This is a genomic window from Streptomyces sp. NPDC093111 (assembly GCF_040683955.1).
Taxonomy (GTDB): domain Bacteria; phylum Actinomycetota; class Actinomycetes; order Streptomycetales; family Streptomycetaceae; genus Streptomyces.
In genome coordinates this window covers 452,069-496,854 of record NZ_JBFBNW010000004.1, presented here as the reverse complement: position 1 = coordinate 496,854, position 44,786 = coordinate 452,069, and the positions used below count along the sequence as shown (strand labels likewise).

Sequence of the window (44,786 nt, the reverse complement as noted above, 5' to 3'; positions counted from 1 at the left end):
GTCCTCGTACTTCATGAAGTCCCCGCCGGTGCAGTACTTCGACGACGAGGCCTTCGCCAACGTCGAGAAGTTCATCAAGGGCGAGGTCGAGCGCTGACCTGACGGTCGAACGGCTCACTGACGAGGGTCCCCGTGGCACTGCCCGGGGGCCCTCTTCGTGTGTGAGTCTTGCTGCCATGTCCGTCGTGCGTGATCTGCGCGTTCTCCTGCGCCTGCGGAACTTCCGCCGCCTGCTCGCCGTACGCCTGCTCTCCCAGTGCGCCGACGGCGTCTACCAGGTGGCCCTGGCCACGTACGTCGTCTTCTCCCCCGAGAAGGAGACCAGCCCTGCGGCCATCGCCTCGGCCATGGCGGTGCTGCTGCTCCCGTACTCCCTCGTCGGCCCCTTCGCCGGCGTCCTGCTCGACCGATGGCAACGCCGCCAGGTCTTCCTCTACGGCAACCTGCTGCGTGCCGTCCTCGCCTGCGGCACCGCGCTGCTCGTCCTGGCCTCCCCGCCCGACTGGCTCTTCTACGCCTCCGCGCTCTCCGTCACGGCCGTCAACCGCTTCGTCCTGGCGGGCCTCTCCGCCGCCCTCCCCCGGGTCGTCGACGACGAGCGCCTGGTCCTCGCCAACTCGATCTCCCCGACCGCCGGCACCCTCGCCGCGACGCTCGGTGGCGGACTGGCCTTCGGGATGCGACTGGTCGCCGACAACTCCGACGCCGCCGTCGTCCTGCTCGGCGCCGCCCTCTACCTCTGCTCCGCGCTCGCCTCGCTGCGCATGCCGCGCGAGCTCCTCGGCCCGGACCCGGAGCGCGTCCATCCCCGCCTGTCCACCGCCCTGAGATCCACCGCCCAGGGGCTGGCGAGCGGGCTGCGCCACCTCGCCGAGCGGCGCCCCGCCGCCAGGGCGCTCACCGCGGTCGCCCTGATGCGCTTCTGCTACGGCGCCCTGTTCGTGACCGTGCTCATGCTCTGCCGGTACGCCTGGAGCTCGACGGACTCGGAGGGCCTGGCCGCGCTCGGACTCGCCGTCGCGGCCTCCGGAGCCGGCTTCTTCGCGGCGGCCGTCCTCTCGCCCTGGGCGGTCGGCAAGCTGGGACCCTTCGGCTGGATGATCCTCTGCTCGGGAGCCGCGGCCGTCCTCACGCCGGCTCTCGGGCTGACCTTCGCCCGGACCCCGTTCCTCGTGGCCGCCTTCCTGCTCGGCCTGATCACCCAGGGAGCGAAGATCGCGACGGACACGGTCGTCCAGACCTCGGTGGACGACGCCTATCGCGGGAGGATCTTCTCCCTCTACGACGTGCTCTTCAACGTCGCCTTCGTCGGGGCGGCCGGGCTCGCCGCGCTCATGCTGCCCCCCGACGGGCGGTCCGCACCGCTCGTGATCCTGGTGGCCCTTCTCTACGCCGGCACCGCGCTGGCGCTGGCGAGGAGCATCAGGCGCTCCTCGCGGGCCTGACGAGGAAGGGGCGATGTTTCACGTGAAACATCGCCCCTTCTCGGTACCGGCACCGCGATGTTTCACGTGAAACATCGCGTGTGAAACAGCGCCGCCTGTCTACTCGCCCTGTGCCGCCCACCACTCCTTGAGCGCTTCGACGGCCCCGTCGTGCCCCATCGGCCCGTTCTCCAGCCGCAGCTCCAGCAGGAACTTGTAGGCCTGGCCGACGGCCGGCCCCGGACGGATCCCCAGGACCTCCTGGATCTGGTTGCCGTCGAGGTCGGGGCGGATCGAGTCCAGCTCCTCCTGCTCCTGGAGCTGAGCGATGCGCTCCTCCAGGCCGTCGTACGCGCGGGAGAGCGCGGAGGCCTTGCGCTTGTTGCGCGTGGTGCAGTCGGAGCGGGTCAGCTTGTGGAGCCGCGAGAGCAGCGGACCCGCGTCGCGTACGTAGCGGCGGACGGCCGAGTCGGTCCACTCGCCCGTGCCGTAGCCGTGGAAGCGCAGGTGCAGCTCCACCAGACGCGAGACGTCCTTGATCATCTCGTTGGAGTACTTGAGCGCCGTCATGCGCTTCTTCGTCATCTTCGCCCCGACCACCTCGTGGTGGTGGAACGAGACCCGGCCGTCGTTCTCGAAGCGGCGGGTGCGCGGCTTGCCGATGTCGTGGAGCAGCGCCGAGAGCCGGAGCACCAGGTCCGGGCCGTCCTCCTCCAGGTCGATCGCCTGGTCGAGGACGGTCAGCGAGTGCTCGTAGACGTCCTTGTGCCGGTGGTGCTCGTCGCTCTCCAGCCGCAGCGACGGAAGCTCGGGCAGCACATGGGCGGCGAGACCGGTCTCCACGAGCAGTCCCAGCCCCTTGCGGGGGTGCGCGGAGAGCAGCAGCTTGTTGAGCTCGTCCCGGACCCGCTCGGCGGAGACGATCTCCAGCCGTCCGGCCATCTCCGTCATCGCGGTGACGACCTCGGGGGCCACCTCGAAGTCCAGCTGGGCGGCGAACCTGGCCGCGCGCATCATGCGCAGCGGGTCGTCGGAGAAGGACTCCTCGGGGGTTCCAGGGGTCCGCAGCACCCGGGCGGCCAGGTCCTCCAGGCCGCCGTACGGGTCGATGAACTCCTTCTCCGGGAGCGCCACGGCCATGGCGTTGACCGTGAAGTCACGCCGGACCAGGTCCACCTCGATGGAGTCGCCGTAGGAGACCTCGGGCTTGCGCGAGGTGCGGTCGTACGCCTCGGAGCGGTAGGTGGTGACCTCCACCTGGAAGCGCTGGACCACGTCCCCGACGCGGGCGTCCTTCTGGCAGCCGACCGTGCCGAAGGCGATGCCGACCTCCCAGACGGCGTCGGCCCAAGGGCGGACGATCTTCAGCACGTCCTCGGGACGGGCGTCCGTCGTGAAGTCCAGGTCGTTGCCGAGACGGCCGAGGAGGGCGTCGCGGACCGAGCCGCCGACCAGCGCGAGGCTGAACCCGGCTTCCTGGAAGCGGCGGGCGAGGTCGTCGGCGACGGGGGACACACGCAGTAGTTCACTGACCGCGCGGCGTTGCACCTGGCTCAGTGCAGTCGAGGTGTCTTCGTTGGCGTTCGGCACAACAGAAAAGGGTACGTGCCCCAGCTCGTACCGATGCCCCCGTTTTTCCCGCGCCCACAGCGGCCCGGCGGCCGTCTCCGGCGCCCTTCGCTTGATCGCCTGGAGCAGTCCCCGGCACTTGGCCGCCGCGTGCCTCGTTACCATGCCTGGACACAGCAACCGGGAACCACCGACACCACACACACCACAGACAACGACGAGGACGGGCGACGCGTGGCCGAGGCGGCAGCTATCCAGGGGATCGGTCCCTCACCTGCCCGCCGCCGGGTGCGGCGCCTGGTCTCTCTCGTCATCGCGGCTCCGCTGCTGGCCGGGTTCCTCCCGGCCCTGAACGCTCCCTCGGCGCAGGCCGCCGAGAGCGCGAGCAGCGCCGGGACCGTCGATGTGTCGGTCGACACGCTCACGCCGAGCGCCCCGGTCGAGAGCGACACCCTCACCCTCACCGGTTCGGTCACCAACCGCGGCAAGCAGGCCGTGACCAACGCCACCGTGGATCTGCGCGTGGGCCCCCGGATGACCAGCCGCAGCGAGATCGACGACGTCTCCGGCCGCCGCGGCTACCGGGACGGCGGCGACCCGCCGCCCCTCGGCGGCACCTACACGGTCGAGATCCCGAAGCTGGGGGCCGGACTCAGCAAGGACTTCACGCTCTCCGTCCCCGTCTCCAAGCTGGGCATCGACGACCCCGGCGTCTACCAGCTCGGGGTCTCCCTGACCGGGCAGACCGGGAACCAGTCCTACGGCCGGGTCCTCGGCATCGAGCGGACCTTCCTGCCGTACCAGCCCGAGGACACCGACAAGAAGACCCAGCTCACCTACCTCTGGCCGCTGATCTCCACCACCCATGTCTCCGCGGAGACGGGACCGGACCTCCAGCAGACCCCGGTCTTCGAGAACGACGACCTCGCCGCCGAGCTCGCGCCCGGCGGCCGGCTGCACGAGATGGTCAGCCTCGGCACGAACCTCCCGGTCACCTGGGTGATCGACCCGGACCTGCTGGCCAGCGTCGACGCCATGGCCAAGCCGTACCGGGTCAAGAACGGCAGCACCGAGATCGCGGGCAAGAACCAGAACGTCGCCGAACGGTGGCTCGACCTTCTGGAGAAGGCGGTCCAGGGCCAGAAGGTCGTCGCGCTGCCCTTCGCCGACCCCGACCTCGCCTCCCTGGCCCACCACGGCAAGGACGTCCCCGGCTCGCTCAGCCACCTCCAGCAGGCGACGGCACTGGCCACGACCACGGTCGAGACCATCCTCCACGTGAAGCCGTCCACCGACTTCTCGTGGCCCGTGGACGGCGCGGTCGACCCCTCGATCATGTCCGTCGCCACCTCCGCCGGCGCGCACAACGTGATCGCCCGCAGCGACAGCTTCCGCGACGACCTCCCGTACACGCCGAACGCGGCGCGCCCGGTCGGTGGCGGCACGACCGCCGTCGTCAGCGACGCCGAGCTGTCCACGGCCTTCGACGGCGATCTGATCCGGGCCGAGAACTCCACCCTCGCCGTCCAGTCCTTCCTGGCCCAGTCGCTCGCGGTGACCCTGGAGCGGCCCGAGGACCAGCGCAGCGTCGTGGTCGCCCCCCAGCGCATGCCGAGCACCGCCCAGGCCCAGGCCATGGCGTCGGTGCTCCAGGGCGCCGCGAAGCGCTGGACGCAGCCGCTGGACCTGACGGCGGCGGCCACGACGGTCAAGCCCGACTCGGACGCCTCCACCCGCGTGCCGCGCGGCTCCGCCTACCCGAAGCGGCTGCGCGCCCAGGAGCTCGACGTCGAGGCGTTCGAGCAGATGAAGAAGACCCGCGACCAGCTGGACGACTTCAAGGTGATCCTGACGGCCCCGGACCGGGTCGTGCCGCCCTTCACCAACGCGATCAGCCGCGAGATGTCGACCTCATGGCGCGGGCAGAAGGCCTCCGCCTCGCTGTACCGCCAGGAAGTGCACCAGTACCTGGAGAGCCTGACCCGGGAGGTGCAGCTGATCGAGAAGTCGGACCTGCTGCTCTCCGGGCGGAGCGCCACCATCCCCGTGACGGTGCAGAACAAGCTGCTCCAGGGCGTGGACCACCTGGTGCTGCGGCTGACCTCCGGCAACAAGACCCGTCTGCAGCTGAACGGCGGGGACGCCGTCGCCGAGCTGCCGGTGAAGATCGAGGGCGGGCACAGCCAGTCGGTGAAGTTCACCGCCTCGGCCAACGCCAACGGCCCGGTCCCGATGTCGGCCCAGCTCTACACCGAGGACGGCACGCCCTACGGCCCGCCGATGAACTTCACCGTCAAGGTCTCCGAGATCACCCCCACGGTGATGCTCGTCATCGCCGGCGGTGTGCTCCTGCTGGTCCTCGCCGGCGTGCGCATGTACTCCCAGCGGAAGCGGGCCGCCGCCCGCAACGCCGAAGCCGAAGCGGAAGCGGAAGCCCAGGCCGAAGCGGAAGTCGAGACGGAGCCGGAAGGCGAGGCCGAGGGCGAGGCCACGGCCGAAGCGGAGCCGGAGACGGGTGCCGAGGCCGCCGATCCCGGGCAGCCGAGTGACCCGACACCGGACACCGGTCCCGAAAGCGGCGACCCGTCGGGCCCGGGTGAGAAAGTGGACCGTTGAGCGATGTCGTGGCCGGTCGGCCGGGGACGATGAGGTGGGGTAACCATGAACGCGCCGTACGACGGTGACCGCGGTCAGGCCGCGGGCGGCACCGCGCCCGCCGGTGGGACGCCCGCGGCACCGGCACCCGGCCCCATGCCGGTGCCGCCGCCGCAGCAGCCCGTGCCTGACCCGTACGCACCGAACGAGCAGAACCCGTACGCCCAGGACCCGTACGTCCAGGACGCCTACGCCCAGGACCCGTACCAGGGCCGGGACCTCTCCGCTCAGGACCCGGTGACCGAGGCGCTCTACGACCGCGCCGCGCACCCGCCGCCCCCGCCCGGCACCTACGCGGAGCCCCAGCCGCTCTACCAGCAGCCCGCCGTGCCCGCGCACGCCCCGGACCCCCGGGTGTGGGCGCAGACCCCGGCACCCGAACCCGACGGGCCCTCGCGGCACCTTCCGTACGGCGACGACGCCCGCACGGTCCAGTTCACCGGGGTCGACGACCTGGTGACCCGGGCGGGAGAGGACGCGCCGGAGACGGACGCCTTCGCCCACCTCTACCGGGACCAGCAGACGCCCGGCCAGGTGCCTCCGCCCTCGACGGAGCCCGACCCCATGCCCGCGCCCGCCCCGAAGAAGTCCGGCCGCGCCTCCGGCCTGCTCAAGTCGAGCGCCGTGATGGCCGCGGGAACCCTCGTCTCCCGCCTCACCGGCTTCGTCCGCAGCCTCGTGATCACCGGCGCGCTCGGCGCCGCCCTGCTCGGTGACACCTTCACCATCGCCTACACCCTGCCGACGATGATCTACATCCTCACCGTGGGCGGCGGTCTCAACTCGGTCTTCGTGCCGCAGCTGGTCCGCTCGATGAAGAACGACGAGGACGGCGGCGAGGCCTACGCCAACCGCCTGCTGACCCTCGTGATGGTCGCGCTCGGCGCGATCGTCGCCATCGCCGTCTTCGCGGCCCCCCTGCTGATCCGGCTGATGTCGAACACCATCGCCGACGACGCGGCGGCCAACAGCGTCGCCGTCACCTTCGCCCGCTACTGCCTGCCCACGATCTTCTTCATGGGTGTGCACGTGGTGATGGGTCAGATCCTCAACGCCCGCGGCAAGTTCGGCGCGATGATGTGGACCCCGGTCCTCAACAACATCGTCATGATCGCCACGTTCGGCCTGTTCATCTGGGTCTACGGCACCTCCGCCGAGTCCCACATGGGCGTCCAGACCATCCCCGACGAGGGCATCCGCCTGCTCGGCATCGGCACCCTGCTCGGCCTGGTCGTCCAGGCCCTGGCGATGATCCCGTACCTGCGCGAGACCGGTTTCCGCTTCCGCCCGCGCTTCGACTGGAAGGGCCACGGCCTCGGCAAGACGGTCAAGCTGGCCAAGTGGACCGTGCTGTTCGTGCTCGCCAACCAGGCCGGCGTCCTGGTCGTCACCCAGCTCGCCACGGCGGCCGGTGAGGAGTCCGGCAAGAACGGCGCGGGCTTCCTGGCCTACTCGAACGCCCAGCTGATCTGGGGCATGCCGCAGGCCATCATCACCGTCTCCGTCATGGCCGCGCTGCTGCCCCGCATCTCCCGCGCCGCCTCGGACGACGACCCGGGCGCCGTGCGGGACGACATCTCCCAGGGCCTGCGCAACTCGGCCGTGGCGATCGTCCCGGTCTCCTTCGCCTTCCTGGCCCTCGGCGTCCCGATGTGCACCCTGCTCTACGCCTCCAGCGGCGTCCAGGCCGCCCAGGGCATGGGCTTCATCCTGATGGCCTTCGGCCTCGGCCTGATCCCCTACTCCGTCCAGTACGTCGTGCTCCGCGGCTTCTACGCCTACGAGGACACCCGGACGCCCTTCTACAACACGGTCATCGTGGCGGCGGTCAACGCGGCCGCCTCGGCCGTCTGTTACGTCGTGCTCCCGGCCCAGTGGGCCGTCGTCGGCATGGCCGCCTCGTACGGCCTGGCCTACATGGTCGGTGTCGGTGTCGCCTGGCGTCGCCTGCGCAACCGCCTCGGCGGCGACCTCGACGGCGCCCATGTGATGCGCACCTACGCCCGCCTGTGCCTCGCGTCGCTGCCGGCCGCGATCGTGGCCGGAGCGGTCGGCTTCGGCCTCCTGAAGGTGCTGGGCGAAGGGGCCCTCGGCTCGCTGGTGGCGCTGCTCGTGGGCGGAGCGGTCCTGCTCGGCGTCTTCTTCGTCGCCGCCAAGCGCATGCGGATCGCGGAGCTCAACTCCATGGTCGGTATGGTCCGTGGACGTCTGGGACGCTGACGAACGGCGTTCGCACAACCATCGTCCCTCGACGCGTGTCGTGCATAGCGTCGGACTGTGGGCACAATTGGCATGGCTGTTGGATGTGGCGCAACGGATGGGGAGGCAGGAACGACGGTGGCGGAACGTAGCACGGCTGCCGTCGACGTGGCCGACAACAGCGGTGACGACCCGCTGACCGCCAAGGCGGACAAGGCCGCGACCGACGGGGTGGCGGAAGCGCAGAAGAAGGCGGTCACGACCGCCGAGGCCACGGAGAACAAGGCGGGCGAACCAAAGAGCGACGAACAGCCCTCCATCACGGCACCGGAACTGCACAGCGGCCACAAGCTGGCCAGGCGCTACCGGTTGGAGGAGTGCGTCACCCGACTGGACGGATTCAGCAGCTGGCGTGCTGTGGACGAGAAGCTCCGCCGTGCCGTCGGCGTGCACATCCTGCCCGCCGATCACCCGAGAGCACGCTCGGTCCTGGCCGCGGCCCGCTCCGCGGCGCTGCTCGGCGATCCGCGGTTCGTCCAGGTCCTCGACGCCGTCGAGGAGAACGACCTGGTGTACGTCGTGCACGAGTGGCTGCCCGACTCCACCGAGCTGACCGCGCTCCTGGCCGCCGGGCCCATGGAGCCGCACGACGCCTACCAGTTGGTCAGCCAGGTCTCCCAGGCCATGGCCGCGGCGCACCGTGAGGGACTCTCGCACCTCCGGCTCACGCCGAGCGCGGTCCTGCGCAGTTCCACCGGCCAGTACCGCATCCGCGGCCTCGCCGTGAACGCCGCCCTGCGCGGCATCAGCGCCGACCGGCCGCAGCGCACCGACACCGAGGCGATCGGCGCCCTGCTGTACGCGGCGCTCACCCAGCGCTGGCCGTACGACAACGACGCCTACGGCCTCTCCGGGCTCCCCAAGGGCGTCGGGCTGCTCGCCCCCGACCAGGTGCGCGCGGGTGTCCACCGCGGCCTCTCCGAGATCGCGATGCGCGCCCTGGCGAACGACGGGGCGACCGCCTCGCGCCAGGAGCCGCCCTGCACCACCCCGGACGAGCTCGCGAAGGCGGTGGCGGCGATGCCGCGCATCCGTCCGCCGGAGCCGGTGTTCCCGCTCCCGGCGCCGCCCGAGTACCAGCGCACGACCTACCAGCAGGGCACGTACGGGCGCCCTCAGCCGCGCCCGCAGATCACCCAGCCGGTCGTGGTTCCGCCGCCGCCGTTGCAGAGCCGTGCCGGCAAGGCGCTGAAGTGGGCCGTCTCGGCCCTGCTGATCGCCGCCCTGGGCCTGGGCAGCTGGCAGATCGCGGACCGGCTCCTGAACCAGCCGAAGGACCCCGACACCCCGCAGGTCACCCAGCCGCAGACCGGTGAGGACGAGAAGGACAAGCCGAACGGCAAGCCGGTCGCGATCGTCGACGCCCACGACTTCGACCCGGAGGGCGACGGCGCGGAGAACCCGGAGCAGATAAAGAACGCGTACGACGGCGACCCGAACACCTCGTGGCCGACCATGCGCTACGACGGCTATTCGAAGTTCGGCCGGTTGAAGTCCGGCGTGGGGATCGTCCTGGACCTCGGCAAGGCCCAGCAGGTCGCCAAGGTCGACGTGACGTTCCAGGGCAGCACCTCGGTCGAACTGCGGACGGCGCCCGAGGGCGCCTCGTCCCAGCCCGACCAGCCCGGGGGCTTCGCCACGCAGGCTTCGGGGCACGGTACCCAGGTGTCCCTCACCCCGGCCAAGCCGGTCATGACGCGCTATGTGCTCGTCTGGCTGACCGACCTGCCGGCCGGTGGCGGCGGCTACAAGGGCCAGATCTCGGATATCAAGATCACCAGCTGACCGAGCAGGGGAGGGGCTCACCGTTGGACGACGCCATACGCGACGAGCGCAGCGACCAGGAACTCCTGGCCTGCCATGTGGCCGGCGATCAGGACGCCTTCGGTGAGCTCGTCCGCCGCCACCGGGACCGGCTGTGGGCGGTGGCCCTGCGAACGCTCGGCGACCGCGAGGAGGCCGCTGACGCCGTCCAGGACGCCCTCGTGTCGGCCTTCCGGGCAGCCCACACCTTCCGGGGTCAGTCGGCCGTCACGACCTGGCTCCACCGCATCACCGTGAACGCCTGCCTCGACCGGGTACGCAAGGCGGCCTCCCGCCGTACCTCCCCGGTGGACGACACCGAACGGTTCGAGCAGCTCCTCGAACCGCACGAGTCCGCCGAAGCCCCGGCCGAGCGCCAGGATCTGCACCGCCAGCTCCTGGCCGCCCTCGCCACGCTCCCCGCGGAGCAGCGTGCCGCCCTCGTCCTGGTCGACATGCAGGGATACCCGGTGGCCGAGGCCGCTCGGGTCCTCGACGTCCCCACCGGCACCGTGAAGAGCCGCTGTGCGCGCGGGCGGGCCAGACTCCTTCCGATGCTCACTCATCTGCGCGGCGACACGGTGGGTAACGAGAGCCCCGACCGGGGAAGGAACCGGACGCCGGGGACATCCGTCCCACCGGTGCCGGGTCCGACGGAGACCGGACCGAGCAATCCAGCTGCTGTGAAGGGCGGAGGTGGGCGCGCGTGACTTCCACGGCCGACACGACTCAGCACCCCGACGTCTCGGAGATCTCCGACCTCGCCGAAGGCATCCTGTCGCCTTCCCGTGGCGCGGTCGTACGCCGCCATCTCGACGTGTGTTCCCTCTGCGCCGATGTGCGGACCTCCCTGGAGGAGATCCGGGGTCTGCTGGGCACCCTTCCCGGGCCGCCCCGGATGCCCGCCGAGATCGCCGGACGGATCGACGCCGCCCTGGCGGCCGAAGCCCTCCTGGACTCCACGGCGCCGGACACGACCGCACATGTTTCACGTGAAACATCGCGCGGTCGTCCGGCCGAGCCCACCCCGACCCCGGCCCCGGACCGACCGGTCGGGCACTCCTCCGCCTCCACCGGCCCCGGACGGCCCCGTGGGCGCCGGCGTCGCAGGGGCGCCGTCCTGGGCGCGGCCCTCGGTGCCGCGGCCCTGGGGCTGAGCCTGTTCTTCCTCCAGTCGGGCGTGCTGAACGGAGGCGGCTCGGGCGCGCAGAGCACCTCCGACACCGCAGCCAGCGCTGCCGGTACCGCCCGCTTCGACGGTCTTCCGGTCGAGGCCGCCGCCCAGGCCCTCCTCCAGCAGGACAGCACCTTCAAGGCCCCCCAGGACAGCCCGGAGTCGCTCACCACCCAGAACGGCGGCGACGGACAGAAGCGCCAGCTCGCCGCCCCCCTGCCCGCCTGCGTCCAGGCCGGCACCCACCGCTCGGACCCGGTCCTCGGCTTTCGGCAGGGCGACTACCAGGGCCGGGACGCCTACCTCCTCGTCCTCCCCGACACCGCCGACAGCACCCGGGTGCAGATCTTTGTGGTCGACGCCTCCTGTGCCACGGGGAGCGGGAACACATCGGCCGAGGTACTGCTGAAGGAATCCGTACCGCGCTCGTGAACTCTGCGCCGTGCCAGGCGGCGGTCCCGGGAATGCTTGCCCCGTAGGATCGGTTGGGTGGGGTGAGAGTGACCGACACGATCGCCCCCCGTAGGCAGTAGGCAGTCCGCAGAGACGAGGAAGAAACCCGTGAGCGACGTCCGTAACGTGATCATCATCGGCTCCGGGCCCGCGGGTTACACCGCTGCGCTCTATACGGCCCGCGCGTCGCTGAACCCGCTCGTCTTCGAAGGTGCGGTCACCGCCGGTGGCGCCCTGATGAACACGACCGACGTGGAGAACTTCCCGGGTTTCCGTGACGGCATCATGGGCCCGGACCTGATGGACAACATGCGTGCCCAGGCGGAGCGCTTCGGCGCCGAGCTCGTTCCGGACGATGTCGTCTCCGTGGACCTCACCGGCGACATCAAGACCGTCACCGACACCGCCGGCACCGTGCACCGCGCGAAGGCCGTCATCGTCACCACCGGCTCCCAGCACCGCAAGCTGGGCCTGCCGAACGAGGACGCGCTCTCCGGCCGCGGTGTCTCCTGGTGCGCCACCTGCGACGGCTTCTTCTTCAAGGACCACGACATCGCCGTCATCGGCGGCGGCGACACCGCGATCGAGGAGGCCACCTTCCTCTCGCGCTTCGCCAAGTCGGTCACCATCGTGCACCGCCGTGACTCCCTGCGCGCCTCGAAGGCGATGCAGGAGCGCGCCTTCGCCGACCCGAAGATCAAGTTCGCCTGGGACAACGAGGTCGCCGAGATCCACGGCGAGCAGAAGCTCAGCGGTCTGACCCTGCGCAACACCAAGACCGGCGAGACGAGCGAGCTCCCGGTGACGGGCCTCTTCATCGCCGTGGGCCACGACCCGCGCACGGAGCTCTTCAAGGGCCAGCTGGAGCTGGACGAGGAGGGCTACCTGAAGGTCGACGCCCCGTCCACCCGCACCAACGTCACGGGTGTCTTCGGTGCGGGCGACGTCGTCGACCACACCTACCGCCAGGCGATCACCGCCGCCGGCACTGGCTGCTCGGCCGCGCTCGACGCCGAGCGCTTCCTGGCCGCCCTCGCCGACAGCGAGAAGCTGGCCGAGACCCCCGCGGTCTGACCCCTACGCCTCATCACCCCACACCCCGCCAATAAAGGAGGTCGCCGTGGCCGGCGCCCTGAAGAACGTGACCGACGCTGACTTCGACGAGGTCGTCCTCAAGAGCGACAAGCCCGTCCTGGTGGACTTCTGGGCCGCGTGGTGCGGGCCGTGCCGTCAGATCGCCCCGTCGCTGGAGGCCATCGCCACCGAGCACGGCGAGAAGATCGAGGTCGTGAAGCTCAACATCGACGAGAACCCGGCCACGGCCGCCAAGTACGGCGTCATGTCCATCCCGACCCTGAACGTCTACCAGGGCGGCGAGGTCGTGAAGACGATCGTCGGCGCCAAGCCGAAGGCCGCGATCGAGCGCGACCTCGACACCTTCATCGGCCAGTAAGGCTGACGCTCGGCGCACTGTTTCACGTGAAACATGCGGTGGCCCGCCCCCTTCCGAGGGGGCGGGCCACCGTCGTTTTCACGAGCAGGTCCAGCTGGAGTCACAAGGGCCGCAGCGCCGGCTCCTTCTGTACGGCTCCCAGGAGCCGGTCCAGGGCCAGCTCCACGTCTTCCTTCCAGGAGAGCGTCGTCCTCAGCTCCAGCCTCAGCCGCGGGAACGCATGGTGCGGCCGCACGGTCTTGAACCCCACGGCCAGCAGGTGCTCGGCCGGAAGGACACAGGCCGGCTCCTTCCAGCGGGCGTCGCCGAACGCCTCGATCGCCTTGAAGCCCCGCCGCAGAAGATCCTTGGCCACGGTCTGCACCATCATCCGCCCGAGCCCCTGCCCCTGGTACGCCGGCATGATCCAGGCCGTCATCAGCTGGGCGGCGTCCGCCGAGACCGGGCTCGTGGGGAAGGCGATGGCCCGCGGCACATAGGCCGGAGGCGCGTACAGCACATAGCCGACGGGCACCTCGTCGACGTAGACGACCCGGCCGCAGGATCCCCATTCGAGGAGCACGGCGGAGATCCACGCCTCCTTCTCCAGCTCCGGCCGGCCGGCCTTCACGGCCGCTTCTCCGCTCACCGGATCGAGCTCCCAGAAGACGCAGGAGCGGCACCGCTTCGGGAGGTCCGGAAGATTGTCCAAGGTGAGCGGTACGAGCCGACGCCCCACGGCTGCTCCTCGTTTCCCTCGGCCAATGCCGGACGAATACGCCTCTTCGCATCGTAACGAGGGCGTGAGGGGGGCGATACCGCACTCAGGCAAAGGGCGGGGCGCGTTCCGGTGAAAGCCGGAACGCGCCCCGCCCTGCGAGAAGAAGAGGGGGATCAGCCCTCGGAGTCCTGCCCGTCCTGCTCGTCCTGCGCGGTGTTCCCCTGGTCCAGGACACGTCCCTCGCCGGGGGCGAGCGTCGACAGGATCCGGTCCAGATCCTCCATCGAGGCGAACTCGACGACGATCTTGCCCTTCTTCTGGCCCAGGTCGACCTTCACCCGGGTCTCGAAGCGGTCCGAGAGGCGGGTCGCCAGCTGGTTCAGGGCCGGGGAGACGCGGGCACCCGCCCGCGGCCCCTTCGGCTTGACCGGGGAGGAGGGCTCCGAGCCCATCAGCGTGACGATCTCCTCGACCGCCCGCACCGACAGCCCCTCGGCCACGATCCGGTACGCCAGCTTGTCCTGCGTCTCGGGGTCGTCCACGGAGAGCAGGGCACGGGCGTGGCCGGCGGAGAGGACTCCGGCGGCGACCCGGCGCTGCACCGGCGGGGAGAGCCGCAGCAGACGCAGCGTGTTGGAGACCTGGGGACGCGAACGCCCGATCCGGTCGGCCAGCTGGTCGTGCGTGCAGTGGAAGTCCTTGAGGAGCTGGTCGTAGGCGGCGGCCTCTTCCAGCGGGTTCAGCTGCGCCCGGTGCAGGTTCTCCAGGAGGGCGTCGAGCAGCAGCTTCTCGTCCTCGGTGGCCCGCACGATCGCGGGGATGCGCTCCAGACCGGCCTCGCGGCAGGCTCGCCAGCGACGCTCACCCATGATGAGCTCGTAGCGCTCGGCACCCAGCTGACGCACCACGACGGGCTGGAGCAGACCCACCTCCTTGATGGAGGTGACCAGCTCGGCCAGGGCGTCCTCGTCGAACACCTCACGGGGCTGGCGCGGGTTGGGCGTGATGAAGTCCAGAGGAAGCTCCGCGAAGTGCGCCCCGGCGGGGGACTCCGGCAGAACCTCGGGCTCGGCCGCGGGCACCGGCGCCGGCACCACCGAGTCGGGCGACTGCGGGCTCGCCGGAAGGGTCGCCAGCTTCGCCGCCGCCACTCCCCGTTCCGAACCGAGCGCCGGAACGGCACCGGAGGACGCGTTCGCCTGGCCGCCCACGGCCACGGCCTGTACCTGTCGCTCCTGGGGAGCCGCGGGGATCAGGGCACCGAGCCCACGTCCCAGCCCCCTACGTCGCTCGCTCACTGGATCCCCTCCGACATTCGCTGGCTGTTCTGATGGCCCATGCCCGGCTGACCGGTGTGGGCGTGCGTGGCGTCGTACCGGATCTCGGCACCGCGCAGGGCGATCTCACGGGCCGCCTCCAGGTACGACAGGGCACCGCTGGAGCCCGGGTCGTAGGTGAGGACGGTCTGCCCGTAGCTCGGCGCCTCCGAGATACGCACGGATCTCGGGATGCTGGTGCGCAGCACCTCCTTGCCGAAGTGGGTGCGCACCTCGTCGGCCACCTGCGAGGCGAGCCTCGTCCGGCCGTCGTACATGGTGAGCAGGATCGTCGAGACGTGGAGCGTGGGGTTGAGGTGCCCGCGCACCAGCTCGACGTTCCGCAGGAGCTGGCCCAGGCCCTCCAGTGCGTAGTACTCGCACTGGATGGGGATCAGCACCTCGGCCCCCGCCACCATGGCGTTGACGGTGAGCAGGCCCAGCGACGGCGGGCAGTCGATCAGGATGTAGTCGAGCGGCTGCTCGTACGCCTGGATCGCGCGCTGGAGGCGGCTCTCTCGTGCCACCAGCGACACCAGCTCGATCTCGGCACCGGCGAGATCGATGGTGGCGGGGGCGCAGAAGAGGCCCTCGACGTCCTGGACCGGCTGGACGACCTCGGAGAGCGGCCTGCTCTCCACGAGGACGTCGTAGATCGACGGGACCTCGGCGTGGTGATCGATGCCGAGCGCCGTGGAGGCGTTGCCCTGCGGGTCGAGGTCGATGACCAGGACACGGGCACCGTGCAGGGCCAGGGAGGCGGCAAGGTTGACCGTCGTGGTCGTCTTGCCCACTCCGCCCTTCTGGTTGGCGACCACCATCACGCGGGTCTGGGCAGGCCGGGGAAGCCCCTCACCCGCACGACCCAGGGCTTCTACGGCCAGCTGGGCTGCACGACCGATAGGGGTGTCGTCCATCGGGGGCGGTGTTTCACGTGAAACATCCTCCCCCGCCGATTCGGTTCGGGGACCGGGGACCGGATCGGTCATCGGTCCCGCGATGTTGGCGTCGGACCGCAAGGATTCACTCTCCTCGGCTTCAGGCTCGCGATGCACAGAGCCTGCCATGCTTTCGGGGTCGTGAACCAGCGAGGCCCGTGGTTCTGTGGAGGAATCCACCTCTGTGGACAACCCCTTGACCCTCACGGGGGGTTTCGCCGGAGGTGTGCGGTCCCAGGGCGTGGCAGCCGCGCGGCCGCGGCTGATGATCCCCTGCAGCAGTGAGCGACGTTTCACGTGAAACACGATGCACGCGCCGCAGGGCCGGGACCGCTCGACACTCCGAAATCTGTACGTATCGCAGCTTGTACGGATCAGTAGGGAGGGGTCAGCGACCGCCGCGGCGGGGTCGGCTGGTCCTGGCCGCCTTGGCTCGCTTGGCGGCGAACCTGACACCGCCCGGGCTCTCGCCGACCTCGACCCGGACGACCGTGGACAGCGGGTCGACGATCCCCTCACCCACGTGCTCGACCGAGGTGGCCACCACGCCCAGCTTGGACAGCGCGGCACGGGCGCCGTTGATCTCCTCCTCCGCCGTGTCTCCCTTGAGCGCGAGCATCTCCCCGTAGGGACGCAGTAGCGGAACGCCCCAGCCGGCCAGCCGGTCGAGCGGTGCGACGGCGCGGGCGGTGACGACGTGCACGGGCGGCAGCTTGCCGAGCATCTCCTCGGCGCGGCCACGGACCACCGTCACGTGGTCGAGGCCGAGCAGCTCGACGACCTCCTGGAGGAAGTTCGTCCGGCGCAGCAGCGGCTCAAGGAGCGTGATCTTCAGGTCCCGGCGCACCAGCGCCAGCGGGATGCCGGGCAGGCCGGCGCCCGAGCCGACGTCGCACACCGTGACGCCCTCGGGGACGACCTCGGAGAGCACGGCGCAGTTCAAGATGTGGCGCTCCCACAAGCGGGGAACCTCACGGGGGCCGATCAGGCCACGCTTGACCCCCGCGTCCGCGAGGAGCTCCGCGTAGCGCACGGCCTCTGGGAAGTACTCACCGAAGACCGTCCGCGCCTGCTCGGGCGCCTGGGGAAGCTCCGCTGCCTCCGTCACGGGGAACCGTCCTTCCGTACCGCACGCATGACGTGCGAGCGCACTGTGGCTGACTATCAGGCTGACAAAATTCGGCCCCGCCTGCGAACAGACGGGGCCGACACTACGAGAGGGATCAGGCAGGGAGCACGACGACGAAGCGCTGCGGCTCCTCGCCCTCGGACTCGCTGCGCAGACCGGCGGCGGCGACCGCGTCGTGCACGACCTTGCGCTCGAACGGGGTCATCGGGTCCAGCTTGACCGGCTCGCCGCTGGACTTGACCTCGTCCGCGGCCTTGGCGCCGATCTGCGCCAGCTCGGAGCGCTTCTGGGCACGGAAGCCGGCGATGTCGAGCATCAGACGACTGCGGTCACCGGTCTCCCGGTGCACGGCCAGCCGGGTGAGCTCCTGAAGGGCCTCCAGCACCTCGCCGTCACGGCCGACCAGCTTCTGCAGGTCACGGCTGTTCGAGTCGGAGAGGATCGAGACCGAGGCCCGGTCCGCCTCGACGTCCATGTCGATATCACCGTCGAGGTCGGCGATGTCGAGCAGGCCCTCGAGGTAGTCGGCCGCGATCTCACCCTCCTGCTCCAGGCGGGTCAGGGTGTCGCCACCCTCGGCGGCGGAGGTGGTGCCTTCCGTCACGGATGGACTCCTTCTTGCTTCGTGGAGGCTTACTTCTTGGAGGAGGGGTGCTTGGGCCGCTGCTGGCCCTTGCGCTGGCGGGAGCCACCGGAGTTGGCCCGCTGCCGCGTGGGCTTGTCGCCCGCGTCCTGGGTTCCGGCCTTGCTGCCCTTCGCCTCGGACTGCGGCTTCTTCTCCAGCGAGGGAGCCGCCTTCTCTTCGGCGGCGTCGTCGGCAGCGGCTTCCTCGGCCTCGGCAGCCGAGTCCTCGGCCTCCTTCGCCGGGGTCTGCTGGGCGCCGCCGGACTGGCGCTGGGCCTTGGTCTGGCGCTTGGGCTGCTGGCGCCGGGTGGCGGCGCCGCCCTCCGCCTCGACGGCCGTGGTGTCGCCCTTGATCACGGTGCCGTCGGCCTGGGCGGCGAAGCCGGCCTTGGCCAGGCCCGCGAAGAAGCGGCGCTCGTTCTCGTTGCGGTCGCTGCCCTTGGCGACGATCGCCTTGACGATGTTCTTGCGGCGACGGCCGCGGACCTCACCGTGGTGGGTGACACCCTTGAGCAGGCGCTGCAGGTAGGCGTCCTGGGCCTTGCTGCCCGGCGTCGGGTTCTGGTTGATCACGTACATCTGCTGGCCCATGGTCCACACGTTGGTGGTCAGCCAGTAGACGAGGACACCGACGGGGAAGTTGATGCCCATGACGGCGAAGATCAGCGGGAAGATGTACATGAGCATCTTCTGCTGCTGCATGTACGGGGTCTTCACCGAGAGGTCGACGTTCTTCATCATCAGCTGGCGCTGGGTGAAGAACTGCGAGGCCGACATCATGATGATCATGACCGCGGTGACGATGCGGACATCGGTCAGCGAGGCGTTGAGGGCGGCGACCTTCTCGGCGCTGTCCGTGAACTTGGCGGCCAGCGGAGCGCCGAAGATGTGGGCCTGCCGGGCGCTCTCGAGCAGCGGCTGGTCGATGACACCGATCGTCTTGCCCGAGGCGATCGCGGAGAGCACGTGGTACAGCGCGAAGAAGAACGGCGACTGGGCCAGGATGGGAAGGCACGAGGAGAGCGGGTTGGTACCCGTCTCCTTGTACAGCTTCATCATCTCTTCGGACTGACGCTGCTTGTCGCTCTTGTAGCGCTCCTGGATCGCCTTCATCTTCGGCTGGAGCGCCTGCATGTTCCGCGTCGACTTGATCTGCTTCACGAAGAGCGGGATCAGGCAGATACGGATCAGCACCACGAGGGACACGATGGACAGACCCCAGGCCCAGCCCGTGTCAGGGCCGAAGATCGCCCCGTACATCTTGTGGAACTGGACGATCACCCATGAGACAGGTGTGGTGATGAAGCTGAACAGACTGGCAATCGTGTCCACTAATCAGGCTCCTTGAGCATTGGGCGAGGTCTCTCCGGCCGGGCTCGTCTCGGCGGAGAACCCGCCCTTGTCTCCCCGCAGGGCGGCGCGCAGCATCTCGTGCCAGCGCGGTCGCTTGCGCAGGGGAACATGGTCCACGCCGCCGGGCGACCACGGGTTGCACCGCAGGATGCGCCAAGCGGTCAGGGCTGTGCCCTTGATCGCGCCATGCCGGTCGATGGCCGTGAATCCGTAGCGGGAACACGACGGGTAGTACCGGCAGACGGGGCCCAGGAGCGGGCTGATCGTCCACTGGTACAGCTTGATGAGGGCCAGCAGCGGGTACTTCATCGCGTGCCCCCTCCCAGCAGCCGCTGAAGGGCGGCGTCCAGGTCTCGGGCCAGCTGTGCATGATCGGCGTCGCCGGCTCCGGGCAACGCCCGTACCACCACCAGGCTACCGGGGGGCAGCTCGGTGAGCCGATCGCGCACGAGATGGCGCAATCGACGCTTCACCTGATTGCGGACGACCGCTCCACCAACGGCTTTGCTCACGACGAAACCCGCACGCGTCGGGGGAGCGCTCTCCCCAGGCGCGTGCGGGTCCGTTGCACCGCTGTGTAGATGGACGACGAGGCACGGGCGTCCAGCCCGGCGCCCTCGGCGTACCGCGGTCGCGAAGTCCTCGCGCCGCCTCAGCCGATTCTCGGTAGGCAGCACGTCATGACCTGTTTAGACAGATCAGGCGGACAGCTCAGCGCGACCCTTGGCACGGCGGTTCGCCAGGATGGCGCGGCCGGCACGGGTGCGCATGCGCAGGCGGAAGCCGTGGGTCTTCGCGCGACGACGGTTGTTCGGCTGGAAGGTGCGCTTGCTCACTCGGGGGCTCCAGAAATGATTCGTTGGTGGCGGGACATCGCCTGGCTGTCACCGTGCGCCCACGAGAAGCTCGTAATACGCCCGAGTGCACCGCTTCGCGACCACGTAAAGTGATCTTCGCCCATCGGAGGCAGGCGGCAGCAGCCATCGACAACTCGACCTGGTTACGGTACGCGCGGCTACGCCATCCGGTCAAACCGGCCGGTCACCGGGGTCCATTGTGCACAGGCTGTGGACAACAACTTGAACCACCTCAGCCGCCCCGACTACCGTGGCTGGACTCCGCAGTCTTTTCCGTTCTGTCCTTACCTGTCCTTCAGGACTTCGACCTACCGTCCCGAGAACCACACATTCGTGGGACCTTCGAGGAAGCGTGCACCGTGGCTGACGTACCTGCCGATCTTGCCGCAGTGTGGCCGCGCGTGCTGGAACAGCTTCTCGGCGAAGGCCAGCAGGGCATCGAGTCCAAGGACAAGCAGTGGATCGAGCGGTGCCAGCCGCTCGCCCTGGTGGCCGACACCGCCCTGCTCGCGGTCCCCAACGAGTACGGCAAGCAGGTCCTCGAAGGCCGGCTCGCCCCGCTCATCAGCGAGGCCCTGAGCCACGCCTGCGGGCGCCCGATCCGGATCGCGATCACCGTCGACGACTCGGTCGGCGAGCCGACCCCGCCCGCGCCGCCCGTACGGCACGCGCCGCAGCCCCAGCCGCCGCAGCGCTACGACGAGCGCCCGCCGGCGGAGCCGTACGGGAAGTACGACAAGTATGAGAAGTACGACGAGTACGGGCGCCCGCTGCCGGACGACGGTCTGCCGACCGCCCGGCCCGCCTACCCCGAGTACCAGCAGCAGCGCCCCGAGCCCGGGTCCTGGCCGCGCGCCCAGGAGGACCACTCCTGGCAGCAGCAGCGGCTCGGCGGCTTCCAGGAGCGCGACCCCTACGCGACGGCCCGCCCCCAGCAGCCGCAGCCGCGGTACGACGAGCGGCCCCCGGCGTACGAGCAGCCGCAGCGGCAGGACCGCGGCGAGCTGCCCGATCCCCCGCGACCGGGCGGCGGTCAGCGTCCCGGCGGTCCCGTCCCCGGGCCGATGGGCACCGGTCCGACCGGCGGCGGTCCCGGCATGGGCGGCTCCTCGTCCGGGCAGGGCGGCGGTCCGGGCGCGCCCGGCGAGCAGCACGCGCGGCTGAACCCGAAGTACCTCTTCGACACCTTCGTCATCGGTTCCTCGAACCGCTTCGCGCACGCGGCCGCGGTCGCGGTGGCCGAGGCGCCGGCGAAGGCGTACAACCCCCTCTTCATCTACGGCGAGTCGGGGCTCGGCAAGACCCATCTGCTGCACGCGATCGGGCACTACGCCCGCAGCCTCTACCCGGGCACGCGGGTGCGGTACGTGAGCTCGGAGGAGTTCACCAACGAGTTCATCAACTCGATCCGCGACGGCAAGGGCGACGCGTTCCGCAGGCGCTACCGCGACGTGGACATCCTGCTGGTCGACGACATCCAGTTCCTCGCGAGCAAGGAGTCGACGCAGGAGGAGTTCTTCCACACGTTTAACACGCTCCACAACGCCAACAAGCAGATCGTGCTCTCCTCGGACCGGCCGCCCAAGCAGCTGGTCACTCTGGAGGACCGGCTCCGCAACCGCTTCGAGTGGGGTCTGACCACCGATGTGCAGCCGCCGGAGCTGGAGACCCGGATCGCGATCCTGCGCAAGAAGGCGGTCCAGGAGCAGCTGAACGCCCCGCCGGAGGTGCTGGAGTTCATCGCCTCCCGGATCTCGCGGAACATCCGTGAGCTGGAGGGCGCGCTGATCCGGGTGACGGCCTTCGCGAGCCTCAACCGGCAGCCGGTGGACCTCGGGCTGACCGAGATCGTCCTCAAGGACCTGATCCCCGGCGGCGAGGACTCGGCGCCGGAGATCACCGCGGGCGCGATCATGGCGGCGACGGCGGACTACTTCGGTCTGACGGTGGAGGACCTGTGCGGCTCCTCGCGCAGCCGGGTGCTGGTCACGGCCCGGCAGATCGCCATGTACCTGTGCCGGGAGCTCACGGACCTGTCGCTGCCGAAGATCGGCGCGCAGTTCGGCGGCCGTGACCACACCACGGTCATGCACGCCGACCGCAAGATCCGCGCGCTGATGGCCGAGCGGCGCTCGATCTACAACCAGGTCACCGAGCTGACCAACCGCATCAAGAACGGCTGAGAAGCCGCCGCGAACCCCTCCGAAGGGCGCCCAGGGAGCACCTCCCCGGGCGCCCTTCGGCGTTCCCGGGAGCGGCTGGGGAGCTGCCGGGGAGCTGCCGGGGAGTGCTCCAGGAGCGTTCCTGAGACGGGCCGGCAGGGGCGCGGAGGGCCTTCCGAGGGGCCTCCGAAGGCCGTCTGTGTCCCTTCCGAGGGCCCTCGGAAGGCCCTCCGCGACGGTGATCGGGTCACGTGCACACCTGTGTACGAGCGCTCGCTGTTCGATTACTCCGTTCCGGTGGCGAGTTCTCCACAGATTGAGGGATGATCTTCCGTCCACAGGGTGGGGACTGCGAAGTTATCCGGATTGCATCCACAGGGTGACGGACTGACCAGCCATCACCCCTGGTCAAGGGCCTGTGGAATTGTGAGCAAACGATCTCCACAGCCTGTGGATAAAAAAACTGTCCACAGGGGCCCGGCTCGGTTGTCCACCGGCCGCCCACAGGGTCCGGGCGGTTGCCCACAGCTTCTCCACACCGCTGTCCACTGTTCGGCAACGAAACACCCCCTCTCACCGCACCGAGTGAAAGCGGTCACACCAAGGGAGACGTTTGGGCTGTGGGGAACCTGGGGAAAGCTGGGGACAGCACTGGGGAGAACTACCCCTGCCCTGTGAATCGGGTGTGCAGAACTTTCGCGTGTCCACAGAACGGCCCGGTTTTCCACGGGCTCCACCCACAGGGTCGGTGGACAAAAAACAGGTGCTGACCTGCGAAAACAGCGTTATCCACGGTTTCCACAGCCCCTACTACTACTCCCACAGAGAGTTAGCTAGGAATCCGCTTCGAAGCGGGGGCTGTGCACAACTCGAGCCGGGAGCCTCGACGCGCCCTTGTCGCGACTTGACCCCGAGCCGCACCGAGTGTCGGTGGCGTACGTCAGACTGGTTCCCGCAGTCGACGAAGAGCCAGCAACAAGCAGGAGGCGGTTCCGGTGAAGATCCGGGTGGAGCGCGACGTACTTGCCGAGGCGGTGGCCTGGGTGGCCCGCAGCCTCCCGGCCCGTCCGCCGGCTCCGGTGCTCGCGGGCCTTCTGCTGAAGGCCGAGGACGGCGCGCTGAGCTTCTCCAGCTTCGACTACGAGGTCTCGGCCCGGGTCTCCGTCGAGGCCGAGGTCGAGGAGGACGGCACCGTCCTGGTCTCCGGCCGTCTGCTCGCCGACATCTGCCGCGCCCTCCCCAACCGTCCGGTGGAGATCTCCACAGACGGTGTACGGGCGACCGTGGTCTGCGGCTCCTCCCGCTTCACCCTCCACACCCTTCCCGTGGAGGAGTACCCGGCGCTGCCGGAGATGCCCACCGCGACCGGCACCGTCCCCGGTGAGGTCTTCGCCTCCGCCGCCGCCCAGGTGGCCATCGCCGCCGGCCGTGACGACACGCTGCCCGTGCTCACCGGTGTGCGCATCGAGATCGAGGGCGACACCGTCACCCTGGCCTCCACCGACCGCTACCGCTTCGCCGTCCGCGAGTTCCTGTGGAAGCCGGAGTCCCCGGACGCCTCCGCGGTCGCCCTGGTGCCCGCCAAGACCCTGCTGGACACCGCGAAGGCCCTCACGAGCGGCGACACGGTCACCCTGGCGCTCTCCGGCTCCGGCAAGGGCGAGGGCCTCATCGGCTTCGAGGGCGCGGGCCGCCGCACCACCACCCGACTGCTCGAGGGCGACCTGCCGAAGTACCGGACGCTCTTCCCCACCGAGTTCAACTCGATCGCCGTGATCGAGACCGCGCCCTTCGTCGAGGCCGTCAAGCGCGTGGCCCTGGTGGCCGAGCGCAACACCCCGGTCCGGCTCAGCTTCGAGCAGGGCGTGCTCATCCTGGAGGCCGGCTCCAGCGACGACGCACAGGCTGTGGAGCGCGTCGACGCGCAGCTGGACGGCGACGACATCTCGATCGCCTTCAACCCGACCTTCCTGCTGGACGGCCTGAGCGCGATCGACTCCCCGGTCGCCCAGCTGTCCTTCACGACCTCCACGAAGCCGGCCCTCCTGAGCGGCAAGCCGGCGCTCGACGCGGAGGCCGACGAGGCGTACAAGTACCTGATCATGCCGGTACGCCTGAGCGGCTGACCCCACAGGTGTGCACCCGCGTCCGGGCGTAGGCTCGGACGCGGGTACGAACCGCACACGACGCTTAAGGAATCATCTGATGGAGCTCGGTCTCGTCGGTCTCGGCAAGATGGGCGGCAACATGCGCGAGCGCATCCGCCGCGCAGGCCACACCGTCATCGGATACGACCGCAACCCGGACCTCGCCGATGTCCACAGCCTCGAAGAGCTCGTGGGCAAGCTCAAGGGTCCGCGTGTCGTGTGGGTGATGGTCCCGGCCGGTGCCGCGACCCAGTCCACCATCGACGAGCTCGCCGACCTGCTCTCCCCGGGCGACATCGTCGTGGACGGCGGCAACTCCCGCTGGACCGACGACGAGAAGCACGCCGAGGAGCTGGCGGCCAAGGGCATCGGCTTCGTCGACTGCGGTGTCTCCGGCGGCGTCTGGGGCCTGGAGAACGGCTACGCGCTGATGTACGGCGGCGACGCCGAGCACGTGGCCCGCGTCCAGCCGGTCTTCGACGCGCTCAAGCCCGAGGGCGAGTTCGGCTCGGTCCACGCCGGCAAGGTCGGCGCCGGCCACTTCGCGAAGATGGTCCACAACGGCATCGAGTACGCGATGATGCAGGCCTACGCCGAGGGCTGGGAGCTCCTGGAGAAGGTCGACTCCGTCACCGACGTGCGCGAGGTCTTCCGCTCCTGGCAGGAGGGCACGGTCATCCGTTCCTGGCTGCTGGACCTCGCGGTCAACGCCCTCGACGAGGACGAGCACCTGGACAAGCTGCGCGGCTACGCGTCGGACTCCGGCGAGGGCCGGTGGACCGTCGAGGCCGCCATCGACAACGCCGTACCGCTGCCGGCGATCACCGCGTCGCTGTTCGCGCGGTTCGCCTCGCGTCAGGACGACTCCCCGCAGATGAAGATGATCGCCGCGCTGCGCAACCAGTTCGGTGGCCACGCGGTCGAGACGAAGAAGTAATCCACAGGCTGTGTACCCCGCGGTGCACAGCCGCCGGGGAAGAAGGTCGGCGCCCACCATGCACGTCACGCATCTGTCGCTGGCCGACTTCCGCTCGTACGCCCGGGTCGAGGTTCCGCTCGACCCGGGCGTCACCGCGTTCGTGGGGGCGAACGGGCAGGGCAAGACCAACCTCGTCGAGGCGGTCGGTTATCTCGCCACCCTCGGCAGCCACCGCGTCGCCTCCGACGCCCCGCTCGTGCGGATGGGCGCGGAGCGGGCGGTCGTCCGGGCCGCCGTCACCCAGGGCGAGCGCTCCCAGCTGGTCGAGCTCGAACTCAACCCGGGCCGCGCGAACCGCGCCCGTATCAACAGGTCCTCGCAGGTCAGGCCCCGTGACGTCCTGGGGATCGTCCGGACGGTGCTGTTCGCGCCGGAGGACCTGGCGCTGATCAAGGGCGACCCCGGCGAGCGCCGGCGCTTCCTCGACGAGCTGATCACGGCGCGCGCGCCGCGCATGGCGGGCGTGCGCTCGGACTACGAGCGGGTGCTCAAGCAGCGCAACACGCTCCTGAAGTCCACCGCGATGGCCCGCCGGCACGGCGGACGCTCCATGGACCTGTCCACGCTCGACGTCTGGGACCAGCACCTCGCCCGCGCGGGCGCCGAACTCCTCGCCCAGCGGCTCGACCTCATCGGGATGCTGCAGCCGCTCGCCGACAAGGCGTACGAGCAGCTGGCACCCGGCGGCGGACCCGTACAGCTGGAGTACCGGCCCTCGGCGCCGGGCGCCGGGCACACCCGCGAGGAGCTGTACGAGCAGCTGATCGCCGCGCTCGCCGAGGTGCGCAAGCAGGAGATCGAGCGGGGCGTCACCCTGGTCGGACCGCACCGCGACGAACTCCTCCTCCGGCTCGGCGACCTGCCGGCCAAGGGGTACGCGAGCCACGGCGAGTCCTGGTCGTACGCCCTGGCGCTGCGGCTCGCCTCGTACGACCTGCTGCGCGCGGAGGGCAACGAGCCCGTCCTCGTCCTCGACGACGTCTTCGCCGAGCTGGACGCCCGCCGGCGCGAACGCCTGGCGGAGCTGGTGGCCCCCGGCGAGCAGGTCCTGGTGACGGCCGCCGTCGACGACGACGTGCCGGGCGTGCTGGCGGGGACGCGGTACGCGGTCTCCGGCGGGACCGTGGAACGGGTGTGACCGGCATGAACGGTACGAGTGGCACGAGCGGCGAATCCTCTCCCCAGCCTGTGGACAAGTCGGCGGCACCCGAGCCGTCGGGCGTCGACCTCGCACGGGTCGCGCTGCGCGCCGCCAAGGAGCAGGCGAAGGCACGGGGCGCGGCGGCCCAGCAGAAGAAGCAGGCGCGGCGCGGCGGCGGGCTGCGCTCCGGCGCCCGCGCGGACGGGCGCGACCCCATGGCGCTCGGCGCCGCGATCAACCGGCTGATCACCGAGCGCGGCTGGGAGACGCCGGCGGCGGTCGGCGGGGTCATGGGCCGCTGGCCGCAGATCGTCGGCGAGGACCTGGCCAAGCACTGCGTGCCGCTGAAGTACGACGAGGACCCCGAGGTGCGGGTGCTCACCGTGCAGTGCGACTCCACGGCCTGGGCGACGCAGCTGCGCCTCCTCGCGCCGCGGCTCGTGGCGCGGCTCAACGAGGACCTGGGGCACGGGACCGTACGGATGATCAAGGTGCTGGGGCCCGGGGCACCGCGCCGGGGGTACGGGCCGCTGCGGGCGCCCGGATCCACGGGGCCCGGCGACACGTACGGGTAGGGCGGGCAGGGCGCCGCGGGCCTCGCGGGCCGTCGCGGGAGTGCGCGTCCCCTCCCGTGGGATGGCGCGTCCGGACAGAGCAGCGCCGTGCGCGATGGTGCCGTCCGCCCTCCTCCCCCTCCCCCCGACTTCGTCCGAGGGACCCCCGTCGCGCCGCCGAACCGCATGCCCATGACAGCCGAAGCCCGGAAGTCTTCGCCGCGGCCCCCTCCGATGCCCACAACGCGCTACGACCCGAAGCGCTAGGTGGCCGTCAGGGGCCTCTGAGGCCCCTCCCCGGATATGGGGAGTCGTCTCGCGCCCGTCGAGGGCGGCACATGAGCATTCAGGTACCGGCAAACCCCCATGAGTGTCAGTGGTACCGGTAGACTGGGAGACAATCCCGCCACCCTGCGGAACATGTCGAACGACGCAGCCGCTCCCGTATGCCCGGAGAACGGCCTGTGCTGTGCCAGAAAGGGCGCTTCGTGGCCGATTCCGGCAACCCCAACGAGAACAACCAGTACACCGCCAGCAACATCCAGGTACTCGAGGGTCTGGACGCGGTGCGCAAGCGCCCCGGCATGTACATCGGCTCGACCGGAGAGCGCGGCCTGCACCACATGGTGCAGGAGGTCGTGGACAACTCGGTCGACGAAGCCCTGGCCGGTCACGCGGACACCATCGACGTGACGATCCTCCCCGACGGCGGTGTGCGCGTCGTCGACAACGGGCGCGGTATCCCGGTCGGCATCGTCGAGTCCGAGGGCAAGCCCGCCCTGGAGGTCGTGCTGACCGTCCTGCACGCGGGCGGCAAGTTCGGCGGCGGCGGCTACGCGGTCTCCGGCGGTCTGCACGGTGTCGGCGTCTCCGTCGTGAACGCCCTCTCCACCAAGGTCTCCGTCGAGGTCAAGACCGACGGCCACCGCTGGACGCAGGACTACAAGATGGGCGCCCCGACCGCGCCCCTCGCGAAGCACGAGGCGACCGAGGAGCACGGCACCTCGGTGACCTTCTGGTCCGACCCGGACATCTTCGAGACGACCGAGTACTCCTTCGAGACGCTCTCGCGCCGCTTCCAGGAGATGGCCTTCCTCAACAAGGGCCTGACGATCACGCTCACCGACGAGCGCGACTCCGCCAAGGCCACGGTCGGCGCCGACGACCCGGACGCCGAGGCGACCACCGAGGCCGCCGCCCGCACGGTGAAGTACCACTACGAGGGCGGCATCGTCGACTTCGTGAAGTACCTCAACTCGCGCAAGGGCGAGCTGATCCACCCCACCGTCATCGACGTCGAGGCCGAGGACAAGGAGCGCACGCTCTCGGTCGAGATCGCGATGCAGTGGAACTCCTCGTACTCCGAGGGCGTGTACTCCTTCGCGAACACGATCCACACCCACGAGGGCGGCACGCACGAGGAAGGCTTCCGCGCGGCGCTGACGACGCTCGTCAACAAGTACGCGCGCGACAAGAAGCTGCTCCGCGAGAAGGACGACAACCTCACCGGTGACGACATCCGCGAGGGTCTGACCGCGATCATCTCGGTCAAGCTGGGCGAGCCGCAGTTCGAGGGCCAGACCAAGACCAAGCTGGGCAACACCGAGGCGAAGACCTTCGTCCAGAAGGTGGTCCACGAGCACCTCACGGACTGGTTCGACCGCAACCCGAACGAGGCCGCGGACATCATCCGCAAGGGCATCCAGGCCGCCACCGCGCGCGTCGCCGCGCGCAAGGCGCGCGACCTGACCCGCCGCAAGGGCCTGCTGGAGTCCGCCTCGCTGCCGGGCAAGCTGTCCGACTGCCAGTCGAACGACCCCACCAAGTGCGAGATCTTCATCGTCGAGGGTGACTCCGCCGGCGGCTCGGCCAAGTCCGGCCGCAACCCGATGTACCAGGCCATCCTGCCCATCCGCGGCAAGATCCTGAACGTCGAGAAGGCCCGCGTCGACAAGATCCTGCAGAACACCGAGGTCCAGGCGCTGATCTCCGCCTTCGGCACCGGTGTGCACGAGGACTTCGACATCGAGAAGCTCCGCTATCACAAGATCATCCTGATGGCGGACGCCGACGTCGACGGCCAGCACATCAACACCCTGCTGCTGACCTTCCTCTTCCGCTTCATGCGGCCGCTGGTCGAGGCCGGGCACGTCTACCTCTCCCGCCCGCCGCTCTACAAGATCAAGTGGGGCCGGGACGACTTCGAGTACGCGTACTCGGACCGCGAGCGCGACGCGCTGGTCGAGCTGGGCAAGCAGAACGGCAAGCGGATCAAGGAAGACTCGATCCAGCGCTTCAAGGGTCTCGGCGAGATGAACGCCGAGGAGCTGCGCGTCACCACCATGGACGTCGAGCACCGCGTGCTCGGCCAGGTCACCCTGGACGACGCGGCCCAGGCCGACGACCTGTTCTCGGTGCTGATGGGCGAGGACGTCGAGGCGCGGCGCTCGTTCATCCAGCGCAACGCCAAGGACGTTCGCTTCCTCGACATCTGAGTCGGTCTCAGCTGACCGTACGAAAGGACTGACGACCAGCAATGGCCGACGAAAACACCCCGACCGGGACCACCGAAGACGAACCCGTGGTGCGGATCGAGCCCGTCGGGCTCGAGACGGAGATGCAGCGCTCGTACCTCGACTACGCGATGTCCGTCATCGTGTCCCGCGCCCTGCCCGACGTACGGGACGGCCTCAAGCCCGTGCACCGGCGCGTGCTGTACGCGATGTACGACGGCGGCTACCGGCCCGAGAAGGGCTTCTACAAGTGCGCCCGCGTCGTCGGCGACGTCATGGGTACGTACCACCCGCACGGCGACTCCTCGATCTACGACGCGCTCGTCCGCCTCGCCCAGCCCTGGTCGATGCGGATGCCGCTGGTCGACTCGAACGGCAACTTCGGCTCCCCGGGCAACGACCCGGCGGCCGCGATGCGCTACACCGAGTGCAAGCTGATGCCGCTGGCCATGGAGATGCTCCGGGACATCGACGAGGAGACCGTCGACTTCCAGGACAACTACGACGGCCGCAACCAGGAGCCGACGGTCCTGCCGGCCCGCTTCCCGAACCTGCTGGTCAACGGCAGCGCCGGCATCGCGGTCGGCATGGCCACCAACATCCCGCCGCACAACCTGCGCGAGGTCGCGGCCGGTGCCCAGTGGGCGCTGGAGCACCCCGACGCCAGCCACGAGGAGCTCCTCGACGCGCTCATCGAGCGGATCAAGGGCCCCGACTTCCCCACCGGCGCGCTCGTCGTCGGCCGCAAGGGCATCGAGGAGGCGTACCGCACCGGACGCGGCTCCATCACGATGCGCGCGGTCGTCGAGGTCGAGGAGATCCAGAACCGCCAGTGCCTGGTGGTCACGGAACTCCCGTACCAGACCAACCCGGACAACCTCGCGCAGAAGATCGCCGACCTGGTGAAGGACGGCAAGATCGGCGGCATCGCCGACGTCCGCGACGAGACCTCGTCCCGGACCGGCCAGCGCCTGGTGATCGTGCTCAAGCGCGACGCCGTCGCCAAGGTGGTGCTGAACAACCTCTACAAGCACACCGATCTGCAGACCAACTTCGGCGCGAACATGCTGGCGCTGGTGGACGGGGTGCCGCGCACCCTGTCGATCGACGCGTTCATCCGCCACTGGGTGCAGCACCAGATCGAGGTCATCGTCCGCCGGACGAAGTTCCGGCTGCGCAAGGCCGAGGAGCGCGCCCACATCCTGCGCGGCCTCCTCAAGGCCCTCGACGCGATCGACGAGGTCATCGCGCTCATCCGGCGCAGCGACACCGTCGAGGTCGCGCGCAACGGCCTGATGGGCCTGCTCCAGATCGACGAGATCCAGGCCAACGCCATCCTCGAGATGCAGCTGCGCCGGCTCGCCGCCCTGGAGCGCCAGAAGATCGTCGCCGAGCACGACGAGCTCCAGGCGAAGATCAACGAGTACAACGCGATCCTGGCCTCCCCGGAGCGCCAGCGCGCGATCGTCAGCGAGGAGCTCGCCGCGCTCGTCGAGCGCTTCGGCGACGACCGCCGCTCCAAGCTGGTGCCCTTCGACGGTGACATGTCCATCGAGGACCTCATCGCCGAGGAGGACATCGTCGTCACGATCACGCGTGGCGGCTACGTGAAGCGCACCAAGACCGAGGACTACCGCTCGCAGAAGCGCGGCGGCAAGGGCGTGCGGGGCACGAAGCTGAAGCAGGACGACATCGTCGACCACTTCTTCGTCTCCACCACCCACCACTGGCTGCTCTTCTTCACCAACAAGGGCCGGGTCTACCGGGCCAAGGCGTACGAGCTGCCGGACGCCGGCCGGGACGCCCGCGGCCAGCACGTGGCCAACCTGCTGGCCTTCCAGCCGGACGAGCAGATCGCGCAGATCCTGGCGATCCGCGACTACGAGGCCGCGCCGTACCTGGTGCTCGCCACCAAGGCCGGCCTGGTGAAGAAGACGGCGCTGAAGGACTACGACTCGCCGCGCTCCGGCGGAGTCATCGCGATCAACCTGCGGGAGCGGGAGGACGGCAGCGACGACGAGCTGATCGGCGCCGAGCTGGTCTCCTCGGAGGACGACCTGCTGCTGGTCTCGCGCAAGGCGCAGTCGATCCGCTTCACCGCCACCGACGACGCGCTGCGCCCGATGGGACGCGCGACGTCGGGTGTCAAGGGGATGAGTTTCCGCGAGGACGACCAGCTTCTCTCGATGAATGTCGTCCGGCCGGGTACGTTCGTCTTCACCGCGACCGACGGTGGCTACGCCAAGCGCACCCCGGTCGAGGAGTACCGCGTCCAGGGTCGTGGCGGCCTCGGCATCAAGGCCGCCAAGATCGTGGAGGACCGCGGCTCGCTCGTGGGCGCGCTGGTGGTCGAGGAGACCGACGAGATCCTCGCCATCACCCTGTCCGGCGGTGTGATTCGTACGCGAGTCAATGAAGTCAGGGAGACCGGCCGTGACACCATGGGCGTCCAGCTGATCAACCTGGGCAAGCGCGATGCCGTCGTCGGCATCGCGCGCAACGCCGAGGCCGGCGACGAGGACGTCGACGTCGACGTGGATGTGGACGCCGAGGCGGCCGAGGGCACCGATGCGGTCGAGGCGGTCGAGGGCACGGAGCCCGCGACCGGGGAGCACGAGGAGTAGAGCGTGAGTGGAGCCACGGGCGCCGGTTCGGCCGACGGCCGGTCCGCAGGATCGAGCGGTGCCCGTGGCCCCGCCACGGACTCCCAGGGGGTTACGGTGACGGACACTCGGGGGCAGCGTCCCTCGTACGAGACGTACAACGGGCCGCTGCCCGGCGAGCGCGCGGGGGGTCAGGCGCAGCAGGGCGCGCCGTACCACCCGCCGCAGGCCTACGCGGCCCAGGGCGGCACGGCCGGCGGCCAGAACACGGCCGCCGTGCGCAAGCCGCGCACGGGAGCGCGGACCACTCCGCGCACGCGCAAGGCGCGGCTGCGGGTGGCGAAGGCCGATCCGTGGTCGGTGATGAAGGTGAGCTTCCTGCTCTCCATCGCACTGGGCGTGTGCACGGTGGTGGCCGCCGCGGTGCTGTGGATGGTCATGGACGCCATGGGCGTCTTCTCGACCGTGGGCGGCACCATCAGCGAGGCCACCGGCTCCAACGAGTCCAACGGCTTCGACCTGCAGTCGTTCCTGTCGCTGCCGCGGGTGCTGATGTTCACCTCGGTGATCGCGGTGATCGACGTCGTCCTGATGACGGCGCTGGCCACGCTCGGGGCGTTCATCTACAACCTGTCGGCCGGCTTCGTGGGCGGTGTGGAGCTCACCCTCGCCGAGGACGAGTAGGCGCCGAGGGGGCCGGTCCGGAACCGATTTTGGTGCTGGCCCCCACGTGCGCTAATCTTCAGGAGTCAGCGCGCGGGACACACACCGCAAAGCGCGGCGGGGCTATAGCTCAGTTGGTTAGAGCGCATCCCTGATAAGGATGAGGCCACAGGTTCAAATCCTGTTAGCCCCACACAGAAGATCGGCCCGGACGGTTCACCCGTCCGGGCCGATTGCTTTGTCGGACACGTTGCCGTCCTAGGTCACTGATCGGTATCGGTCGGTGTGTAGAGTGGGCGTCAGAAGTCTCCTACGTCAACGAAAGACGAGGTCGCGCGGTGAAGAAGCTGCTCCTGGTCGCACTGGCCGCCATCGGCGGGCTCCTCGTGTACCGCCAGATCCAGGCGGATCGCGCCGAGCAGGACCTGTGGACGGAGGCGACCGACTCCGTGCCCGCAGGTTCGGGTGTGTGAGACGCAACAGTCTGTGTGTGCGAGGCCCCGGCCGCTCTGAGCGGCCGGGGCCTCGTGCTGTTCGCGACAGTGAATGAATTGCTTGCTGTTGCGAAGTCCTTGGGTCGTGGCCGGGCCGACCGGCAGGATGGGCCGGCACGGACACGACGAGGGGGAGCGCGTGAACAGGCGACGGGGTACGGGCCGTACGGCCGGAGTACTGGCCGCGGCGGCCTGCCTGGCCGTCTCGCCGCCCGGCGGGGCGCGGGCGGCCGACGGCTCCGGCGGCTACGCCTTCGACGACGGGGCCCGGTCGGTGAAGGGCGCCGTATCCACCCTGGACGCCGAGCGGTTGGAGCCGGAGCGAAGCTACCGGGACACCATCGGGAAGAGCGTCAGGCTCTACTACCGCGTCGACCTCGACACCGAGCGGGACGCGTACGTGTCGGTGGTGGCCGTCCCCCGAGGGGCCGGGAAGGTCGCGTACGGCGACGGCATCAAGGTGAGCATGCAGGACGGCTCCCACACCCAGTGCGGCTACCAGGACACCTCCTTCGGCCCCGCCGAGTTCGCCCGCCCCCTCACCGCCTACGCCCACCGCACGCTCACCCCCGGCTCCTCGACCTGCCGGCACGCGGGCGCGTACTACGTCCTCGTCGAACGGGACTCGGCGGTGGACTCCGACCCCGGCGCCTGGGACCTGCAGATCCGCTTCCTGACCGAGCCGGGCGTGCGCCGGAGCGGTCCGACGGCGCTTCCGGAGAACTGGGCCTCGGGCACGCCCCAGCCGCCCGCCGGGGGGCCGCGGCGGCGCGAGGGCGGCGCGGGCTTCCAGGACGCGGCCTCGCTGCGGCAGGGCGAGTGGCGTACGGACATCAGGCCGGGCCAGACGCTCTTCTACCGGGTCCCCGTCGACTGGGGCCAACAGCTCTTCGCCGACGCCGAACTGGGCAGCAGCCCGGACGGGGACGCCTTCGTCGGCAACGCCCTCGTGCTCTCCCTGGAGAACCCGGCCCGCGGTCATGTCGACCGCGGCTCCCTGAGCTACAGCGGCGACCCGGCCACCTTGAAGCTCGATCCGCGGCGGCCGGTGGCCTACGAGAACCGGTTCTCCTCGAACATCGGCACGAACGGCATGCGCTTCGCCGGCTGGTACACCCTGTCGGCCACGCTCAGCCCGGAGATCGCCGAGGGCTACGGGAACAAGCCGCTGCCGCTGACCCTGCGGCTCAACGTGACCGGGCAGCCGAAGCCCGCTCCCGGGTACGTGGGGGCCGCCGGGCCGTTCGCGGTCACCGACGCCGACCGGGACGCGGCGGCCAGCGGACAGAGCGCGCCCGAGGCAGCGCGCAGCGAGGGCCTGCGGGTGGTCGGCGTGGCCGGCATCGGCGCCGGAACGGTCCTGCTGCTCGGCCTGGGCGCCTGGTGGCTGCTGGCCCGCCGGGGGGCAGCCGGCGGGCCTACGCCTGGATGAGCGCCCAGATCCCCACGGCGAAGCAGACCAGCGCGGCGAACAGCACCGGGACGGCGACCTTCGCGGGCGGCCCGGGGCGGCGCGCGGGGAGGACCTGGGTCCGGGGGCGGCTCTGGGGGACGGCGGCCGTCGGTATCTGGGCGAAGGCGGCGGGGCCTGCGGGCACGGTGGGAGCCGGGAGCGGTTGGGGCGCCTGGGGCGTCTGTACGGGGGTGTGCGCCGGAGCGTGCGCCGGGGAAGGCGGTACGGCGACCGGCTGGGTGGGGGTGCGGGGCGGCGGGGGCAGGTGGAAGCTGCCCGTCTCGGACATGCCCGGCAGGTGCGCGGGCGGCCGCTGTGCCGGGGGCTCCTGAAGGGGAGGCCCCGCTGGATCGGTCGGTCCCGTCGGCGCCTCCGGTCCCGTCGGTTCGGGCCCGTTCGGCCCGAAGCCGGTAGGTAGCGGCCCTATCTGGTCGAAGACCTCGACGGGCTCGTCGGCCACCATGGGGACGGGCAGCAGCTCCACGGCCGCGTTCAGCGCCTTGCGGGCGCCCGTGGCGGTCCGGAAGCGGGCGTGCGGGTCGGGCTGGAGCAGTCCGGCCAGGACCTGCCACAGGGGCTCGGGGATGCCCTGTGGCGCGCCGGGGGTGCCATGGGTGAGGAAGTACTCCACGAGGGCCTGGGAGTCCGGCTTGCGGCCCTGGAGCAGATAGAGCGCCACCAGGCCGACGGCGAACAGATCGGCGGCGAAGTCCGGCTCGGCGCCCCTCAGTTGCTCGGGTGCGAAGTAACCGGGCGTCCCCATGACGTGATCGGTCTCGGTGAGCCGGGGTTCGCCCTTGCGCATGGAGATGCCGAAGTCGGACAGCCGCAGGTGCGGCCGTCCGGCTCCGGTGACGTCCAGCAGGATGTTGGCGGGCTTGATGTCCCGGTGCACGACCCCCTCCGCGTGCACCGCGGCGAGCCCGGACAGCAGCTGGTCGAGCAGGACGCACACGAAGCGGGGCGGCAGGGCGCCGTAGTCCCCGATGACGTGGGCGAGCGAACCGCCCGCCACGAGGTCCATCGTGAAGAGGACCTTGTCGTCGTCCGCGGCCCAGCTGGCCGGGGCGAGGACATGCGGGTGGTCGATCCGGAGCGCCTGCTCGCGCACGAAGCGCAGGAGGGTGTGGGCGTCGCTCTGCTGGAGCACCTTGGCCGCCACGTAACGGCGGCGCCGGTGGTCCCAGGCCCGCCAGACCGCACCCACCCCGCCCCGCCCGATCGGGTCGATCAGCTCGTACCGGCCGGCGAAGACCTCACCCATCGCGCCGCGCCCGCCCCCCCTGCCGTCCGGCGTCAGTTCTGGTGCGCCTCGTAGTGCGCGACCGCGTCGGCGGTGCGCCCGGCGCCGTACACCCGGAGGAACTCTGCCAGTTCGGGGTGGGCCGGGGCGAGGGCGTCCGCCGCGTCGATGATGTCGCCGGCCGCGGAGACCGAGCGCAGCAGGGACTGGATCTCGCGGACCACCCGGCGCACCGTCGGCGCCCCCACGCCGCTGGTGGCCTGGCCGCTGGCGGTCAGGACGGAACCGCCCTGGGACTTCTTGATCTCGTCCATCCGGTCGGTGGCCTCGCCGGCGCTGACGCTGCCGTCGGCGACCTGGCCGGCGAGCTCCTGCAGGGCCTGGACGCGCTGGACGACGGCCGGGTTGCCGATCTTGGCCCGCTGGCCGCTCATCAGTTGGGAGAGCATGGGTGCCGAAAGCCCGAGCACGGCCGCGAGCCTGGCCTGGTTCAGCCCGAGATCGTCGATCAGGCGACGGAAGAGCGCCCCCAGCGGCTCCCCGTACCAACTGCGCTGAAGCTCCCTGGCTCTGGCCGTGGCTTCCTGCTGCGCTGTATCCATTACTTCTCCCCATCCCTGCGGTTCGCCACTGCGAACCTCGATCAGCATCTTACGGAGCGTGGTCGCCGACGGGGAGTCCCAATCCTTTTGCGGGATACGGGGGGAGACCCGGTACTCTGTTGTCACTCCGGGGCCTTAGCTCAGTTGGTAGAGCGCTGTCTTTGCATGGCAGATGTCAGGGGTTCGACTCCCCTAGGCTCCACTCCCAGAGTTTTGCCGGAAACCCCTTCCGACCCGCGTCTACGCGGGCCGGGAGGGGTTTTCTCGTGGGCCCCGACGGGTGGGCGAGTGGCCCAGTCGCGCGGGGGATGAATGGACCAGGAAGTGTGGGCCACCGGGCCCTAACGTCGTGTCCATGCCGAACTCCCGTGGAACCGTCCCGCGCACCCACCGGGCGCTGCTCTTCGCCCAGCTCAGCAACTCCGTCGGCGACGGAGCGTTCTATGTGACCTCGGCCCTCTACTTCGCGCTGGTCGTCGGGCTCTCCGCCCCCCAGATCGGCGCCGGACTCGCCGTCGCCTGGGGCATCGGTTCGATCGCGGGTGTGCCGCTCGGACACCTGGCCGACCGGCGCGGACCGCGCGGCACCTCTGTCCTGCTCGCCCTGGCGACCTCGGGGGCCGTCGCCTCCTTCCTGCTCATCCGCTCCTTCGTGCCGTTCCTGATCGCCGCCACGGTGTACGCCACCGCCCAGAGCGGGCTCGCCGCCGCCCGCCAGGCCCTGCTCGCGGGACTCGTCGAACCGGCCGACCGGGTCGGGATGCTCGCCAGGATCCAGGCCACCCTCAACGCCGGGCTCGCCGTCGGCGCCGCGCTCGGCGGCCTCGCCCTGCACGCCGGCACGCGCGGCGCGTACCTCGCCGTCTTCGCCCTCGACGCCCTGGGCTTCCTCGTCTGCGCCCTGGTGCTGCGCGGCCTCCCGCCGCTGCCCGGCACGGGGGCCGCGGCCGACGGCCCGGACCGGCTCGTGGTGCTGCGGGACCGCCCGTACGCCCTGCTCACGCTCCTGAACGCACTGCTGCTGCTCCGGCTGCCGCTGCTCAGCCTGGCCCTGCCGCTGTGGATCGTGGAGCGCACGACGGCGCCCGGCTGGACGGTCTCGGCGCTCTTCGTCCTCAACACCGGCGCGGTGATGCTCTTCCAGGTGCGGGCGGCGCGCTCGGTGACCGATCTGCCCGGGGCCACCCGGGCGGTGGGGCGCTCCAGCCTGGTGATGCTGGCCTCGTGCGCGGTGTTCGCGGTGACGGCGGCCGGGTTCGGGCCCTGGCCGACGGTCGGGGTGCTCGTGCTGGGCGCGATCCTCCAGGTGGTCGCGGAGATGCGCCACTCCGCCGGCTCCTGGCAGATCGGCCTCGGGCTCGCGCCGGCCGACCGGATCGGCCAGTACCAGGGCTTCTACGGCACCGGCGTGCCGGTCGCCAGGACCCTCGGGCCGCTGCTCGTCACCACGCTCCTGATCGGCTGGGGCGCGGCCGGCTGGCTGGTCCTGGGCGGGATCTTCCTGGTGGCGGGCCTGGCGACGGGGCCGGCGGTGCGCTGGGCGGAGCGCTCCCGGGCGGGCGTGCCGGTGCCGGGCGCGGGGGAGCCGGCCGGCGCCCACTGAGCCGGACGGGTGGTGTTCATCGGAAGAACTGCGCGGACGCGGCGTCGCTCCGGGGAATCCCGGACCCCGTACACATCATGAGGAAGGTACGAAAAGCTCGCAATCCGAAATGAACCATCCGAGAAATCGGATACCGCCCATAACGTCACGAAAGTGAGGGGTCATGGCCACCGCCAAGGTCAAGCAGTTCTGGACCGCCTTCATCTCCGTCCTCTTCGCCCTGCTCGCCTCCCTCGGCCTGGCGGGCACCGCCACCGCCGCCCAGCAGCCCGCCCTCCAGCAGGGCGAGGAGCCGGCCGTCGCCGGTGGCGCCGGGACCGTCGCGGCCCGTCCCGCCGTCTCCGTACCGGCACAGCGGAGCCATCAGTGGCGTACGCCGCAGGGCCGCGCGCTGCCGCCGACCATCAAGCAGCGGATCGGCGCCGAGGCGCACGGTTCCTCCCCCGCCGTCCGGCACCTGCGCGCGGACAGCACCCCGGCCGGCACCGACCCGGCCGGCCTCCGCGGCACCGACGACCTGACCGGCCCGGCCCTGCGGACGCAGACCGCGCAGGGCGCTCCGACCGCGCAGACCGCGCAGGGCGGCCGGACCGCGCAGACCGCGCAGGGCGGCCGGACCGCGCAGGCCGATCTGGCCGCGACGGCCGCGTAGGGCGCGGCGGGATGTCCCGCGTACGCCCTCGCGTCCGTCCGTGCCCCGTACGCCGACCGGCCTGCGATCAGCGACGCTCCTCGTCGTGGTCCGTGGCCTCCGCGTCGGCCTCCTTGGCCGCCACCTCGGGATCGAGTGACGCACCGCCGTCGTCGACGGACGACAGCCCGGTCTCCTCGTCCACCTCGGTGGGAGCGGGCGGCTCGACCAGCCAGTCGGGGTTGGCCTGCTTGTCCCACCACCTCCAGGCGCAGAACGCGCCCACCGCCAGCACGCCGAGGACCGCGAGTCCCTTGGCGACGCGTCCGGCCCTGGCCCGGCGCTCGTGCTGCTTCACGAGCTTCTCGATGTCCCTCGGAGTCACCTGACCGCGCAGCGCGGCCCAGGCGGCAGTGGAACGCGACCCGGCCTCGTCGAGGACCGGAGCGGTCGCTGCCACCGCGTGCTCGACACGCGGAACGGTGTAGTCGGTCGCCTGACGGGCGGCCTTGCGGGTCACGGCCGCCGCACGATGCGCGGCCTCGTCGACCCGCGGCGGTACATGCGGTGCGACATGGCAGTCGTACTGCTGACGCGCCTGAGCGCGGGCCTGCGACGCGGCCTTGGAGACCTTCGGGCCCAGCTTGTCGCGCGCCTCCTGCGCATACTGAACGGCCTGGTCTCTGGCCGTCTCCGCGTACGGCGCCACCACTTCCGCGGCGTGCAGCACGCTCTCCTTCGCCGAACCTGTCGCGGCGCGCACGCTGTCCATGCGGGTCACAGGATTCCTCCTCCTCGGTGGCGATGTCGGTTTTTCACCTTTCCATCCTTTTCGGAATCATGCCTGTCCGACCGCTGTCCGGCATGCGGGGCGGGCATCCGGGGCATGCGAGGATCGGACCGCGGGCGCAGAAGCGCCGGTGCACAGGTGGAGGAAGGCGGATCGTGGCCGAGCAGCTGTACGCGACTCTGAAGACCAGCCAGGGTGACATCGAGATTCGGCTGCTGCCGTTCCACGCCCCCAAGACGGTCAGGAACTTCGTCGAGCTCGCCCAGGGCGGGCGCGAGTGGACGCACCCGGCGACCGGCGCGGTCACCACGGACCCGCTGTACGACGGCACGGTCTTCCACCGGGTGATCAAGGGCTTCATGATCCAGGGCGGCGACCCGCTGGGGAACGGCACCGGGGGGCCGGGCTACGAGTTCGCCGACGAGTTCCACCCGGAGCTCTTCTTCGACAAGCCCTACCTGCTCGCGATGGCCAACGCGGGACCGGGCACCAACGGCTCGCAGTTCTTCCTCACGGTCGGCGCGACGACCTGGCTCAACCGCAAGCACACGATCTTCGGCGAGGTCGTCGGCGAGGCGAGCAAGAGGGTCGTGGACGCGATCGCCGCCGCCGAGACCAACCCGCGCACGGAGCGCCCGGTCGAGGACGTCGTCATCGAGCGGGTCGTCGTCGAGAAGCGCTGACCCCGGGCCCGTACCCTCGGCTCGCACATCTGCCCGTCCCCCGTACGGGAACCTTGGTGCCCCGCCCGTCCGTCAGGAGGGCGGGGCGTTCTGTCGACCGCGTGGTCCCAGACGCCCCGCTGCCCCGCCGCTTCAGTCGCCTCGTCCTCGGGAGGACGCCTCATGGACCCGCAGTCCGGTCTGCCGCGCTGTTACCGCCATCCGGACACCGAGACCGGGATCCGCTGCACCCGCTGCGAGAAGCCGATCTGCCCGCAGTGCATGGTCTCGGCGTCCGTCGGCTTCCAGTGCCCCGACTGCGTGCGCAACGGCTCCGGCACGGGGCACGCCCCCGACGCGAACCGGCCGAAGACGCTCGCCGGCGGCCGGATGGAGAGCGACGGGCGGCTCGTCACCAAGATCCTGATCGGGATCAACCTGGCGCTGTTCATCGCGGTCCAGGTCCTCGGCGACTGGTTCACCGACCAGCTGGTGATGATCGGCTACGCCTACAACCCGGTGCTCGGCGAGGTCGTCGGGGTCGCGGACGGCGAGTGGTACCGGCTGCTGACCTCGGCGTTCCTGCACCAGGAGATCCCGCACTTCCTCTTCAACATGATCGGCCTGTGGGTCATCGGCGGGATCGTGGAGCCGGAGCTGGGCCGTATCCGCTACACGCTGCTCTGCCTGCTGTCGGGCCTCTCGGGCTCCGCCCTGGTCTATCTCGTGGACGCCCCGAACCAGGCCTCGCTCGGCGCCTCGGGCATCGTCTACGGCCTGATCGGCTCCTGGGTGGTGCTGGCCCGCCGGCGCCGCTACGACATGCGGCCGGTCTTCCTCTTCGTGGCGCTGTCGCTGCTGCTGACGTTCACCCGACCGGGGATCTCCTGGGAGGCGCACATCGGCGGTCTCGTCGGGGGAGCGCTGGTGACCTTCGCCATGGTGCACGCGCCGCGGGCGCGGCGGGAGCTGGTGCAGTACGGGGTCTGCGGCCTGGTGCTGCTGGTCGACCTGGGGATCGTGCTCTACCGGACCGCCGCGCTCACCTGAGCGGGACCGCTTGTGGACGAGCTGGGGACAGGTCGTGGGGCGAGCTTTCCCCAGAGTTATCCACAGTGCGTGGCCACAGCGTCACCTTGGTCTGGACATGACTGCGCCCCCCACCTCTGAGCAGGCACTTTCTCTCAGAGGTGAGGGGCGAGGAGTCCTCTCGATGGAGTCGGCGCGGTCGTACCGGCGTCAACACCCTCGGAGTTATCCACAGATCTTCGTAAGTTATCCAGTGCTGTGCACAACGCTGTGGATAACCTCAGGGCAGAGCTTGACGAGGAGCGGGGTGAACCGCTACTTCCACTGCGTCGAGACGCCGAAGCCCGCGGCGATGAAGCCGAAGCCGACCACGATGTTCCAGTTGTTGATGGACTTGACCGGCAGCGTGCCGTCGGTGACGTAGAAGACCACGATCCACACCAGCCCGATGGCGAAGAGCGCCAGCATCACGGGCGCCACCCAGCTGCGGTTCGTCAGCTTGATGGAGGCGGCCTGCTTGGTGGCGGGCGGCGGCGTGTAGTCGGCCTTCTTGCGGATCCGTGACTTCGGCACGAGGGACTCTCCTGTCGATGCGCTGCGTGACCGCGCAGGGAACTGTGGCTGGCGCCGGGATGTGACGCAGGAGGACCGCTGCGTCCCCCGGGCGTCCGTTAGCGTAGTGGTTCCGCGGCACCGAAGGGGATCAGGGTACGTTGAGCAATTCCGCCGACACTCCCACAGGGCCGGGCCGAACCACGAGGTGGCGCCCCGTCCGGGTGCTCACCGCTGCCGTTTTCGCCCTCGCCGGACTGATCTTCGTCACCAGCTTCAACACGGCCAAGGGCACCAACCTGCGCACCGACGCCTCCCTCCTCAGGCTCTCGGACCTGATCGAGGAGCGCAGCCACAAGAACGCCGGCCTCGACGAGAGCACCGCCGCCCTGCGCCGTCAGGTCGACGCCCTGGCCGCCCGCGACGACGGCTCCACCACGGCGCAGGACGCGCGGCTGCGCGCCCTGGAGAGCGCCGCGGGCACCGCCGAGACGGCCGGCCCCGGCCTCACCGTCACCCTCGACGACGCCCCGCCGAACGCCCAGGCCGCGCCCGGCTACCCCGAGCCGCAGGCCAACGACCTGGTCATCCACCAGCAGGACCTCCAGGCCGTCGTCAACGCGCTGTGGCAGGGCGGCGCCAAGGGCATCAAGGTCATGGACCAGCGGCTCATCTCCACCAGCGCCGTCCGCTGCGTCGGCAACACCCTGATCCTCCAGGGCCGCGTCTACTCGCCGCCCTACAAGATCACCGCCGTCGGTGACCGCGGCAAGCTGAGCAAGGCCCTCGCCGGCTCCCCCGCCCTGCAGAACTACCAGCTGTACGTGAAGGCCTACGGCCTCGGCTGGAAAGTCGACGAGCACAAGGCGGTGACTCTGCCCGGCTACTCGGGCACAGTGGACCTCCACTACGCGAAGCCGGTGAGCTGACCGGCCAGCCGACCGGGGGGAGCCGAGGTGCCGTGACGGCGGGGACGAGGGTGCGACCGGCCCGGCCGACGGCCGGAGGGCGGGCCCTGCGCCTGGCCGTACGGAGCTTCAGCGAGCTGTGCATCACCGCCGGGGCGCTGATCGTCCTCTTCGTCGTGTACGTCCTGTACTGGACCGGTGTGCAGGCCGACAGCGCCACCGCCGGCCAGCTCGACACCCTCCAGCGCGCGTGGGTGGACCGCCCCGTCGCGGCGGCCGGCGCCCCCCGCGCGGCGACGCCCCCGAAGCCGTACGCGCCCGGCAAGGGCTTCGCCGTCATGTACGTGCCCCGCCTCGGCGGCGACTGGGAGTGGCCCGTCCTGGAGGGCACCTCGACCGGCACCCTGAAGAAGGGCCTCGGCCACTACACCGGCACCACCCGCCTCGGCGGGACCGGGAACTTCGCCGTCGCCGGCCACCGCCGCACCTACGGCGACCCCTTCAAGGACTTCCCCCGGCTGCGCCGCGGCGACGCCGTCGTCCTCACCGACGGCACCACCTGGTACACGTACCGGGTGGACCGCGCGCCCTACCGGACCGTGCCCACCGACGTCGCCGTCATCGACCCCGTACCCCGCAAGTCCGGTTTCCGCGGGCCGGGGCGCTACCTCACCCTCACCACCTGCGACCCCGAGTGGGGCAGCAGCCACCGCCTGATCGTCTGGGCCCACCTGGACGCCACCCAGCCGGTGACCGACGGGCGTCCACAGGCTTTGGACAGCTGACCCCCCAGCGCCCCCGCGCCCCGTACTCTGGTCCCCGTAACGAACGGAAGGGGCGGCGGACGTCATGTACGGATGGATCTGGCGGCATCTGCCGGGCAACGCCTGGGCCAAGGCACTGATCTCGGTCGTGCTCGTCCTGGGGGTCGTCTACGCCCTCTTCCAGTACGTGTTCCCCTGGGCGGAGCCGCTGCTTCCGTTCAACGATGTGACGGTGGACGGCCAGTGAGCGCGCGCATTCTCGTCGTCGACAACTACGACAGCTTCGTCTTCAACCTCGTCCAGTACCTCTACCAGCTCGGCGCCGAGTGCGAGGTGCTCCGCAACGACGAGGTCGAGCTGAGCCACGCCCAGGACGGCTTCGACGGCGTCCTGCTGTCACCCGGACCCGGCGCGCCCGAACAGGCCGGGGTCTGCATCGACATGGTGCGCCACTGCGCCGCGACCGGGGTGCCCGTCTTCGGCGTCTGCCTGGGCATGCAGTCGATGGCCGTCGCCTACGGCGGCGTCGTGGACCGCGCGCCCGAGCTGCTGCACGGCAAGACCTCGCCCGTCACCCACGAGGGCAAGGGCGTCTTCCAGGGCCTGCCCTCGCCGTTCACCGCGACCCGCTACCACTCGCTGGCCGCCGAGCCCGCCGCCCTGCCGGCCGAGCTCGAGGTCACCGCGCGCACCGAGGACGGCATCATCATGGGGCTGCGCCACCGGGAACTGCCGGTCGAGGGCGTCCAGTTCCACCCCGAGTCGGTGCTCACCGAACACGGCCACCTGATGCTCGCCAACTGGCTGGAGCAGTGCGGCGACAAGGGGGCCGTCGCGCGGTCGGCGGGACTCGCGCCGGTGGTGGGCAAGGCCGTCGCGTGACGGCCGGGTCGCCGTGGTTCCGGGCCACGCACGGTCCGGAGGACGAGCCGGACCCCCAGCGGACCCCCGCCCCCGGACCCGTACCCCCGCAGGGCTACGCCCCCGGGCCCGTACCGCCCGCGTACGAGGCCGAGACGGCCGTCTACGAGGCGATACCGGCCCCGGAGGCATACCAGGCCCCTCAGGCGCCCCTGACGCCCCAGGAGGCGTACCAGGCGCCTTACACGGCGCCGTACGAGCCGACGCGTCAGGCGCCGTACCCGCAGGCCGCCGCCGAGCCGCGGTACGCCGACCCCTCGTACGCCGAAACGCCGTACCAGCCGGTGGCCGCCGACCCGCCCGCGTACGCCGACCCGACGTATGCCGAGCCGGCGTACGCCGACGCGCCGTACGCGGAGCCGACGCATGCGGAGCCGACGCATGCGGAGCCGCCGTACGCGGAGGCCGACCGCGACGAGTCCGACCGCGACGGGGCGACCGCCCCGCGCCCCGCCGAGCAGGGCGCCGCGCCGCTGCCGGGGCCCGGTCGGGCCGAGCGGCGCCGGGCCGCCCGGCGCAAGGGGCGGGCGGCCGAGCCAGCCGCCGCGTCCCAGCCCGCCGCCCCGCTCTCGCGCGTCGAGGCCCGGCGGGCCGCCCGCGCCGCCAAGGACAGCGTGGGCGTCGTCCTCAGCCGGGTCGTCGGTGAACTCTTCATCACCTTCGGC

The 44,786-nt window shown here is 70.6% G+C and carries 41 protein-coding genes and 2 tRNA genes (1 of these 43 cut by a window edge); 29 read left to right on the top strand and 14 right to left on the bottom strand.

All coding sequences use genetic code 11. The features are described 5' to 3' along the window. Positions 1-176: 176 nt before the first annotated feature. Positions 177-1,445 carry an MFS transporter gene (locus tag AB0Q96_RS09340; RefSeq protein ID WP_365323271.1) on the top strand — a complete coding sequence of 423 codons (1,269 nt, stop codon included), beginning with the start codon at positions 177-179 and terminating at the stop codon, positions 1,443-1,445. Between the two features lie 99 nt (positions 1,446-1,544). Here the strand turns inward: AB0Q96_RS09340 and AB0Q96_RS09335 are convergent, their stop codons facing one another. Further along, positions 1,545-3,014, bottom strand: coding sequence for a CCA tRNA nucleotidyltransferase (locus AB0Q96_RS09335; RefSeq protein ID WP_365323269.1), 1,470 nt, complete (start codon positions 3,012-3,014; stop codon positions 1,545-1,547). A 213-nt stretch (positions 3,015-3,227) separates the two neighbouring features. Between AB0Q96_RS09335 and AB0Q96_RS09330 the strand changes: the two genes are divergently transcribed. The 7 genes from AB0Q96_RS09330 to trxA all read left to right on the top strand — a co-directional run bounded on the left by AB0Q96_RS09330 (position 3,228) and on the right by trxA (position 12,790). Further along, on the top strand, positions 3,228-5,609 hold the full coding sequence (locus AB0Q96_RS09330; protein WP_365323267.1) for a DUF6049 family protein: 2,382 nt from the start codon (positions 3,228-3,230) through the stop codon (positions 5,607-5,609). A 45-nt stretch (positions 5,610-5,654) separates the two neighbouring features. After that, positions 5,655-7,868 (top strand): murein biosynthesis integral membrane protein MurJ, encoded by a 2,214-nt coding sequence (murJ, locus tag AB0Q96_RS09325; RefSeq protein ID WP_365323265.1) that lies wholly within the window; start codon positions 5,655-5,657, stop codon positions 7,866-7,868. A 117-nt stretch (positions 7,869-7,985) separates the two neighbouring features. Further along, positions 7,986-9,692 (top strand): protein kinase family protein, encoded by a 1,707-nt coding sequence (locus tag AB0Q96_RS09320; protein WP_365323263.1) that lies wholly within the window; start codon positions 7,986-7,988, stop codon positions 9,690-9,692. A 23-nt stretch (positions 9,693-9,715) separates the two neighbouring features. Then, positions 9,716-10,420 (top strand): RNA polymerase sigma factor SigM, encoded by a 705-nt coding sequence (sigM, locus tag AB0Q96_RS09315; RefSeq protein ID WP_329422208.1) that lies wholly within the window; start codon positions 9,716-9,718, stop codon positions 10,418-10,420. After that, complete coding sequence (locus AB0Q96_RS09310) at positions 10,417-11,316, top strand: hypothetical protein (protein ID WP_365323261.1); 900 nt, start codon at positions 10,417-10,419, stop codon at positions 11,314-11,316. Before sigM ends, AB0Q96_RS09310 begins: the two co-directional genes overlap by 4 nt. Before the next feature lie 129 nt (positions 11,317-11,445). Next, the gene (trxB, locus tag AB0Q96_RS09305; protein WP_365323259.1) at positions 11,446-12,411 is read left to right on the top strand and encodes a thioredoxin-disulfide reductase; all 966 of its coding nucleotides are present in this window, start codon (positions 11,446-11,448) and stop codon (positions 12,409-12,411) included. 46 nt (positions 12,412-12,457) lie between these two features. Continuing rightward, complete coding sequence (gene trxA, locus AB0Q96_RS09300; protein ID WP_365323257.1) at positions 12,458-12,790, top strand: thioredoxin; 333 nt, start codon at positions 12,458-12,460, stop codon at positions 12,788-12,790. 100 nt (positions 12,791-12,890) lie between these two features. On the opposite strand, the gene AB0Q96_RS09295 is transcribed toward trxA, so the two are convergent. The 9 genes from AB0Q96_RS09295 to rpmH form a co-directional block, all read right to left on the bottom strand. Next, the gene (locus AB0Q96_RS09295) at positions 12,891-13,508 is read right to left on the bottom strand and encodes a GNAT family N-acetyltransferase (RefSeq protein ID WP_365323255.1); all 618 of its coding nucleotides are present in this window, start codon (positions 13,506-13,508) and stop codon (positions 12,891-12,893) included. A 155-nt stretch (positions 13,509-13,663) separates the two neighbouring features. Beyond that, entirely contained in the window at positions 13,664-14,788 is a 1,125-nt protein-coding gene (locus AB0Q96_RS09290) for a ParB/RepB/Spo0J family partition protein (protein ID WP_365323253.1), read from the bottom strand. After that, on the bottom strand, positions 14,785-15,873 hold the full coding sequence (locus AB0Q96_RS09285; RefSeq protein ID WP_365323251.1) for a ParA family protein: 1,089 nt from the start codon (positions 15,871-15,873) through the stop codon (positions 14,785-14,787). The genes AB0Q96_RS09290 and AB0Q96_RS09285 overlap by 4 nt, the downstream gene beginning before the upstream one ends. Before the next feature lie 259 nt (positions 15,874-16,132). Then, positions 16,133-16,852 (bottom strand): 16S rRNA (guanine(527)-N(7))-methyltransferase RsmG, encoded by a 720-nt coding sequence (gene rsmG / locus AB0Q96_RS09280; RefSeq protein ID WP_365323249.1) that lies wholly within the window; start codon positions 16,850-16,852, stop codon positions 16,133-16,135. Positions 16,853-16,967: 115 nt separating this feature from the next. Beyond that, on the bottom strand, positions 16,968-17,477 hold the full coding sequence (locus AB0Q96_RS09275; protein ID WP_365323247.1) for a R3H domain-containing nucleic acid-binding protein: 510 nt from the start codon (positions 17,475-17,477) through the stop codon (positions 16,968-16,970). A gap of 29 nt (positions 17,478-17,506) precedes the next feature. After that, the gene (gene yidC, locus AB0Q96_RS09270) at positions 17,507-18,829 is read right to left on the bottom strand and encodes a membrane protein insertase YidC (protein WP_365323245.1); all 1,323 of its coding nucleotides are present in this window, start codon (positions 18,827-18,829) and stop codon (positions 17,507-17,509) included. 3 nt (positions 18,830-18,832) lie between these two features. Next, positions 18,833-19,159, bottom strand: a complete 327-nt coding sequence (gene yidD, locus AB0Q96_RS09265; RefSeq protein WP_365323243.1) for a membrane protein insertion efficiency factor YidD — start codon at positions 19,157-19,159, stop codon at positions 18,833-18,835. Then, a complete protein-coding gene (gene rnpA / locus AB0Q96_RS09260; protein WP_365323241.1) occupies positions 19,156-19,527 on the bottom strand; it encodes a ribonuclease P protein component in 372 nt (123 codons plus the stop codon). The genes yidD and rnpA overlap by 4 nt, the downstream gene beginning before the upstream one ends. A 21-nt stretch (positions 19,528-19,548) precedes the next feature. Then, positions 19,549-19,686: a 50S ribosomal protein L34 gene (gene rpmH, locus AB0Q96_RS09255; protein WP_046908686.1), complete on the bottom strand. Its 138-nt coding sequence runs from the start codon at positions 19,684-19,686 to the stop codon at positions 19,549-19,551. Positions 19,687-20,066: 380 nt separating this feature from the next. On the opposite strand from rpmH, the gene dnaA reads away from it, so the two are divergent. The 11 genes from dnaA to AB0Q96_RS09200 all read left to right on the top strand — a co-directional run bounded on the left by dnaA (position 20,067) and on the right by AB0Q96_RS09200 (position 34,395). Further along, positions 20,067-21,890: a chromosomal replication initiator protein DnaA gene (gene dnaA / locus AB0Q96_RS09250; protein WP_365323239.1), complete on the top strand. Its 1,824-nt coding sequence runs from the start codon at positions 20,067-20,069 to the stop codon at positions 21,888-21,890. A gap of 974 nt (positions 21,891-22,864) precedes the next feature. Beyond that, entirely contained in the window at positions 22,865-23,995 is a 1,131-nt protein-coding gene (dnaN, locus tag AB0Q96_RS09245; RefSeq protein WP_189804961.1) for a DNA polymerase III subunit beta, read from the top strand. Positions 23,996-24,074: 79 nt separating this feature from the next. Continuing rightward, the gene (gene gnd, locus AB0Q96_RS09240) at positions 24,075-24,953 is read left to right on the top strand and encodes a phosphogluconate dehydrogenase (NAD(+)-dependent, decarboxylating) (protein WP_361168383.1); all 879 of its coding nucleotides are present in this window, start codon (positions 24,075-24,077) and stop codon (positions 24,951-24,953) included. Between the two features lie 58 nt (positions 24,954-25,011). Beyond that, entirely contained in the window at positions 25,012-26,133 is a 1,122-nt protein-coding gene (recF, locus tag AB0Q96_RS09235; RefSeq protein ID WP_365323237.1) for a DNA replication/repair protein RecF, read from the top strand. Between the two features lie 5 nt (positions 26,134-26,138). Then, positions 26,139-26,711, top strand: coding sequence for a DciA family protein (locus AB0Q96_RS09230; protein ID WP_365323235.1), 573 nt, complete (start codon positions 26,139-26,141; stop codon positions 26,709-26,711). Positions 26,712-27,154: 443 nt separating this feature from the next. Next, on the top strand, positions 27,155-29,185 hold the full coding sequence (gene gyrB / locus AB0Q96_RS09225) for a DNA topoisomerase (ATP-hydrolyzing) subunit B (protein ID WP_365323233.1): 2,031 nt from the start codon (positions 27,155-27,157) through the stop codon (positions 29,183-29,185). A 41-nt stretch (positions 29,186-29,226) separates the two neighbouring features. Next, on the top strand, positions 29,227-31,827 hold the full coding sequence (gyrA, locus tag AB0Q96_RS09220; RefSeq protein ID WP_365323231.1) for a DNA gyrase subunit A: 2,601 nt from the start codon (positions 29,227-29,229) through the stop codon (positions 31,825-31,827). Between the two features lie 96 nt (positions 31,828-31,923). Beyond that, positions 31,924-32,490: a DUF3566 domain-containing protein gene (locus tag AB0Q96_RS09215; RefSeq protein WP_365323229.1), complete on the top strand. Its 567-nt coding sequence runs from the start codon at positions 31,924-31,926 to the stop codon at positions 32,488-32,490. A 98-nt stretch (positions 32,491-32,588) separates the two neighbouring features. Continuing rightward, positions 32,589-32,662 (top strand) — tRNA-Ile (locus AB0Q96_RS09210). Between the two features lie 145 nt (positions 32,663-32,807). Further along, on the top strand, positions 32,808-32,942 hold the full coding sequence (locus AB0Q96_RS09205; RefSeq protein WP_003958712.1) for a DLW-39 family protein: 135 nt from the start codon (positions 32,808-32,810) through the stop codon (positions 32,940-32,942). A gap of 160 nt (positions 32,943-33,102) precedes the next feature. Then, on the top strand, positions 33,103-34,395 hold the full coding sequence (locus AB0Q96_RS09200) for a hypothetical protein (RefSeq protein WP_365323227.1): 1,293 nt from the start codon (positions 33,103-33,105) through the stop codon (positions 34,393-34,395). On the opposite strand, the gene AB0Q96_RS09195 is transcribed toward AB0Q96_RS09200, so the two are convergent. Both AB0Q96_RS09195 and AB0Q96_RS09190 read right to left on the bottom strand, forming a co-directional pair. Further along, positions 34,382-35,680 (bottom strand): protein kinase, encoded by a 1,299-nt coding sequence (locus AB0Q96_RS09195; protein WP_365323226.1) that lies wholly within the window; start codon positions 35,678-35,680, stop codon positions 34,382-34,384. The genes AB0Q96_RS09200 and AB0Q96_RS09195 overlap by 14 nt on opposite strands. 32 nt (positions 35,681-35,712) lie before the next feature. Beyond that, entirely contained in the window at positions 35,713-36,261 is a 549-nt protein-coding gene (locus AB0Q96_RS09190; protein ID WP_365323224.1) for a DNA-binding protein, read from the bottom strand. A gap of 129 nt (positions 36,262-36,390) precedes the next feature. Between AB0Q96_RS09190 and AB0Q96_RS09185 the strand changes: the two genes are divergently transcribed. From AB0Q96_RS09185 to AB0Q96_RS09175, 3 genes are all read left to right on the top strand, one after another. Further along, positions 36,391-36,463 (top strand) — tRNA-Ala (locus AB0Q96_RS09185). Between the two features lie 153 nt (positions 36,464-36,616). Then, a complete protein-coding gene (locus AB0Q96_RS09180; protein ID WP_365323222.1) occupies positions 36,617-37,864 on the top strand; it encodes an MFS transporter in 1,248 nt (415 codons plus the stop codon). Between the two features lie 163 nt (positions 37,865-38,027). Next, positions 38,028-38,516, top strand: coding sequence for a DUF6344 domain-containing protein (locus AB0Q96_RS09175; protein WP_365323220.1), 489 nt, complete (start codon positions 38,028-38,030; stop codon positions 38,514-38,516). 67 nt (positions 38,517-38,583) lie between these two features. Here AB0Q96_RS09175 and AB0Q96_RS09170 read toward each other — a convergent pair whose 3' ends face one another. After that, on the bottom strand, positions 38,584-39,276 hold the full coding sequence (locus AB0Q96_RS09170) for a DUF5324 family protein (RefSeq protein WP_365323218.1): 693 nt from the start codon (positions 39,274-39,276) through the stop codon (positions 38,584-38,586). Between the two features lie 164 nt (positions 39,277-39,440). Here AB0Q96_RS09170 and AB0Q96_RS09165 point away from each other — a divergent pair, with 164 nt between their 5' ends. Both AB0Q96_RS09165 and AB0Q96_RS09160 read left to right on the top strand, forming a co-directional pair. Continuing rightward, positions 39,441-39,968: a peptidylprolyl isomerase gene (locus AB0Q96_RS09165; RefSeq protein WP_365323217.1), complete on the top strand. Its 528-nt coding sequence runs from the start codon at positions 39,441-39,443 to the stop codon at positions 39,966-39,968. A 162-nt stretch (positions 39,969-40,130) separates the two neighbouring features. Then, positions 40,131-40,997, top strand: coding sequence for a rhomboid family intramembrane serine protease (locus tag AB0Q96_RS09160; RefSeq protein ID WP_365323215.1), 867 nt, complete (start codon positions 40,131-40,133; stop codon positions 40,995-40,997). A gap of 294 nt (positions 40,998-41,291) precedes the next feature. Here AB0Q96_RS09160 and crgA read toward each other — a convergent pair whose 3' ends face one another. Then, on the bottom strand, positions 41,292-41,549 hold the full coding sequence (gene crgA / locus AB0Q96_RS09155) for a cell division protein CrgA (RefSeq protein WP_046908700.1): 258 nt from the start codon (positions 41,547-41,549) through the stop codon (positions 41,292-41,294). Positions 41,550-41,689: 140 nt separating this feature from the next. Here crgA and AB0Q96_RS09150 point away from each other — a divergent pair, with 140 nt between their 5' ends. From AB0Q96_RS09150 to AB0Q96_RS09130, 5 genes are all read left to right on the top strand, one after another. Further along, on the top strand, positions 41,690-42,457 hold the full coding sequence (locus tag AB0Q96_RS09150; RefSeq protein ID WP_365323213.1) for a DUF881 domain-containing protein: 768 nt from the start codon (positions 41,690-41,692) through the stop codon (positions 42,455-42,457). An 86-nt stretch (positions 42,458-42,543) separates the two neighbouring features. Further along, positions 42,544-43,221 (top strand): class E sortase, encoded by a 678-nt coding sequence (locus tag AB0Q96_RS09145; protein WP_365323331.1) that lies wholly within the window; start codon positions 42,544-42,546, stop codon positions 43,219-43,221. Between the two features lie 64 nt (positions 43,222-43,285). After that, positions 43,286-43,447 (top strand): hypothetical protein, encoded by a 162-nt coding sequence (locus AB0Q96_RS09140; RefSeq protein WP_365323211.1) that lies wholly within the window; start codon positions 43,286-43,288, stop codon positions 43,445-43,447. Further along, entirely contained in the window at positions 43,444-44,082 is a 639-nt protein-coding gene (locus AB0Q96_RS09135) for an aminodeoxychorismate/anthranilate synthase component II (RefSeq protein ID WP_329422143.1), read from the top strand. The genes AB0Q96_RS09140 and AB0Q96_RS09135 overlap by 4 nt, the downstream gene beginning before the upstream one ends. After that, on the top strand, positions 44,079-44,786 hold the 5' portion of the coding sequence (locus AB0Q96_RS09130) for a class E sortase (RefSeq protein WP_365323209.1). It continues 615 nt past the right edge of the window; the window shows 708 of its 1,323 coding nt (coding positions 1-708); its start codon is at positions 44,079-44,081; its stop codon lies beyond the right edge, outside the window. The genes AB0Q96_RS09135 and AB0Q96_RS09130 overlap by 4 nt, the downstream gene beginning before the upstream one ends.

What these genes read in the sequence shown, in the direction of transcription:
- AB0Q96_RS09340 (WP_365323271.1), top strand. Translation starts at nt 177, where the DNA reads ATGTCCGTCGTGCGTGATCTGCGCGTTCTCCTGCGCCTGCGGAACTTC.
- AB0Q96_RS09160 (WP_365323215.1), top strand. Translation starts at nt 40,131, where the DNA reads ATGGACCCGCAGTCCGGTCTGCCGCGCTGTTACCGCCATCCGGACACC.
- AB0Q96_RS09195 (WP_365323226.1), bottom strand. Translation starts at nt 35,680, where the DNA reads ATGGGTGAGGTCTTCGCCGGCCGGTACGAGCTGATCGACCCGATCGGG.
- AB0Q96_RS09285 (WP_365323251.1), bottom strand. Translation starts at nt 15,873, where the DNA reads ATGGCAGGCTCTGTGCATCGCGAGCCTGAAGCCGAGGAGAGTGAATCC.
- gnd (WP_361168383.1), top strand. Translation starts at nt 24,075, where the DNA reads ATGGAGCTCGGTCTCGTCGGTCTCGGCAAGATGGGCGGCAACATGCGC.
- murJ (WP_365323265.1), top strand. Translation starts at nt 5,655, where the DNA reads ATGAACGCGCCGTACGACGGTGACCGCGGTCAGGCCGCGGGCGGCACC.
- AB0Q96_RS09230 (WP_365323235.1), top strand. Translation starts at nt 26,139, where the DNA reads ATGAACGGTACGAGTGGCACGAGCGGCGAATCCTCTCCCCAGCCTGTG.
- gyrA (WP_365323231.1), top strand. Translation starts at nt 29,227, where the DNA reads ATGGCCGACGAAAACACCCCGACCGGGACCACCGAAGACGAACCCGTG.
- AB0Q96_RS09175 (WP_365323220.1), top strand. Translation starts at nt 38,028, where the DNA reads ATGGCCACCGCCAAGGTCAAGCAGTTCTGGACCGCCTTCATCTCCGTC.
- yidD (WP_365323243.1), bottom strand. Translation starts at nt 19,159, where the DNA reads ATGAAGTACCCGCTGCTGGCCCTCATCAAGCTGTACCAGTGGACGATC.
- recF (WP_365323237.1), top strand. Translation starts at nt 25,012, where the DNA reads ATGCACGTCACGCATCTGTCGCTGGCCGACTTCCGCTCGTACGCCCGG.
- AB0Q96_RS09140 (WP_365323211.1), top strand. Translation starts at nt 43,286, where the DNA reads ATGTACGGATGGATCTGGCGGCATCTGCCGGGCAACGCCTGGGCCAAG.
- AB0Q96_RS09190 (WP_365323224.1), bottom strand. Translation starts at nt 36,261, where the DNA reads ATGGATACAGCGCAGCAGGAAGCCACGGCCAGAGCCAGGGAGCTTCAG.
- AB0Q96_RS09180 (WP_365323222.1), top strand. Translation starts at nt 36,617, where the DNA reads ATGCCGAACTCCCGTGGAACCGTCCCGCGCACCCACCGGGCGCTGCTC.